At 66.8% G+C, this 53432-nt stretch carries 59 protein-coding genes (1 of these 59 running past the window's edge); 28 read left to right on the plus strand and 31 right to left on the minus strand.

Annotation, left to right across the window (positions count from 1 at the left end; genetic code table 11):
• The coding region (locus tag AC1DS0_RS03975) for an AMP-binding enzyme (RefSeq protein ID WP_476813088.1) at positions 1-280 on the plus strand (280 nt) is incomplete at its 5' end.
• 13 nt (positions 281-293) lie between these two features.
• Here AC1DS0_RS03975 and AC1DS0_RS03980 read toward each other — a convergent pair.
• Together AC1DS0_RS03980 and AC1DS0_RS03985 are read right to left on the minus strand one after the other, a co-directional pair.
• Positions 294-1850, minus strand: coding sequence for a GGDEF domain-containing protein (locus AC1DS0_RS03980; protein WP_476813089.1), 1557 nt, complete (start codon positions 1848-1850; stop codon positions 294-296).
• A 341-nt stretch (positions 1851-2191) separates the two neighbouring features.
• Positions 2192-2647 (minus strand): Fur family transcriptional regulator, encoded by a 456-nt coding sequence (locus tag AC1DS0_RS03985; protein ID WP_476813090.1) that lies wholly within the window; start codon positions 2645-2647, stop codon positions 2192-2194.
• 130 nt (positions 2648-2777) lie between these two features.
• On the opposite strand from AC1DS0_RS03985, the gene AC1DS0_RS03990 reads away from it, so the two are divergent.
• The 5 genes from AC1DS0_RS03990 (at position 2778) to AC1DS0_RS04010 (ending at position 6670) form a co-directional block, all read left to right on the plus strand.
• On the plus strand, positions 2778-3698 hold the full coding sequence (locus AC1DS0_RS03990) for a metal ABC transporter substrate-binding protein (protein ID WP_476813091.1): 921 nt from the start codon (positions 2778-2780) through the stop codon (positions 3696-3698).
• Complete coding sequence (locus AC1DS0_RS03995) at positions 3695-4603, plus strand: manganese/iron ABC transporter ATP-binding protein (protein ID WP_476813092.1); 909 nt, start codon at positions 3695-3697, stop codon at positions 4601-4603. The genes AC1DS0_RS03990 and AC1DS0_RS03995 overlap by 4 nt, the downstream gene beginning before the upstream one ends.
• Positions 4603-5454 (plus strand): metal ABC transporter permease, encoded by an 852-nt coding sequence (locus AC1DS0_RS04000; RefSeq protein ID WP_476813545.1) that lies wholly within the window; start codon positions 4603-4605, stop codon positions 5452-5454. Before AC1DS0_RS03995 ends, AC1DS0_RS04000 begins: the two co-directional genes overlap by 1 nt.
• Entirely contained in the window at positions 5451-6299 is an 849-nt protein-coding gene (locus AC1DS0_RS04005) for a metal ABC transporter permease (protein WP_476813093.1), read from the plus strand. Before AC1DS0_RS04000 ends, AC1DS0_RS04005 begins: the two co-directional genes overlap by 4 nt.
• 92 nt (positions 6300-6391) lie before the next feature.
• Positions 6392-6670, plus strand: coding sequence for a hypothetical protein (locus tag AC1DS0_RS04010; protein WP_476813094.1), 279 nt, complete (start codon positions 6392-6394; stop codon positions 6668-6670).
• Between the two features lie 21 nt (positions 6671-6691).
• Here the strand turns inward: AC1DS0_RS04010 and AC1DS0_RS04015 are convergent, their stop codons facing one another.
• Both AC1DS0_RS04015 and AC1DS0_RS04020 read right to left on the minus strand, forming a co-directional pair.
• Positions 6692-7498 carry a transglutaminase-like domain-containing protein gene (locus tag AC1DS0_RS04015; protein ID WP_476813095.1) on the minus strand — a complete coding sequence of 269 codons (807 nt, stop codon included), beginning with the start codon at positions 7496-7498 and terminating at the stop codon, positions 6692-6694.
• 93 nt (positions 7499-7591) lie between these two features.
• Positions 7592-8344: an enoyl-CoA hydratase-related protein gene (locus AC1DS0_RS04020; protein ID WP_476813096.1), complete on the minus strand. Its 753-nt coding sequence runs from the start codon at positions 8342-8344 to the stop codon at positions 7592-7594.
• Positions 8345-8519: 175 nt separating this feature from the next.
• Between AC1DS0_RS04020 and AC1DS0_RS04025 the strand changes: the two genes are divergently transcribed.
• On the plus strand, positions 8520-10580 hold the full coding sequence (locus AC1DS0_RS04025; protein ID WP_476813097.1) for a 3-hydroxyacyl-CoA dehydrogenase NAD-binding domain-containing protein: 2061 nt from the start codon (positions 8520-8522) through the stop codon (positions 10578-10580).
• A 72-nt stretch (positions 10581-10652) separates the two neighbouring features.
• Here the strand turns inward: AC1DS0_RS04025 and AC1DS0_RS04030 are convergent, their stop codons facing one another.
• On the minus strand, positions 10653-11129 hold the full coding sequence (locus tag AC1DS0_RS04030) for an Lrp/AsnC family transcriptional regulator (RefSeq protein WP_476813098.1): 477 nt from the start codon (positions 11127-11129) through the stop codon (positions 10653-10655).
• A 186-nt stretch (positions 11130-11315) separates the two neighbouring features.
• Between AC1DS0_RS04030 and AC1DS0_RS04035 the strand changes: the two genes are divergently transcribed.
• The gene (locus AC1DS0_RS04035) at positions 11316-11837 is read left to right on the plus strand and encodes a cysteine dioxygenase (RefSeq protein WP_476813099.1); all 522 of its coding nucleotides are present in this window, start codon (positions 11316-11318) and stop codon (positions 11835-11837) included.
• A 153-nt stretch (positions 11838-11990) separates the two neighbouring features.
• Positions 11991-12851 (plus strand): calcium-binding protein, encoded by an 861-nt coding sequence (locus AC1DS0_RS04040; RefSeq protein ID WP_476813100.1) that lies wholly within the window; start codon positions 11991-11993, stop codon positions 12849-12851.
• A gap of 16 nt (positions 12852-12867) precedes the next feature.
• Here AC1DS0_RS04040 and AC1DS0_RS04045 read toward each other — a convergent pair whose 3' ends face one another.
• A complete protein-coding gene (locus AC1DS0_RS04045) occupies positions 12868-13551 on the minus strand; it encodes a nitroreductase (protein WP_476813101.1) in 684 nt (227 codons plus the stop codon).
• Entirely contained in the window at positions 13548-15263 is a 1716-nt protein-coding gene (locus AC1DS0_RS04050; protein WP_476813102.1) for a lysine--tRNA ligase, read from the minus strand. Before AC1DS0_RS04050 ends, AC1DS0_RS04045 begins: the two co-directional genes overlap by 4 nt.
• Positions 15264-15464: 201 nt before the next feature.
• Between AC1DS0_RS04050 and AC1DS0_RS04055 the strand changes: the two genes are divergently transcribed.
• From AC1DS0_RS04055 to AC1DS0_RS04070, 4 genes are all read left to right on the plus strand, one after another.
• Positions 15465-16544 carry an ABC transporter substrate-binding protein gene (locus AC1DS0_RS04055; RefSeq protein WP_476813103.1) on the plus strand — a complete coding sequence of 360 codons (1080 nt, stop codon included), beginning with the start codon at positions 15465-15467 and terminating at the stop codon, positions 16542-16544.
• A gap of 226 nt (positions 16545-16770) precedes the next feature.
• Positions 16771-17571 (plus strand): ABC transporter ATP-binding protein, encoded by an 801-nt coding sequence (locus tag AC1DS0_RS04060; protein WP_476813104.1) that lies wholly within the window; start codon positions 16771-16773, stop codon positions 17569-17571.
• A gap of 24 nt (positions 17572-17595) precedes the next feature.
• A complete protein-coding gene (locus tag AC1DS0_RS04065; RefSeq protein WP_476813105.1) occupies positions 17596-18372 on the plus strand; it encodes an ABC transporter permease in 777 nt (258 codons plus the stop codon).
• An 88-nt stretch (positions 18373-18460) separates the two neighbouring features.
• On the plus strand, positions 18461-19840 hold the full coding sequence (locus tag AC1DS0_RS04070) for an aminotransferase-like domain-containing protein (protein ID WP_476813106.1): 1380 nt from the start codon (positions 18461-18463) through the stop codon (positions 19838-19840).
• Positions 19841-19871: 31 nt separating this feature from the next.
• On the opposite strand, the gene AC1DS0_RS04075 is transcribed toward AC1DS0_RS04070, so the two are convergent.
• Entirely contained in the window at positions 19872-20897 is a 1026-nt protein-coding gene (locus AC1DS0_RS04075) for an agmatine deiminase family protein (protein WP_476813107.1), read from the minus strand.
• A gap of 394 nt (positions 20898-21291) precedes the next feature.
• On the opposite strand from AC1DS0_RS04075, the gene AC1DS0_RS04080 reads away from it, so the two are divergent.
• Entirely contained in the window at positions 21292-21732 is a 441-nt protein-coding gene (locus AC1DS0_RS04080) for a DUF983 domain-containing protein (protein ID WP_091836288.1), read from the plus strand.
• Here the strand turns inward: AC1DS0_RS04080 and AC1DS0_RS04085 are convergent.
• The 9 genes from AC1DS0_RS04085 to uxaC form a co-directional block, all read right to left on the minus strand.
• Complete coding sequence (locus AC1DS0_RS04085) at positions 21687-22547, minus strand: transporter substrate-binding domain-containing protein (protein WP_476813108.1); 861 nt, start codon at positions 22545-22547, stop codon at positions 21687-21689. The two genes, AC1DS0_RS04080 and AC1DS0_RS04085, sit on opposite strands and share 46 nt — an antisense overlap.
• 239 nt (positions 22548-22786) lie before the next feature.
• Positions 22787-24277 (minus strand): mannitol dehydrogenase family protein, encoded by a 1491-nt coding sequence (locus AC1DS0_RS04090; protein ID WP_476813109.1) that lies wholly within the window; start codon positions 24275-24277, stop codon positions 22787-22789.
• The gene (locus AC1DS0_RS04095; RefSeq protein ID WP_476813110.1) at positions 24253-25533 is read right to left on the minus strand and encodes a TRAP transporter large permease; all 1281 of its coding nucleotides are present in this window, start codon (positions 25531-25533) and stop codon (positions 24253-24255) included. The genes AC1DS0_RS04090 and AC1DS0_RS04095 overlap by 25 nt, the downstream gene beginning before the upstream one ends.
• A gap of 3 nt (positions 25534-25536) precedes the next feature.
• On the minus strand, positions 25537-26073 hold the full coding sequence (locus AC1DS0_RS04100; RefSeq protein WP_476813111.1) for a TRAP transporter small permease: 537 nt from the start codon (positions 26071-26073) through the stop codon (positions 25537-25539).
• A gap of 186 nt (positions 26074-26259) precedes the next feature.
• The gene (locus AC1DS0_RS04105) at positions 26260-27243 is read right to left on the minus strand and encodes a TRAP transporter substrate-binding protein (RefSeq protein WP_476813112.1); all 984 of its coding nucleotides are present in this window, start codon (positions 27241-27243) and stop codon (positions 26260-26262) included.
• A 94-nt stretch (positions 27244-27337) separates the two neighbouring features.
• A complete protein-coding gene (locus tag AC1DS0_RS04110) occupies positions 27338-27679 on the minus strand; it encodes a cupin domain-containing protein (RefSeq protein ID WP_476813113.1) in 342 nt (113 codons plus the stop codon).
• Complete coding sequence (gene kduD / locus AC1DS0_RS04115) at positions 27676-28440, minus strand: 2-dehydro-3-deoxy-D-gluconate 5-dehydrogenase KduD (RefSeq protein ID WP_476813114.1); 765 nt, start codon at positions 28438-28440, stop codon at positions 27676-27678. The genes AC1DS0_RS04110 and kduD overlap by 4 nt, the downstream gene beginning before the upstream one ends.
• Positions 28440-29291 (minus strand): 5-dehydro-4-deoxy-D-glucuronate isomerase, encoded by an 852-nt coding sequence (gene kduI / locus AC1DS0_RS04120; RefSeq protein WP_476813115.1) that lies wholly within the window; start codon positions 29289-29291, stop codon positions 28440-28442. Before kduI ends, kduD begins: the two co-directional genes overlap by 1 nt.
• Positions 29288-30691, minus strand: coding sequence for a glucuronate isomerase (gene uxaC / locus AC1DS0_RS04125; protein WP_476813116.1), 1404 nt, complete (start codon positions 30689-30691; stop codon positions 29288-29290). Before uxaC ends, kduI begins: the two co-directional genes overlap by 4 nt.
• A gap of 157 nt (positions 30692-30848) precedes the next feature.
• Here uxaC and AC1DS0_RS04130 point away from each other — a divergent pair, with 157 nt between their 5' ends.
• The 3 genes from AC1DS0_RS04130 to AC1DS0_RS04140 all read left to right on the plus strand — a co-directional run bounded on the left by AC1DS0_RS04130 (position 30849) and on the right by AC1DS0_RS04140 (position 34266).
• Positions 30849-31586, plus strand: a complete 738-nt coding sequence (locus AC1DS0_RS04130) for a GntR family transcriptional regulator (RefSeq protein ID WP_476813117.1) — start codon at positions 30849-30851, stop codon at positions 31584-31586.
• Between the two features lie 231 nt (positions 31587-31817).
• Complete coding sequence (locus AC1DS0_RS04135; protein ID WP_476813118.1) at positions 31818-33308, plus strand: ABC transporter substrate-binding protein; 1491 nt, start codon at positions 31818-31820, stop codon at positions 33306-33308.
• Between the two features lie 10 nt (positions 33309-33318).
• Positions 33319-34266 carry an ABC transporter permease gene (locus AC1DS0_RS04140; protein WP_476813119.1) on the plus strand — a complete coding sequence of 316 codons (948 nt, stop codon included), beginning with the start codon at positions 33319-33321 and terminating at the stop codon, positions 34264-34266.
• Between the two features lie 11 nt (positions 34267-34277).
• Here AC1DS0_RS04140 and AC1DS0_RS04145 read toward each other — a convergent pair whose 3' ends face one another.
• Entirely contained in the window at positions 34278-34679 is a 402-nt protein-coding gene (locus AC1DS0_RS04145) for a type II toxin-antitoxin system HicB family antitoxin (protein WP_476813120.1), read from the minus strand.
• A 30-nt stretch (positions 34680-34709) separates the two neighbouring features.
• Complete coding sequence (locus AC1DS0_RS04150; protein ID WP_476813121.1) at positions 34710-34919, minus strand: type II toxin-antitoxin system HicA family toxin; 210 nt, start codon at positions 34917-34919, stop codon at positions 34710-34712.
• A 71-nt stretch (positions 34920-34990) separates the two neighbouring features.
• Here AC1DS0_RS04150 and AC1DS0_RS04155 point away from each other — a divergent pair, with 71 nt between their 5' ends.
• Positions 34991-35854: an ABC transporter permease gene (locus AC1DS0_RS04155; protein ID WP_476813122.1), complete on the plus strand. Its 864-nt coding sequence runs from the start codon at positions 34991-34993 to the stop codon at positions 35852-35854.
• A 27-nt stretch (positions 35855-35881) separates the two neighbouring features.
• Positions 35882-37279, plus strand: a complete 1398-nt coding sequence (locus AC1DS0_RS04160) for an amidase (protein WP_476813123.1) — start codon at positions 35882-35884, stop codon at positions 37277-37279.
• Here the strand turns inward: AC1DS0_RS04160 and AC1DS0_RS04165 are convergent, their stop codons facing one another.
• Genes AC1DS0_RS04165 through AC1DS0_RS04185 form a run of 5 tightly spaced genes read right to left on the minus strand, consistent with a single transcriptional unit; the run spans position 37280 to position 39191 of the window.
• Positions 37280-37693 carry a DUF1801 domain-containing protein gene (locus AC1DS0_RS04165; RefSeq protein WP_476813124.1) on the minus strand — a complete coding sequence of 138 codons (414 nt, stop codon included), beginning with the start codon at positions 37691-37693 and terminating at the stop codon, positions 37280-37282.
• A 26-nt stretch (positions 37694-37719) separates the two neighbouring features.
• A complete protein-coding gene (locus AC1DS0_RS04170; RefSeq protein WP_476813125.1) occupies positions 37720-38172 on the minus strand; it encodes a DUF1801 domain-containing protein in 453 nt (150 codons plus the stop codon).
• Between the two features lie 10 nt (positions 38173-38182).
• Positions 38183-38404, minus strand: coding sequence for a hypothetical protein (locus tag AC1DS0_RS04175; protein WP_476813126.1), 222 nt, complete (start codon positions 38402-38404; stop codon positions 38183-38185).
• Positions 38405-38442: 38 nt separating this feature from the next.
• Positions 38443-38871, minus strand: a complete 429-nt coding sequence (locus AC1DS0_RS04180) for an SRPBCC family protein (RefSeq protein ID WP_476813127.1) — start codon at positions 38869-38871, stop codon at positions 38443-38445.
• A complete protein-coding gene (locus AC1DS0_RS04185) occupies positions 38868-39191 on the minus strand; it encodes an ArsR/SmtB family transcription factor (RefSeq protein WP_476813128.1) in 324 nt (107 codons plus the stop codon). The genes AC1DS0_RS04180 and AC1DS0_RS04185 overlap by 4 nt, the downstream gene beginning before the upstream one ends.
• Positions 39192-39390: 199 nt before the next feature.
• On the opposite strand from AC1DS0_RS04185, the gene AC1DS0_RS04190 reads away from it, so the two are divergent.
• Positions 39391-40191: an SDR family NAD(P)-dependent oxidoreductase gene (locus AC1DS0_RS04190; RefSeq protein ID WP_476813129.1), complete on the plus strand. Its 801-nt coding sequence runs from the start codon at positions 39391-39393 to the stop codon at positions 40189-40191.
• Positions 40192-40211: 20 nt separating this feature from the next.
• Here AC1DS0_RS04190 and AC1DS0_RS04195 read toward each other — a convergent pair whose 3' ends face one another.
• Positions 40212-40793, minus strand: a complete 582-nt coding sequence (locus AC1DS0_RS04195; protein ID WP_454024959.1) for a DUF4337 domain-containing protein — start codon at positions 40791-40793, stop codon at positions 40212-40214.
• 80 nt (positions 40794-40873) lie between these two features.
• On the minus strand, positions 40874-41803 hold the full coding sequence (locus AC1DS0_RS04200; protein WP_476813130.1) for a tyrosine recombinase XerC: 930 nt from the start codon (positions 41801-41803) through the stop codon (positions 40874-40876).
• 90 nt (positions 41804-41893) lie between these two features.
• Between AC1DS0_RS04200 and AC1DS0_RS04205 the strand changes: the two genes are divergently transcribed.
• Positions 41894-42940 (plus strand): MBL fold metallo-hydrolase, encoded by a 1047-nt coding sequence (locus AC1DS0_RS04205; protein ID WP_476813131.1) that lies wholly within the window; start codon positions 41894-41896, stop codon positions 42938-42940.
• A 48-nt stretch (positions 42941-42988) separates the two neighbouring features.
• On the opposite strand, the gene rnk is transcribed toward AC1DS0_RS04205, so the two are convergent.
• Together rnk and AC1DS0_RS04215 are read right to left on the minus strand one after the other, a co-directional pair.
• The gene (rnk, locus tag AC1DS0_RS04210; RefSeq protein ID WP_291671932.1) at positions 42989-43399 is read right to left on the minus strand and encodes a nucleoside diphosphate kinase regulator; all 411 of its coding nucleotides are present in this window, start codon (positions 43397-43399) and stop codon (positions 42989-42991) included.
• Between the two features lie 504 nt (positions 43400-43903).
• The gene (locus AC1DS0_RS04215; RefSeq protein WP_476813132.1) at positions 43904-44050 is read right to left on the minus strand and encodes a hypothetical protein; all 147 of its coding nucleotides are present in this window, start codon (positions 44048-44050) and stop codon (positions 43904-43906) included.
• Between the two features lie 243 nt (positions 44051-44293).
• Here AC1DS0_RS04215 and AC1DS0_RS04220 point away from each other — a divergent pair, with 243 nt between their 5' ends.
• Both AC1DS0_RS04220 and cynS read left to right on the plus strand, forming a co-directional pair.
• On the plus strand, positions 44294-45235 hold the full coding sequence (locus AC1DS0_RS04220) for a pentapeptide repeat-containing protein (protein WP_476813133.1): 942 nt from the start codon (positions 44294-44296) through the stop codon (positions 45233-45235).
• Positions 45236-45333: 98 nt separating this feature from the next.
• Positions 45334-45822: a cyanase gene (gene cynS, locus AC1DS0_RS04225; protein ID WP_476813134.1), complete on the plus strand. Its 489-nt coding sequence runs from the start codon at positions 45334-45336 to the stop codon at positions 45820-45822.
• A gap of 21 nt (positions 45823-45843) precedes the next feature.
• On the opposite strand, the gene AC1DS0_RS04230 is transcribed toward cynS, so the two are convergent.
• Entirely contained in the window at positions 45844-46461 is a 618-nt protein-coding gene (locus AC1DS0_RS04230; protein ID WP_476813135.1) for a glutathione S-transferase family protein, read from the minus strand.
• Positions 46462-46614: 153 nt separating this feature from the next.
• Complete coding sequence (locus AC1DS0_RS04235) at positions 46615-47250, minus strand: class I SAM-dependent methyltransferase (protein ID WP_476813136.1); 636 nt, start codon at positions 47248-47250, stop codon at positions 46615-46617.
• Between the two features lie 210 nt (positions 47251-47460).
• On the opposite strand from AC1DS0_RS04235, the gene AC1DS0_RS04240 reads away from it, so the two are divergent.
• The 5 genes from AC1DS0_RS04240 (at position 47461) to AC1DS0_RS04260 (ending at position 52250) form a co-directional block, all read left to right on the plus strand.
• A complete protein-coding gene (locus AC1DS0_RS04240) occupies positions 47461-49200 on the plus strand; it encodes an alkaline phosphatase (RefSeq protein WP_476813137.1) in 1740 nt (579 codons plus the stop codon).
• Positions 49201-49221: 21 nt separating this feature from the next.
• Entirely contained in the window at positions 49222-49692 is a 471-nt protein-coding gene (locus AC1DS0_RS04245; protein WP_476813138.1) for a hypothetical protein, read from the plus strand.
• Complete coding sequence (locus AC1DS0_RS04250; RefSeq protein ID WP_476813139.1) at positions 49670-50395, plus strand: ABC transporter ATP-binding protein; 726 nt, start codon at positions 49670-49672, stop codon at positions 50393-50395. The genes AC1DS0_RS04245 and AC1DS0_RS04250 overlap by 23 nt, the downstream gene beginning before the upstream one ends.
• Positions 50392-51627 carry an FtsX-like permease family protein gene (locus AC1DS0_RS04255; RefSeq protein WP_476813140.1) on the plus strand — a complete coding sequence of 412 codons (1236 nt, stop codon included), beginning with the start codon at positions 50392-50394 and terminating at the stop codon, positions 51625-51627. The genes AC1DS0_RS04250 and AC1DS0_RS04255 overlap by 4 nt, the downstream gene beginning before the upstream one ends.
• A 65-nt stretch (positions 51628-51692) precedes the next feature.
• Positions 51693-52250 carry a L,D-transpeptidase gene (locus AC1DS0_RS04260; RefSeq protein ID WP_476813141.1) on the plus strand — a complete coding sequence of 186 codons (558 nt, stop codon included), beginning with the start codon at positions 51693-51695 and terminating at the stop codon, positions 52248-52250.
• Between the two features lie 2 nt (positions 52251-52252).
• Here AC1DS0_RS04260 and AC1DS0_RS04265 read toward each other — a convergent pair whose 3' ends face one another.
• A protein-coding gene (locus AC1DS0_RS04265) for a DUF3422 family protein (RefSeq protein ID WP_476813142.1) crosses the window boundary here: on the minus strand, positions 52253-53432 show its 3' portion. The gene runs 116 nt beyond the window's last position; the window shows 1180 of its 1296 coding nt (coding positions 117-1296); the start codon falls outside the window, past its right edge — the gene reads right to left on this strand; the stop codon is at positions 52253-52255.

Raw genomic sequence — 53432 nt, forward strand, 5'->3', positions numbered from 1 at the left:
CGCCTATGTCACGCTGATGGCGGGCGAGAAGCCCTCGGCGGACCTGAAGAAGGAACTGGTTTCCTACGTCCGCAACGAGATCGGCCCRATCGCCTCGCCGGACCTGATCCAGTTCGCGCCCGGCCTGCCCAAGACCCGCTCGGGCAAGATCATGCGCCGCATCCTGCGCAAGATCGCCGAGGACGAGTATGGCGCGCTCGGCGACACCTCCACCCTGGCCGATCCCGCTGTCGTCGACGACCTGATCGCGAACCGACAGAACAAGCGCAAGGCCGGCTGAGGCTCAGGCGGCCTCAGGCTGCCCTGACTCGATCGGCCACGACCTTACCGGCGAGCATATGCTCGCCGGCGATTCCGACCCGGTTCCGGCCCTCGGCCTTGGCCGTGTAGAGCGCCTGATCGGCTGCTTCGATCAATGTCTTCCAGCCAGGGCCATCGCGTCGGCCGGTCGCTACGCCGAAGCTGGCAGTGACGAGCAACTCGGTCCCGTCGTCGAGCATGATCGCCTGCTCGGCGATCGCCGCGCGCAGCGTTTCCGCGATCCGCGCCAGCGTGCGCAGGGAGGTGCTCGGCAGGACGATGGCGAACTCCTCGCCGCCATAGCGCATGACGAGGTCGTTCTTGCGAACCATTTCCGCCACCAGCCCCGCTGTGGTTCGCAGGACGTGATCCCCGGTGATATGGCCATAGGTGTCGTTGATCAGCTTGAAGCGATCGATGTCCATCAGGATCAGACCGGTTTCGATGGGCAGGTCGGCGAAGCCGGAGTCGTCCTGACCGAGACGATCGAACGTGCGGCGATTCAGCAGGCCGGTCAGCGCATCGGTTTCGGCCTGCACCTTCAGGCGCTCGGTGAGGCGCAGGCGCTCACGCAGCTTGAGGCGCAGCGATTCAAGGGCAGCGAACAGCTCATGAATCTCGCCGCTATGCCTGTTGACACGCGTCGGCCGGTCGAGATTGCGTTCCTCGGCGAGTGCCACGATGTGATTGCGGGCCTGCAGCAGCGGGCGGAAGATGCGCCGGCGTGCGAGCACGAGCAGCAGCAGATTGGTGAGGACGATCAGACCTGTGAAGGCAACGACGAGCTGAAGCCAGCGAACGCTGCTCGCGCGGGTTGCCTGCGCGTGCGCCAGCATGTCGTCGAGGAAGCTCTCGCGCAGGCGTTCCAGCGGCGCCATCGTCGGAACGTACTGCAAGGTCATCTGCTCGGTGTTGACCGAATAGTAGCCCGTCTTTCCCTCGGCACTCAGCCGCGCGATGAGGTCGAGCCCATCGCGGAAGTAGCGGGTTCTCGCCGCGCCGACGGCGGCGACCAGTTCGGGCGCGTCGGTGTGCAGGGCAAGCTGGTGTTCCAGCGATTGCCAGATCTGCAGGATACGCCCATGGGTCAGGATGAGTTCGTCGTAAGCCGTTACGGAGAGCGGTTCGCGCGCAGCGATCGAGGGGGCGAGGAAGGATCCGAGCCGCCCGGCATATTCGCGCAAATCGCCAAGCATCAGCCCGGTCAGGGCATGCCCTGCCAGCGAGCTGTCGTGCTCCGTCAGCTCGGCCATTGCGGCGACCACCACCGGCCGCATCGTCTCGACGACCCCGAACATGCCAGCGATCACGCCGCGGATCTCGGTGGTGTCGCGCTGGGCCAGTGGCCGTGCGCTCAGCCGATCCGCTGCGCGTCTTGCCGCGGCGAGGCTGGCTTGGACGTTGCCCAATTTGTCGCGGGCGACGAGATGCCGGGTGATCTCATTACCGTCATCGGGCGTGATCTCGGCCAGGGCCTGATCGCTCGATGCGCGGAATTCGGCAAGCTTGCGCGCGGCAGGACTGTCCGCCGCCGGCTCCTCGCCGAGCACGCTGTTCATCGGGCCGCGCTCGGCCGAGAGCCGGTTCGCCGCGGTCAGCACTTTCCTGTAGAGCGTCAGCGCCTCGAGATTGCGGCTGGCACGGACATAATCGCTGCCGAGAATGGTGATCAGGCCGAGCGCCAGTGCGAGCGAGAGCGCGAGCAGGACCATGCAGCCCAGAACGAGCTTGGTATCGAGGCTGGCGCCCCGCCGCGGGCGGGCGGTGACCATTATTTTGGAACGATCGCTCAACAGGGCCATGCTTCGCAAAAGGACGAGTTGCCGTTGCGTGAGCTATCGAAGGCGGGCCTTGAGATTCGGTAAACTCAATACCGTGAAAGGCTGAGGCTTCAGCCTTCGCCGGGCTTGCGGCGACCCTTCCGGCCGAGCTTCCTGCCATAGAGTTCGAGCTTGTGGCGGACGATCTCGTAGCCGAGCCTGGCGGCGATCTTCGCCTGCAGCTCTTCGATCTCCGGCGAGGAGAATTCGATCACCTCGCCGCTCTCGACATCGATCAGATGGTCGTGGTGGGCCTGGTCGGCATGCTCGTAGCGCGAGACGCCGTCCTCGAAGGCATGGCGCTCGATCGCGCCCTGCGTCTCCAGCAGCTTCATCGTGCGATAGACGGTCGAGAGCGACAGCGTCGGGTCATGCACGAAGGCGCGGGTGAAGATGCCCTTCGCATCGGGATGATCGTCGGCCTCGGCCAGGACACGCAGGATCAGCCGGCGCTGCTGGGTCATGCGCAGGCCCGCCTTGCGGAGCTGGTGCTCGAACTCCGTCACGCGCTGGTCGATTCCCTTCATGCGCGAGAGGTAGCAACCCTGAGAGGCATTTGCAAAAGCACCTTGTCGCAATTCGTTTGCAGTTGCGTTGACAAGATGCAAGTGATTTGCAATAGCGTTGCATCATCCCCGTTTCGCTGTTGGAGAGACCATGTCCTCGCGCCGCCGTTTCCTTGGCCTTGCCGCTGCCGCGACCCTGACGCTTGGCCTCGCCGCTTCCGCCGGAAGCGGCCTGGCACAGGCCGCGCCGGGCAAGCCGCTGCGCGTCGTCACGACCTTCACGGTTATCCAGGACATCGCCCAGAACGTCGCCGGCACGGCGGCGATCGTCGAGTCGATCACCAAGCCGGGCGCCGAGATTCACGACTACCAGCCGACGCCGCTTGATGTGGTGAAGGCGCAATCGGCCGATCTCGTGCTCTGGAACGGCATGAACCTGGAGCGCTGGTTCGAGAAGTTCTTCGACAATGTGAAGAACGTCAGGAGCGCCGTGGTGACCGATGGCATCGTGCCGATGGGCATCAAGGACGGGCCTTATGAGGGCAAGCCCAACCCGCATGCCTGGATGTCGACGGCAAGCGCGCTGATCTATGTCGAGAACATCCGCAAGGCCCTGGCCGAGGCCGACCCAGCCAATGCCGCGACCTATGCAAAGAATGCCAACGACTATTCCGCGCAGATCAAGGCGATGGACGGGCCCCTGCGCGCTCGTCTCGACAAGGTGCCGGCCGAGAAGCGCTGGCTCGTCTCCAGCGAGGGCGCCTTCAGCTATCTGACGCGCGACTATGGCTGGCGCGAAGCCTATCTCTGGCCGATCAACGCCGACGAGCAGGGCACGCCGCAGCAGGTGCGCCGCCTGATCGACCTCGTCCGCAAGAACAAGCTCCCGGCCGTGTTCAGCGAGAGCACGATCTCGGACCGCGCTGCCAAGCAGGTCGCGCGCGAGACCGGCGCCAAATATGGTGGCGTGCTCTATGTCGACTCGCTCTCCGACGCGCGCGGCGCGGTCCCAACCTATCTCAAGCTGCTCGAGGTCACCGTCGACACGATCGCGAAGGGGTTCGGCCAGTGAACCTGCAGAGTGCCGAGATCCGCACGGGGCAGGGGCCGACGCCTTCGATCGTGGTCAGTGGCGTCACCGTTCGCTATGCCAATGGCGTCACCGCGGTGAACGATGCCTCCTTCGCGCTCGGCCCCGGCACGATCTGCGCGCTGGTCGGCGTCAACGGCTCCGGCAAGTCGACGATCTTCAAGACGCTGATGGGCTTCCTCAAGCCAGCGCAGGGGCTGGTCAGCATCGCCGGCATGGAGGTTCGCGCGGCGCTGAAGCGCGGCCTCGTCGCCTATGTGCCGCAGGCCGAGGAGGTCGACTGGACCTTCCCGGTGCTGGTCGACGACGTCGTGATGATGGGACGCTATGGCCATATGGGCTTCATGCGCCTGCCGCGGAAGGCGGACCGCGAGGCGGCCGAGCAGGCGCTCGAACGCGTCAACATGCTGGAGTTCCGCCGCCGCCAGATCGGCGAACTCTCCGGCGGCCAGCGCAAGCGCGTCTTCCTGGCACGGGCGCTGGCGCAGGGCGGGCAGGTGATCCTGCTCGACGAGCCCTTCACCGGTGTCGACGTCAAGACCGAGGACCAGATCGTCGGGCTGATGCGCGAACTCAGGGCGGAGGGGCGGCTGATGCTGGTCTCGACCCACAATCTCGGCTCGATCCCGGATTTCTGCGACCAGGTCGTGATCATCAACAAGACGGTGCTTGCGGCAGGGCCGACCGAGACGACCTTTACCCAGGACAATCTGCAGCGGGCCTTCGGTGGTGCGCTCCGGCATTTCCGCCTCGAAGGCGCGAGCCTGCATGCCGATGCCGACGACCGCCGCGTCACCGTGATCACCGACGATGAGCGCCCGCTCGTCTTCTATGGTGATCGCGATCATGAGAAGCCTGCCGCCGGCAGGAAGGACGGGCAGCCGTGATGGAGCTCCTGCTCGAACCCTTCGGCTACCAGTACATGGTCAAGGCGATCTGGGTCTCGGCCCTGGTAGGCGGCGTCTGCGCCTTCCTGTCCTGCTATCTGATGCTGAAGGGCTGGTCGCTGATGGGCGATGCGCTGGCACATGCGATCGTGCCCGGCGTCGCGCTCGCCTATCTGCTGAAGGTTCCTTATGCCGCCGGCGCCTTCTTCTCCGGCTTGCTGGCTGCGCTCGCCATGGCCTTGGTCCGGGTGCGTACGCAATTGCGGGAGGATGCCGTGATCGGCATCGTCTTCACGACGTTCTTCGCCGTCGGCCTGATGATCGTCTCGATCAACCCGACCTCGGTCAACGTCCAGTCGATCGTGCTCGGCAACATCCTCGGCATCTCCGATGAGGACGTCGTTCAGGTCGCGATCATCGCCTTCGTCTCGCTCGCCATCCTGCTGCTGCGCTGGAAGGATCTGATGCTGGTCTTCTTCGACGAGAATCAGGCGCGCGCCGTCGGCCTGTCACCGACGCGGTTGAAGGTCCTGTTCTTCGTGCTCCTCTCGGCCTGCACCGTCGCGGCGCTGCAGACGGTCGGCGCCTGCCTCGTCATCGCCATGGTGGTGACCCCTGGCGCGACCGCCTATCTCCTGACCGACCGCTTCGGTCGCCTGATCGCGATCGCGGTGACGATGGGGGTCGTTACGTCGGCTCTCGGAGCCTATGCCAGCTACTTCCTCGACGGCTCGACCGGTGGTCTGATCGTCGTGTTCCAGACACTGTTGTTCCTCGCCGCCTTCCTGTTCGCGCCCAAGCATGGCCGCCTCGGCGCGCGCCGCGCCGCCAGCACGGGAGCGGCGGCATGAGCTTGATCCAAACCTGGCTGCTCGCCCCCTTCGCGCACGAGTTCATGCTGCGTGGCCTCGCCGTCGCGGTGATGGTCGGCCTCGTCTGCGCTGTCCTATCCTGCTTCCTCGTGCTGAAGGGCTGGTCGCTGATGGGCGATGCGGTCTCGCATGCGGTGCTGCCCGGCATCGTGCTGGCCCATATCGCAAGCCTGCCGCTCGCCATCGGCGCCTTCGCCGCCGGCCTGACCTGCGCCTTCGGCATCGGCTATCTCAAGGAGAACAGCCGGGTGAAGGAAGACACGGTGATGGGTATCGTCTTCTCCGGCATGTTCGCGCTGGGCCTCGTGCTCTTCGTCAAGGTCGACAGCGACCAGCACCTGCTGCACATCCTGTTCGGCAACATGCTCGGCGTGACCTGGGGCGACATCGCCGAGACGGCGCTGATCGCCTTGCCGGTCGCCGGCTTCATGCTGGTCAAACGGCGTGACTTCCTGCTGCACGCCTTCGATCCGGCACATGCGCGCGCGATTGGGCTACCGGTCAAGGCGCTGCATTTCGGCCTGCTCGCCATGCTGGCGCTAACCATCGTCGCCGCGCTGAAGGCGGTCGGCATCATCCTGGTTGTCGCGATGCTGGTAGCGCCCGGCGCGATCGGTTTCCTGACCACGCGCCGCTTCGACCTGATGCTCCTGACAGCGATCGCGGCGGCGGTGACGTCGAGCATCTTCGGCACGATCCTGAGCTTCCATCTCGATGTTGCGACAGGACCGTGCATCGTCGTGGTGCAGGCGGTGCTTTTCCTGGCGGCGCTGACGCGCAGCCTCCTCAAGTCGCGGAGACTGGCCACGGTGCGCCCGGCCTGAATCGCGCTGGAGACAAGCAAGCCTCCTCGGGAATAGGGCTGTTCGCCACGCGTTCTTCCCAAATCCGCCCAGTTGTCCCGCTGCGATGGGGCATGGCCGATATGGAGGAGACGATGACGAGCGATACCGACGAAGGACGGCGGAAGCTGCTGCGGCTGGCTCTCTTTGCCCTACCCATGGCGATAGCCGGCGCGACGCTCACCGCGACGACCGTAAGGGCCGACGATGATGACGATGACGATGATCGCCGGCGCCGCCGCTGGTATCGCCGCCGCTATTACGATGATGGCTACCGGCGGCGCTGGCACGATGATGATTACTATCGCTGGCGGCGTCGGCGCCGGCGCGACCATGATGACGACGATGATTGATCGCCGTGAGCGCGCATCGGCTCAGGCCGCCTGCGCCGGCTCGCTGTCTTCGATGCGGCTGACCTCGACCCACTGGTTCTGGCATTGGCAGAAATTGCCGCTGGTCAGGAAGGCGATATCGGCCGCGTCGCGTCCTGCCGCGATGCGGACCATGCCGTCGACCGGTGCCAGCCGCGTCGGATCGACCAGCCACCATTGTCCGTCGAGATAGACCTCGAAGACGGCGTGGAAGTCCGGCGGATCGAGATCGGCTGCATAGACGCTGACGGCGCGGGCCGGCAGATTGAGCGCACGGCAAAGCGCGATGGCGAGATGGCTGAAGTCGCGGCAGACGCCCGCCCGGTCGATGAAGGTCTGCTCGGCCGTAGTCTGCGCATTGCTGACGCCGTGGACGTAGTCGACATGCTCCTGCAGCCAATCGACGACGGCGAGAACCTTGGCGCCGCCGGCCTCGATGTCGCTGAACTCGCGCTGGGCGAAGCGCATCAGATTGTCGGAGGGGCAAAAGCGGCTCGGCAGCAGATAGGGCAGGACCTCGGACGGCAGTTCGGCCCAGGCGTGCTGGCGCGCATCGGCATGCAGGAGGCGGCGCGTGCCGTTGTCGACCGTACCCTGATACTGGATCGAGACCTGACCCGAGAGCACGGCGCGGAAGCGGCGCGCGCCGGTTTCGGCGTCGAGGTCGCGGATCAGATTGACGGACTGATCCACCAGCAGGCGATCGGATAGGATAGTCTGATCCGAAGACCGCGCCGGCTCGATCGCGACGATCACCGGCGTTTCATGGTCGAAGCGGTAGATCAGGGTGGCGACGACCTTCAGCTTCACATCCTGCTCCTTGCGATCGCCGACGCGCGTCAACGTGACGAGGAGCAGGAAGTTCCGCGATTCCCGCGACAACGGCGCGACGGATGGGCGCCGTCAGCGCTTGGTCAGGAAGGCCATGAAGGCGGCCTGGGCCTCGGCCGATTTCAGCCGCTCGCCGAAATGTCGTGCCTCGGTCGCGATCGTCTCGGCCACCGCGACGGCGCTGCCGCGCTTTAGGAGCGCCTTGGTCAGCGCGACCGATTGCGGCGGCAGGGCCGCCAGCGCCTTGGCTTTCTCCAGTGCTGCTGTGAGCGCGCCGCCGTCTTCGGTGACGGCGTTGATCAGCCCTGCGTCCTGCGCGATCTCAGGTCCGAAGGGCTCGCCCAGCATCAGCAATTCAGCGGCGCGCTTGCTGCCGGCGATCAGCGGCAGAAGATAGCTCGAGCCGCCTTCCGGGCAGAGGCCGAGGCTAACGAAGGGCATGCGGAAGCTGGCGCCGCGTCCGGCGAAGGCGAGGTCGCAATGCAGCAGCATGGTGGTGCCGATGCCGACGGCGAAGCCTTCGGCCGCGGCGACGAGCGGCTTCTTCGCCGTCGAGATCGCGGTCAGGAAGTCGATAGCGATCTCGGCGCCGACGCCAGTCGCGGCCGCAGCGGCGAAATCCTTGATGTCGTTGCCGCTGGTGAAGCAGCCGCCGGCGCCGGTGAGCACGACTGCGCGCACCGAGGCGTCGGCATCCGCGGCGGCGAGCGCATCGATCAGCCCCCGATAGGTGGCGCGGTCGAGCGCATTGCGCCGGTCGGGCCGGTTCATGGTGATCTGCCTGACGCCCTCGGCCGGGGTCTCGCTCAGAACGGTCTCGGTCATGCAAACCTTCTCAAATCTCTCTCCGCTGGAAGCGGGCGGCAGACGATGGGGGAGGCGCTTGCGCCGGTCAAGGAAGCCCTTAGGCTCAGGGCGTTGCGGGGCTTCCGTCATTATTTTAAGCTTCAACTAATTCAGTGGCGCGAGCGCGTCGCCGGCAAGACAGGGTGGAGATCGCATGCCTACCGTCACATTGACCCGCCAGGGCGGGATCGCCGTCGCGATGCTCGACAACCCGCCGGTGAATGCGCTTTCGGCCGCGCTCCGGGCCGATCTCAATGACGCGCTCGCGCAAGCAATGGCCGATCCGACCGTGACGGCGCTGGTCATCGCCGCCAAGGGTCGCGCCTTCATCGCCGGCGCCGATATCAGCGAATTCGGCAAGCCGCCGGTACCGCCGATCCTGCCGGATCTGCTGGCCGCGATCGAGAATGCGGGCAAGCCGGTCGTCGCGGCGATCGAGGGCGTCGCATTGGGCGGCGGGCTCGAGGTCGCGCTCGCCTGCCATGGCCGCGTCGCCAGCCCCGCCGCGAAGCTCGGCCTGCCGGAGATCAAGCTCGGCCTGATTCCCGGTGCCGGCGGCACGCAGCGCCTGCCGCGCCTGATCGGCGCCGCTGCTGCCTTCCCGATGATGCTCTCCGGCGAGCCGATCCCGGCCCAGAAGGCGCTGGCACTCGGGCTGGTCGACAAGCTCGTCGACAATGATGCCGTCGGCGCTGCGATCGCGCTGGCGCAGGAGCTGGCGGGCAAGGGCGCGCCGTTGAAGACGAGCGCGCGCACCGACAAGCTGACGGCCACCGAGCGCGAGACCTTCGAGGCGCTGGCCAAGGATGCCCTGGCGAAATCAGGCGAGATGCCGAACGTCGCGGCGTTGGTCGAGGCGGTGCGCGCAGCGTTGACGCTGCCGCTGGCGGAAGGCTTCGCGACCGAACGCGCGCTATTCGTGAAGCTCCTCGGCGACGAGCGTTCCAAGGCGTTGCGCTATGTCTTCTTCGCCGAGCGCGAGGCGGCAAAGGTGCCGGGCATCGACGAGAGCGTGAAGCCGCGCCCGATCGCGCGCGCCGCGGTGGTCGGCGCCGGCACCATGGGCGGCGGCATCGCCATGTGCTTCGCCAATGCCGGCATCCCGGTGACGCTGATCGAGACCACGCAGGAGCAGATCGACAAGGGCCATGCCCGGGTGCGCGACACCTATGGCTTCTCGGTCAAGCGCGGCTCGATGACCGAGGCGGTGCGTGAGCAGCGCATGGCGCTGATCACGCCGGCGGTCGGGCTCGCGGCCGCGGCTGAAGCCGACATCGTGATCGAGGCCGCCTTCGAGGAGATGGGCGTCAAGCGCGAGATTTTTGGCGCGCTCGATACGATTGCCAAGCCGGGCGCGATCCTCGCCAGCAACACCTCCTATCTCGACCTCGCCGAGATCGCCGCCGTGACGAGTCGGCCGGCCGACGTGCTCGGCCTGCACTTCTTCAGCCCAGCCAATGTGATGAAGCTGCTCGAGATCGTCCGGCCCGCCGGCGTCGCCAACGATGTGGTCGCCACCGCGATCGGCCTGGGGCGCAAGCTCGGCAAGGTGCCGGTCGTGGTCGGCAACTGCTTCGGCTTCGTCGGCAACCGCCTGCTGGAAGCGCGCACCCGCGCTGCCGAGCGCCTGCTGGTCGCCGGTGCCTTGCCGCATGAGGTCGATGCGGCGCTGACCGGCTTCGGCTTCAAGATGGGGCCGTTCGCCATGTCCGACCTCGCCGGCAACGACATCAGCTGGCGCAGCCGCAAGGCGCGCGGCAAGAGCGCGGCGGTGGCGGATGCGATCTGCGAGCGCGGCTGGTTCGGCCAGAAGACCGGTCGCGGCTATTACCGCTATCCGGAGGGCGCCCGTGCCGGCGAGCGCGATCCGGACGTCGAGGCGCTGATCGCCGAGGTCTCGGCCAGCAAAGGCGTGACGCGGCGCAGCTTCACAGGTGACGAGATTTTGGCGCGGCTGCTCGATCCGATGGTCAACGAGGGTGCGCGCATTCTCGACGAGGGCATAGCCACGCGCGCTGGCGACATCGATACGGTCTGGCTCAACGGCTACAACTGGCCGGCCTGGCGCGGCGGGCCGATGCATTGGGCCGAGGGTGTCGGACTGGGCACCATCGTCAAGCGGCTGGAGCAGCAGGCAAAGGAAAGTGGCGATGCCTCGCTCGAACCGGCGCCGCTGCTGCGCAAGCTCGCGGCCGAGGGCAAGGGCTTCGGTTGAGGAACGCTAGAGCATTGGTTTGGCGCATTTTCTTCACGCGAACCGGTATCCACTTCGCTCGAAAATGCGCTTTTACCCCTCGGCAGCGAAGCCGAGGGGGATCGCCGTGGTCGATTTGAGCTCCTCCATGGCGAACATGGAGGTGACGTCATTGAGCTCGATCCGCGAGATCAGCTTCTTGTAGAGCGCGTCATAGGCGGTGATGTCTGAGACGTACGCCTTGAGCAGATAATCGATCTCGCCGCTCATCCGGTAGAAGTCGACGATCTCGGGCAGGTCCTGCACGGCGGCGTGGAAACGCTCCAGCCAGTCCATCGAATGATGCGCCGTCTTGACCGCGATGAAGACGGTGACGCCGGCCTTCAGCTTGGTGCGGTCGAGCAGCGCGACGCGCCGCCTGATATGACCTGCCTCTTCCAACTTCTGGATGCGTCGCCAGCACGGCGTCGGCGACAGTCCGACCGCCTCCGCGATCTCCGCCAGCGGCTTGCTCGCATCCTGCTGCAGCAGGGCGAGAATGCGCAGATCGAAGGCATCGAGCCTGGCCACGGCGTTGGATCTCCTCGGAACAGAATATCACTCGCCATATGCAAGCAGAAATTTATTTCTCATATTGAGATCGATATTGGTATCAGTTTCTAAGTTTGTCGCGTTTTGAGCGGCGGATCGCAAACCGTTCCCACCGGGCCCGGCCTATCATTCTTTTGTCATTCGATGGGACGGGAGATCAGGGACATGCAGGGCTTTCTCGGCGAGGAGCGGAGCGGCGCGGTGCTGAATGCCCTGCGGACCCATGAGGGTACCTGCTCGCGCGACTATCTCGCCGCGGCCCGCGCCGTCCTCAACGAGCTCGTCGCTATCCCCGATCTGATCCAGGCTCTGCCGCTGCAGCGCAAGCAAGGCGGCTATGCCCGCAACCTGCTCGCCGGCAACGACACCGTCAGCGTCTGGGCGATGGTCTGGGGCGAAGGCTCCACGACCTGCATCCACGATCATCACTGCTCCTGCTGCTTCGGCATGGTCACCGGCGCCCTGACGGAAACCTGGTATCGCGCCATCGACGCCAGCCGCGCGGTGGCGACGCAGGAGTATGAGCGGCAGGCCGGCTATGTCGCCTGCATGTTGCCGACCGGGCCGAACATCCACCGCATGCAGAACCGCGGCGTGGGCGATGCGATCTCGATCCACATCTACGGCTACGACCACCATCTCCACGATTCCTCGGTCGAGACCGAGTACACCGCCGTGGCGGGCTGAAGCAGGCAATCAGAGCTATCGCCGGCGAGATGTGCGAGCGCGGTCGGGAGTTCCCCGGCCGCGCTCTTTTGCCATCATGATGTCGCAACCCGCGCCGACCCTGCCGGCGGGGAGATCAAAACGGGTGAGCCAGCTGTCAAGGAGACTTGAGGCATGAGCCTGAACGTTCTGCAGAGCCGTTGGGATGGCACCGACGGTAACGATACCTGGGTCGCCGAGACCAGCACCACCGGTTGGACCGCCTATGGCAAAGGTGGTGACGACCACATGACGGGCGGCGCGCTCGCCGACGTGCTGTCCGGCGGTGACGGTTTCGACGTCATTCGCGGCGGTGGCGGAAATGACCGGATCTATGGCGGTGAAGGCGTCGACCAGCTCTATGGCGGCGATGGCAACGACCTCATCGACGGCGGTGGCCAGTACGACCTGATCTGTGCCGGCAACGGCAACGACGTGGTGATCGGCGGCGGCATCGCCTATGGCGAGGCCGGAAACGACATGCTCTCCGGCAGCGAGGAACGCGACATCCTCATTGGGGGCGACGGCAACGATACGATCCAAGGCGGTGACGGCGCCGATTTCCTCCGCGGCGGCAACGGCACGGACACGATCTATGGCGGTGGCGACGACACCGCCAATTTTGACTACACGGACGAGCTCTGGGGCGACGCCGGCAAGGATTTCCTCCATGGCGGCGTGGGCCGGGACGTCTTCGTCTACTGGACCGAAAGTGAGAGCGCTCCGGGAGCTGCCGCGCGCGACGTCATCTACAATTTCACGCAAGGCGCGGACGACATCAGCCTGCCGGTGGATGCCGATACCGAAACACCGGACTTCCAGGATTTCGTCTTCATCGGCACGGACGGCTTCAGCGGCGGCGCCGGCGAGGTGCGTTACGATATTGGCGACGGCGGCACCTTCGTCACAGCCGATATGAATGGCGACAGGGTCGCTGATTTCGAGATCGAGCTCGTCGGAGAGATCAACCTGACGGCTTCCGACTTCTTGCTTTGAGCGGAACAGCCTCGGGCTAATCCAGCCAGCTGGTGAAGCCCTCGACCGGCTCGCGCTCCGGCACGAGCCGGTTTGCCGGTGCATCCGGATCGGCCTTGCCGAGCGCGATGCCGCAGACCACGACCTCGCTTTCGGGGATGGCGAGCTCGCGCCTGATGATCCCGTGGAAGCTGGCGAAGATCGCCTGCGGGCAGGATTCGAGGTCGTGGCCCTGCGCAGCTATCAGCAGGGTCTGGACGAAGGCGCCGAGATCGAGCCAGGAGCCGATCTCGAGATCGCGGTCGACGGTCAGCATCAGCGCCACCGGCGCGCCGAAGAAGCGCAGGTTCGCTTCGGTCTGGCGGCGCATGCCGGCATGGTCGCCCTTGGCGACGCCGAGCAGGCCGTAAAGGTCCCAGCCGACCTTGCGGCGGCGCGAGAGATAGGGCTCGCGGAAGGTCACCGGATAGTAGCGATACTCCTCCTCGCGCGGGGAGGGATCGTCGAGCGCGGCGACCAGCGCCGTCTCCAGCTTTGCGCGGGTCCTGGGGCCGAGCACGCGCAGCCGCCAGGGCTGCATGTTGGTGCCGCTCGGGGCCTGCGCCGCCAGTTCGATCAGGCGGCGCACCAGCGCCGGGTCGACAGGATCGGGCAGGAAGGCACGCACGGCGCGGCGGCTGGCGATGGCCTTCTCGACCGCCTCAGCCGCCGCTGCGCTCATGCGCTGAGTGGCTGGCGCGCCGCGAGGAAAGCCTCGTGCTCGCGGATCAGCCCGCCATCGAGCGCCCTGGCGATCAGCTTACGGGTGTTGTCGAGGCCGTAGATCGCGGCGAAGGAGCCGAAGCGCGGGCCCTGGTCCTCGCCGAACATCACCTGGTAGATCGCCTTCCACCAGTCGCCGGAGACGCCGGGCCGCTCCGGCGTCGCATTCTTGGCCGTGAGGTTCTGATAGCGCGGGATAGCGCGGGCGACGTCGAGTGCAGCGTCCTGAACCTCTTCGGCACTCGCACCCGCCGGCAGCGCGGCGAGCGCGGCGTCGAGCGCGATGAAGGCTGCGCGCTCGGTCTCGTCGGCCGGGCGATAGTGCTTGGCCGGCTTCACGAAGTCGCGGAAATAGGCGAGCGCATAGCCGACCAGCGCATCGAGCCGCGGATGCGTCTGCGGCGAGATGCCGGGCGCATAGCGCTGCAGGAAGCCCCATAGCACGGCCTTGTCCTCGGAATTCGCGACGGCGACGAGGTTCATCAGCAGCGAGAACGAGATCTGCGTGCGCACCGCATTGTCGCCCGCGCCGGTGGCGATCACCTCCGGCTGCGGCGGCGTGCCGGCATGGATGTGCCAGACCGGGTTGCCGAGGCGGTTCTTCCAGTCCTGCCGGTCATAGCCGCCGAGGAACTGCAGGTAGTCGTCGACGGCGCGCGGGATCACGTCGAAATGCAGCTTCTTGGCCTCGCGCGGCCGCGAGTACATGAACAGCGCCAGGGACTCCGGCGGGCCATAGCTCAGCCAGTCCTCGATGGTGAGGCCATTGCCCTTCGACTTCGAGATCTTCTGGCCCTGTTCGTCCAAGAAGAGTTCGTAGTTGAAGCCTTCCGGCGGCGTGCCGTCGATGGCGCGGGCAATCTGCGAGGAGACCTTGACCGAGTCGATCAGGTCCTTGCCGGCCATCTCGTAGTCGACGCCGAGCGCGACCCAGCGCATCGCCCAATCAGGCTTCCATTGTAGCTTGGCGTGGCCGCTGGTCACCGGGGTGGTGAAGCGCTCGCCGCTCGCTGGATCGGTCCAGGTGATGGTGCCGGCCTCGACATCGCGCGCCTCGATCGGCACCTGCATGACGATCCGGGTCTTGGGATGGATCGGCAGGAAGGGCGAATAGGTCGCGGCGCGCTCCTCGCGCAGGGTCGCCAGCATGATCGACATGATCTTGTCGAAGCGGGCCAGCATCCTGAGCAGGGTCGCATCGAACTCGCCGGCGCGATAGGCGTCGGTCGAGGACTTGAACTCGTAGTCGAAGCCGAACTGGTCGAGGAAGGCGCAGAGCCGGGCATTGTTGTGCCGGCCGAACGAGTCATGGGTGCCGAAGGGGTCCGGCACTTCGGTCAGCGGCTTGCCGAGATGCTGCGCCAGCAGCTCCTTGTTCGGGACGTTGTCCGGGACCTTGCGCAGGCCGTCCAGGTCGTCCGAGAAGGCGATCAGCCGCGTCGGGATGGCGCCATCGGTCAGTACCTGAAAGGCATGGCGCACCATCGAGGTACGGGCGACCTCGCCGAAGGTGCCGATATGCGGCAGGCCGGACGGGCCGTAGCCGGTCTCGAACACCGCCTCCTGCTTGCCCGATTTCTGCAGCCGCGCGACGAGCTTCTTGGCTTCCTCGAACGGCCAGGCGGCCGAGACGCGGGCGGCTTCGATCAGCGCGGGGTCGAAAGCGGGCATTTTGGCTTCAGGTCTCGCTGGATAGGGCAGGGAAGGGCGCGGTTTCGCAGATATGCGGGTGCGGCGCAACATCCGCGGGCCTTCTGCCAGCAAGATGGAAAACGCCTGCCTTAAAAAGCGGCAGACAACCCCGGTCGCTCGATTGACTCCCGATAAGGCCTCGCTAGCGTCGTCGTACAACATAAGCAGGGGTCGGCTTCGATGGTTCGTGAGGTGAAGTGGGGGCAGTCCGGCTCGCAGCGGGCCGGCGAAGGTTTGGCGTGGGCATTCACCCGCCGTATCGCATTGGCTGGCGCCGCGGCGCTGGCTCTGGGGGCGATGTCCCCGGCGCAAGCGCAGACAGCGGTCAAGTTCACGCTCGACTGGGTGTTCCAGGGGCCGACCTCGCCCTTCCTGGTGGCGCTGGAGAAGGGTTACTACAAGGCCGAGGGGCTCGACGTGACCATGGATCCCGGCCAGGGCTCGGCCGGCGCGGTCCAGCGCGTCGCCACCGGCGCCTACGACATCGGCTTCGCCGACGTGAACTCGCTGATCGAGTACAACGCCAAGAACGCCGGCAAGGAGATCCTCTGCGTCTTCATGGCCTATGACTTCCCGCCTTTCGGCGTGCACACGCTGAAGAAGACCGGGATCACCAAGCCGGCCGATCTCGCCGGCAAGAAGCTCGGCGCGCCGGTGTTCGACGCCTCGTTCCGGCTCTTTCCCGCCTTCGCCAAGAAGGTCGGCATCGATGCCAAGACCGTCAATCACGTCAACCTGACGCCGCAATTGCGCGAGCAGTCGATGGTGCAGGGCACGGTCGACTTCATCAGCGGGCACTTCTTCTCGTCGGTGCTCGACCTCAAGGCGCGCGGCGTGAAGCAGGAGGACATCGTCTCCTTCAACTACTCCGACTACAAGATGGACGTGTACGGCAACGGCATCATCGTCTCGCCAGCCTTCGCCGAGAAGCCGGAGGTGGTGAAGGGCTTCCTGCGCGCCACGGCCAAGGCCTGGAAGGAGGTCGCCGCCAATCCGGCCGTCGGTCTCGCCGCGGTGAAGAAGCGCGATCCGCTGATCGACGAGAAGCTCGAGACCGAGCGCCTCGACCTGTCGCTCAAGATGAACGTGCTGACGCCCTATGTGAAAGAGAACGGCATGGGCGATGTCGACCCGGCCCGCTTCGCCCGTTCGGTCGTCGATGTCGCGGAGGCTTTCGGTCTGCCCGCGGCGCCGGCGCCGGACAAGGTGTTCACGAACAAGTACCTGCCGCCCAAGGCGGAGCGCATGGTCGCGCCGTGAGGCGTGACCGCGACCTGCCCCCTCTCCCCTTGCGGGAGAGGGTTGGGGTGAGGGGTCTCACGACGCCGATCGTTAGTTCGACGCTGCGTTTCCCGAGATTTCTTAGGCCAGAGCGACCCCTCATCCGGCCCTTCGGGCCACCTTCTCCCGCAAGGGGAGAAGGGAGCGGCGGGGTCCTGCGCACCCATCCGACAGCCTTGGCGCAAGCCCGAGAATGACGCCCTTCATGCCGGCTTCCTCCGACACCCCCCTCGTCGAATTGCGCAAGGTCAGCCTCGCCTATGGCAGCGGCCCCTCGCGCATGCTGGCGCTGGAGGATGCGACGCTCGACATCGCCAAGGGTGAGTTCATCGCCGTGGTCGGCCCCTCCGGTTGCGGCAAGTCCACGCTGATGAAGCTGGTCACCGGGCTGCTGCCGCCGAGCGGCGGCGAGGTCCGCGTCCATGGCCAGCCGGTCAAGGGCCCGATCCGCGGCGTCGGCATGGCCTTCCAGGCGCCGACGCTGATGCCCTGGCGCACGACGCGCGACAATATCCTGCTGCCGCTCGAAGTGGTCGAGCCGCACAAGCGCCGCTTCCGCAAGAACAAGGCGGAGTATATCGAGCGGGTCGAGACACTGCTCGCCTCGGTCGGCCTCGGCGGCTTCGGCGACAAGTTCCCCTGGCAGCTCTCGGGCGGCATGCAGCAGCGCTCGAGCCTGTGCCGGGCGCTGGTGCACGAGCCCGAGATCCTGATGCTCGACGAGCCCTTCGGGGCGCTCGACGCCTTTACCCGCGAGGAGCTCTGGGGCGTGATGCAGGCGCTCTGGCTGGAAAAGCGCTTCACCGCCGTGCTGGTGACGCACGATTTGCGCGAGGCGGTCTATCTCGCCGACACCGTCTATGTGATGAGCCGCCGGCCCGGACGGATCGTCAAGATCAGCAAGATCGAGCTGCCGCGCCCGCGCACGCTGGAGACGACCTTCACCGCCGAGTTCGTCGACATCGTCCACGACCTGCGCGAGCGCATCCATATGGAGCATGCGTGATGCGGCCCCGGCAGGACCAAGATCATGACTGACCGCCAGAGACAGGTCCTGCTCGTCGCTATGCCCTGGCTCGCCATGGCGGGCCTGTTGCTGCTCTGGGAGCTCGCCTGCATCGTCTTCGACGTGCCGGAGATCCTGGCGCCGCGGCCGACGCGCATCTTCGAGGTGATGGTCCAGCGCTGGGACATCCTGCTGCGATACTGCCTGGAGACCTTGTGGACGACGGCGATCGGCTTCGTGCTGGCGATCGGCTTCGGCGTGCTGCTCGGCCTGGCCGTTGGTGCCTCGCCGTTCGTCTATTCCGGTCTCTACCCGCTGCTGATCGCCTTCAACGCGGTGCCCAAGGTCGCGATCGTGCCGATCCTGATGATCTGGCTCGGCGTCGGCGCCTTGCCGGCGATCATCACCGCCTTCGTCATCTCCTTCTTCCCGATCGTCGTGAATGTCGCGACCGGCCTTGCCACGATCGAGCCGGAAATGCGCGACGTCATGCGCTCGCTCGGCGCCAGCCAGTGGGAGATCCTGACCAAGGTCGGCGTGCCGCGCGCCATGCCCTATCTCTTCGCCAGCCTGAAGGTCGCGGTGACGCTTGCCTTCATCGGCTCGGTGATCTCCGAGACGGTCGGTGGTAATCGCGGCATCGGCTTCCTGATGCTCTCGGCCGGGGCGCGCAACGATTCCGCCACGACCTTCGCCGGCCTCTTCGCCATCGCGATCATGGGCGTGCTGATGTACGCCGCCTGCGCCCTGGTCGAGCGCCGGATGACGCGCTGGGCCTTCCGCGGCGAGATCGTCGGCTGAGGCGATGCGCAGCCGCTAGTGACAGAGCGGCTGCGCAACAATATACAGTCAATCCATTCAGTGCTTCGCCTTGTGACGGACCGCATCGATGGATTGGCTTCCAGACCTGACCCAGAGCGACAAGCCGCGCTATCTCGCCATCGCGGACCGCATCGCCGCCGATATCGCGGCGGGAGCGCTCATGGCCGGTGACAGGCTGCCGCCGCAGCGCCGGCTGGCCGAGGCGCTCGCCGTCGACTTCACCACCGTGGCGCGCGGCTATGTCGAGGCGCAGCGGCGCGGCCTGGTCGAGTCGCGGGTCGGGCAGGGCACCTTCGTCAAGGCCGCGCCGGCCAAGGTCGCGGCGCCAATGGCGTCCGTGCCGGAACTGGTCGATCTCTCCATGACCTTGCCGCCGGAGCCCGACGATCCCGTGCTGATCGCCCGGCTGCGGCAGGGCATGGTCGAGGTCAGCGAGCGACTGGTCAGCCTGCTGCGCTATCAGCCGCTCGGTGGCGCGCCCGCTGACAAGGCGGCAGCTGCGCTCTGGCTCGGCCGGCGCGGGCTGGCGCCGGCGTTCGAGCGCCTGTTCGTCGTGCCAGGTGCGAATGCGGCGCTGCTGGCGATCCTGAGCAGTCTCGCCAAGCCGGGCGACGCGGTGCTCTGCGAGGCGCTGACCTATCCCGGCATCCGCTCGATCTGCGCGCAGCTCGGCCTGCCCCTGACCGGCCTCGCGATGGATGGCGACGGCCTCGATCCCGAGGCTTTCGCCGAAGCCTGCATGCGCTTGAAGCCGAAGGCGCTCTATCTCAACCCCGTCCTGCAGAACCCGACGACAGCCACGATGCCGGCGCGGCGGCGCGCGGAGATCGTCGCGGTCGCCCAGCGGCATGGTGTGGCGATCATCGAGGACGACGCCTATGGTTTCGTCCTTCCGGATGCGCCCGCTCCCTTCGCCGTGCTTGCGCCTGAGTTGACCTGGCACATTGCCGGCCTGTCGAAATGCCTCGGAGCCGGCTTGCGGCTCGCCTATGTTGTGGTGCCGGATCTCCGCTCCGGCTGGCCTTTCGCCGCTGCGCTGCGGGCCAGCAGCATCATGGCCTCGCCGCTGACCGCGGCGCTGGCAACGCATTGGATCGAGGATGGCAGCGCCGATGCGCTGCTAGCCTTCGTCAGGGCGGAGACGACGGCACGGCAGCGGCTGGCAGCCGAGATCCTGCCGGCAGGATTGGGGCGTGCCGATCCGCTCAGCTTCAATCTCTGGCTGGAGCTGCCGCAACCCTGGACCCGTGCCGCCTTCGTCGGACAGATGCAGGCGACCGGGATCGGCATCGTCGCCAGCGACGCCTTCGCGGCCAAAGGACCGGCGCCGGAGGCAGCCCGCATCTGCCTGGGCGGCCCGATCGGCCGCAGGGCGCTCGGTGACGTGCTCGCCTTTATGGCGCATGCGCTGGAGCAGGCGCCGGAAGTCGGCGCCCGCGTGCTGTAGCTCGCCCGATCAGCCGATCGAGCGTTGCGTCTCAGGCTGTGCCCCTGGGCTGCTGCTGCGTCGCGCAATGGATGCCGCCGCCGGCTTCACCGAGCGGATCGACGTTCAAGCTGACGATCTCGCGCTTCGGATAGAGCTGCTGCAGGATTGTCCTGGCCTTCTCGTCGGCTTTGTCGTCGCCGAATTCTGCGCCGATGACCGCGCCGTTGCAGACATAGTAATTCACATAGCTCGAGACGAAGTCGCGGGATCGCGAGCGAATGTCGATCGGGTCGGGAATGACGACGATGTCGAGCTTGCGGCCCTGCGCATCCCGCGCCGTCTTCAGAATCTCATAAGTCTGGAAGGCGGCCGCAGACCAGGGGTCGCTGCGGTCCAGGGTGTCGCCGAGCTGGATCACGACCTGTCCGGGCTTCACGAAGCGGGCGAGCGCGTCGATGTGATAATCGGTGATGTCGGCTCCCTTCACGCCGGGAGCCCAGATCATCCGCTCGGCGCCGAGGGCGTCGAGCAGGAGGCGCTCGACTTCAGCCTTGTCGCCCCTGTTGCGATTGCGATTGATCCAGCTGCTTTCATGCGCGATCGCGGTGCCTGCGCCGTCGACCTCGACGCCGCCAGCTTCGCCGACGAGCCCATTCGCGAGGACGGAAAGACCAAGCCGCTCCGCGACGCGCCTGGCGATCTGCCCGTCATCGGCGTGGCCCTGCTTGTTGCCCCAGCCATTGAAGCCGAGATCGGAGACGGCAAGCGATCTTGCTGCCCGCGACACGGCGAAGGTCGGGCCTGAATCGCGGCACCAGAGATCTTCCGTCGGAATCGGCCAGACCTCGATCGCCGCTCCGAGCGCCTTCGCGGCGATATCCTGCTGCTCCGGGCGCGCCAGAACGACGACCGGCTCGAAGCGGGCGATCGTCCTTGCAGCCGAGGCGATCGTTGTGCGGACGGCGTCGAGCGCGCTCTGGCTGCCATAGATGCGGCTGCGCGCCGGCCACTGCATGAAAGTCCGTTCGTGCGGATCGCTCTCGAGTGGCACGCGATAGTCGGAAGTCTTGGTCACTTTGAGTTCCTGAGCGGATGCCGTTCCTGACAAGTCAATACGTTCCAGAAGCGGCAGCGAGGCCGATCCTGCAGCCATCTGCAGCAAGTGTCGTCGGTTGAGCATGATGATGAGCTTATCTGTTCGCCAATCAATACGTGGCGCGGCGTTTCTTGCGGGTGATCTTGTTATAATTCAGCCGTTTGTTTGTCCGGTTATATCAAGCGCGGTGCGCCGATCTCGTGTGTTCGCGCCGGGTAAGGGTCCGCAGACGTGCTTGGTCCACCCTGCCGCCGATCGGGTGCGGCGATGTTGCATGTCGACAGGTATTGACTGCAATCAATTTGGATATTATGTAGCCATTAATCTCGGGTGAATGCAGTCAATCATGGTGCGTCACCATCAGGAGGACGACATGGCACATCAGCATTGGCCGGCGCTGTCTCCGCTCAAGACCGGCCTGCGGGGCCGCTGCCCGCGCTGCGGCGAGGGGCAGCTCTTCGACGGCTTCCTGACGCTGAAGCCGCGTTGCGAGGCCTGCGGGCTCGATTACTCCTTTGCCGATCCGGCGGATGGCCCGGCCTTCTTCGTGATGATGTTCGTCTGCGTGCCGGCTGTCGCCTTCCCGCTCTGGCTCGAGCTGAGCTACCAGCCGCCGACCTGGGTGCACTTGGTCACGACCCTGCCGCTGGTGCTGTTGACCTGCATCCCGCCGCTGCGGCCGCTCAAGGGTTGGCTTGTCGCCTCGCAGTATTTCTACAAGGCCGAGGAAGGGCGCCTCGCCAAGCCGAGCCAGCCCGCCAGGGATGATCAGAACGGGCTGACCGGGAAGAACCGGATGAACAGCCTGGCATAGGTGCCGTCGTCCCACAGGCCCTGTAGCGCGTAGTCGATCCCCCGTTTCAAGGCGAGATCGTCCTTGCGCAGCAGGAAACCGATGCCCTCGCCGAAATAGCGGGCTTCGAGATAGGGGCCGCCGGCGAAGGCGAATTCGCTGCCGCCGCGGCCGGCGATGCTCAGCGCCAGCGAGACCCCGTCTCCGAAGACATATTCGGCGTCGCCGCTGCGTAGCAGAGCAAGGGCCGCCTGCAGGTCGGGCGCTGTTCGGCGCTGGATGAACGGGGCGAGGCGCTCAAGGAAGGCCTCATGCGCAGTGCCCGCTGCTACGGCGACGCGGGTGCCGCGCAGCGCGCCCAGCTCGAGGTCCGCACGGGCATTGCCCCGCGTCGTCAGCAGCCTTGCCGGCGAGCGGTGGTAGATCTGGCTGGCGGCGAAGCGGCTGCGCAGTTCGCTCGTGACCGGGATGGCGGCGGCGAGCACGTCGCCGCGCCCCTCGGCGAGGGAATCCAGCAAGGTGTCGAAGCGGCGCGCCTGGATGGTGCAGCTCAGAGCGAGCTTCTCGCAGACCGCACGCGCGAGCTCGACCGAGAAGCCGGTGACGCCGCCTTCAGGTGTGGCGAAGTGCATCGGCGGGAAATCATCGTCGGTCAGGAAGCGGATCACCCGCGGCGGGCCGAGATCGGGCCGCTCGACGCGCACGTTCGGGTCCCAGTAGTTCGGCACGACATAGGTCGAGGYCGGCTGCGCCTGGGCCGTCGCTCCACCGGAGGGCAGGAGCAGCAGAGCGGCGAGGGCGCTCGTGGCCAGGGCGTTGGCGAAGCGGGCGAACATCGCCTGTATCTGGCGTCAGGGGAGCGCGGGGATCAAGGGGGGCGAGGCTCGTCATTGGAAAGCGCGGGACCCCCTCTCCTGGAAGGAGAGGGGTAGGGGTGAGGTGTTCGGGAGGGAGATCGCTCGCCGCAACGCAGCCGCGGTCAGCGCTCACGCAACTTGTCAGGCCACCTACACCTCACCCTACCCTCTCCTTACAGGAGAGGGTTCCCCGCGCTTGGCGCGGCAGTGTCGAGCGCTCACCCCAGCGCCGCAGCCGTCGCCTTCGCGCCCTTCTGGAACAGGCCGTCGAGATGCCCGGCCACGGCCTGCGTGAAACGTTGCTCGCGCGGCAGGTCGTCGCCGAAGATCGCGCCGATACCGAAAAGCGCTTCGCTCAGCGCCGCCGCATTGCGGCCGGCTGTCTTGGCGCGGGTCGCGAACTCACCCGCCAGCGGATCGCGCACGTCGATCTCAGCGCCCTTCTCGTCCGTGCCGGTGACATAGGACATCCAGGCGGCGACGCCGAGGGTGAGATGATCGATCGGCGCGCCGGCCTTCAGGCGCTCGCGAATGGTGCCGAGCAGGCGCTGCGGCAGCTTTTGCGAGCCGTCCATGGCGATCTGCCAGGTGCGATGCCTGATCGCCGGGTTCTGGAAGCGGGCGAGCAGGTCGCCGGCATAGGTCTTCAGATCGACGCCCTGCGGGGCCGGCACGGCCGGGATGATCTCGGACCAGAGGCCTTGCAGGAAGCGCGCGAAGACCGGATCACGGCTGGCGTCGGCGACCGTCTCATGACCGGCGAGATAGCCGAGATAGGCCAGGCTCGAATGCGCGCCGTTGAGCATGCGCAGCTTCATGAACTCGAAGGGCGCGACCTCCGAGACCATCTGCGCGCCGACCGCATCCCAGCGCGGCCGGCCGGCGGCGAAGACGTCCTCTGCCGCCCATTGCCGGAAGGGCTCGCCGATCACCGGGGCGGCGTCATCGAGGCCGAGCAGGCTCGCGACCTCGGCGATATCGGCATCGGTGGTCGCCGGCACGATCCGGTCGACCATGGTCGAGGGGAAGGCACCGTTGGCCTCGATCCAGGCGGCGAGCTTGTCGTCGCGCAGCGCGGCGAAATCGCGGACGAGGCCGGCCAGGACATGGCCGTTGGAGGGCAGGTTGTCGCAGCAGAGCGCCGTGAACGGGCCGAGGCCCGCAGCCTTGCGGGCGGCGAGACCGGCGACGATCAGGCCGACGGCCGAGCGCGGCGCAGCCGGATTGGCGAGGTCGTGGACGATGTCGGGATGATCCGCCTTGAGCCTGCCGGTCGCCGGATCGTGGCAATAGCCCTTCTCGGTGACGGTGAGCGAGACGATTCTGGTCTCCGGCGCGGCGAGCCTCGCGACCAGCGCCTGCGGGCTCTCGGGCGCGACGAGGACATCGAGCACCGAGCCGATCACGCGGAGTTCCGGGCCGGCCGGGGCGCGCTTCAGGAAGGTGTAGAGCCCGTCCTGCGGCTTCAGCTTGTCGCGCTGGTCGGGCCGCTGCAGGCTGGCGCCGACGATGCCCCAGGGACCGAACTCCTTTTCCAGCGCATCGTCGGTGAACTCGCACATATGGGCGCGGGTGAAGGCGCCGAGGCCGAGATGGACGATACCGGGCTGGAGCTTGCCCCGGTCATAGCCCGGCCGCCTGACGGCGGCCGGAAGGTTGGAGAGGGTAGCGGTGGACAGACGGGTCAATGGAACAGCCTCGGCAACCATAGGGAGAAGGCCGGAACATAGGTCACCAGCAGCAGCACGGCTACGCTCGCGCCGTAGAACGGCCAGATTGATTTCATCGATTCCATGATGGTGATCTTGCCGACGGCGCAGGCGACGAACTGCACCGAGCCGACCGGCGGGGTGTTGAGGCCGATGCCGGCATTGAGGATCAGCACCACGCCGAAATGGATCGGGTCCATGCCGATCGCCTTGACCACCGGCAGGAACATCGGCGTGCAGATGATGATCATCGGCGCCATGTCCATGAAGGTGCCGAGGATCAGCAGGACGATGTTGATCATCAGCAGGATGACGAGCGGATCGCTGGAGATCGCCTTCATTGCGTTGATGGTCGCAGCCGGCACCTGCAGGAAGGCCATCAGCCAGCCGAAGGCACCGGCGGTGCCGATGATCAGCAGCACCATCGAGGTGGTGCGGACGGCGCCGAGCAAGGCATGGACGAAATTGGTCCAGTCGAGATGGCGATAGACCAGCGCGGTGATGAAGAGCGCGTAGCAGACGGCGATGCAGGAGGATTCCGTCGCGGTGAAGATGCCGGAGCGGACGCCGCCGAAGATGATGACGATCAGCATCAGCCCGGGGATGGCGACGACGAAATGGCGCCCGATCGCGGAAAAGCCCGGGAAGATGCCGGCCGGATAGCCGCGGCGCGCCGCGACGAACCAGGCGGTGACCATCAGCGAGGCGGCGAGCAGCAGGCCGGGGATGATGCCGGCGGTGAACAGGTCGGCGATCGAGATGCCGCTGCCGGCTGCCAGCGAATACAGGATCATGTTATGCGAGGGCGGCAACATCAGCGCGATGATCGCCGCATTCGCGGTGACGTTGACGGCGTAGTCGGCGGCGTAGCCGCGCTTCACCATCTGCGGGATCATGATGCCCCCGATCGCCGAGGCGTCGGCCACTGCCGAGCCGGAGATGCCGCCGAACAGCGTGCAGGCGACGACGTTGACCTGGCCGAGACCGCCGCGCAGATGGCCGACCATCGAGGCGGCGAAGGCAATGATGCGCTCGGCGATGCCGCCGCGGATCATCAGGTCGCCCGAGAAGATGAAGAACGGGATCGCCATCAGCGAGAAGACGCTGATCTGCGAGTTGATCTGCTGGAAGACGACGACCGGCGGTATGCCCATGTAGAGCACGGTCGCGAGCGAGGAGAGGCCGAGGCAGAAGGCGACGGGCGCGCCGATGATGAGCAGCGTCGCGAAGACGCCGAACAGGATCCAGATCTCCATGGCTTAGAGCTCCCCGCCGCCGGCGCGTTCGGCCTGCACGAGGAGCGGCGAGCGCTCCAACCCGGTCAGCATCAGGAGGATGCGCTCGATGCTGAACAGCGCGACGAGGGCGCCGCCGGCGACCAGCGGCATGTAGTCCCAGGATTTGGCGATGCCGATCAGCGGGATGCGGTCGACCCAGGCCTTCTCGACCAGTTGCAGGCCATAGAACACCATGGCGATGCCGAAGAGCAGGATCAGGACCTGGGTGAACAGGCCAAGGCCTGCCGCGACGCGCGCGGGGACGTAGGCGAGCAGACTCTCGAAGCCCATGTGATCGCTCTCGCGCACGCCGACTGCGGCGCCCAAAAAGATGAACCAGGCCATCAGCAGGAGCGAGCCGGCCTCGACCCAGGTCGGGGTGTCGTTGAGGATGAAGCGGCCGAAGACGCCCCAGGCGATCATCGCGGTCATCAGCATGATGCCGGAGCCGGCGATGACGAGGACCGCCAGGGTCAGGCGTGCGGACAGCCGCGAAAAGGTCTTGGTGAAAGCGTGCATGGGGTGTCCGGGGCGAGAGCCGGTTGATCGTACTCAGCCCTCATCCTGAGGAGCCGCGAAGCGGCGTCTCGACGGATGCTTCCGGAGCACGCTGGATCATCCTTCGAGACACGATCTTACGATCGCTCCTCAGGATGAGGGCTGATGGGGAAACGGGGCGGCTCGAAAGCCGCCCCGCCGGTCAATTCACTTCACCGCCTGGATGGCGGCGACCATGTCCTTGAGCTTCGCGTCGGTGACGAACTTGTCGTAGACCGGCTTCATCGCATCGATGAAGGCCTGCTTCTCGACGGCGTTGACCTGTGCGCCGCCGGCCTTGACCTTGGCTTCCGAAGCCTTTTCGCGCGCGTCCCAGAGCTCGCGCATCTTGGCGACGGATTCCTTCGCCGCGGTCTTGATCAGGGCCTGGTCGGCTGCGCTGAACTTGTCGAAGGAGCGCTTCGACATCACCAGCACCTCCGGCGACAGCGAGTGCTCGGTCAGCGAGTAGAACTTCGAGACCTCGAAGTGCCGGGTCGACTCATAGGACGGCCAGTTGTTCTCGGCGCCGTCGATGACGCCGGTCTGCAGGCCGGAATAGACCTCGCCGAACGGCATCGGCGTGGCGTTGCCGCCGAGCGCCTGCACCAGCGCGACGAACATGTCGGACTGCTGCACGCGGATCTTCATGCCCTTCATGTCGGCCGGCGTATTGATCGCCCGCTTGCCGTTGTAGAACGAGCGCGAGCCGGAATCGTAGAAGGCAAGGCCGATCAAATCGTGCTTCTCGAACTCCTTCAGGAGGTTGTCGCCGATCGGGCCGTCCATGACCTTCCGCATATGATCGACCGAGCGGAAGATGAAGGGCAGCGACGGGACGTTGGTCGCGGGGATCAGGTTGTTGAACGGCGCCATGTTGATGCGGTTCAGGTCGATGACACCGAAACGCGTCTGCTCGATCGTGTCCTTCTCCTGGCCGAGCTGGGCCGAGTGGAAGACGTTGATCTTGACCTTGCCGCTGGTGCGCTGCTCGAGCAGCTGGCCCATGTACTTGACGGCTTCGATGGTCGGGTAGCCGTCCGGATGAATGTCGGTCGAGCGCAGGGTGACGTTCTGTGCCTGCGCCGAGGCCGCGAGCATCGCGGCGAAGACGACGCCGGCGAGCGCGGAGAAACTCCGTCGATTGAGCATGATGTTGTCCTCTCCCCAATAAAGTCGCCGGCTTTTTCCGGTCGTTCTTGTCCCCTGACGGGAGCCGCGCCGGCACGGCCGGCACAGCGGTCTTTCACAAAAATTCCGTCCGCATCGGCGTGAAGGAATCGATCAATTGCCCGGCCTCGATATTGACGACGCCGTGGACGAGGTTCTCCGGCACGAAGAAGGTGTCGCCGGCGGCAAGCCGGCTGGTCTTGCCGTCGATGGTGACGTCGAAAACACCGCTCTCGACGTAAGAAGCCTGGCGGTGGGGGTGCTGGTGCGCCTTGCCGATCGCGCCGGTCTCGAAGACGACGCGCACCACCATCAGATCAGGCCCATAGGCCATGATCTTGCGCTTCACACCGGGCTCGGTCGGCTCCCAGGCGATGTCAGCGTCGTGCTGGAAAAAGGAGTTGAGACGTTCGCTCATCGCGCCAACCAGCCTCCGTCGACGGGAAGGATCGCGCCGTGGATGTAGGCGGCCGCGTCGCTCGCCAGGAACACCGCTGCGCCGCCGATATCCGAAGGCTTGCCCCAGCGTCCGGCCGGGATGCGGGCGAGGATCGCGGCGTTGCGGTCGGGATCGGCGCGCAGCGCTTCGGTGTTGTTGCTCTCGACATAGCCGGGAGCGATCGCGTTGACGTTGATGCCCCTGGCCGCCCATTCGCAGGCGAGCAGCCGCGTCAGGCCGGCGAGCCCGCTCTTGCTCGCCGTGTAGGAGGCGACGCGGATGCCGCCCTGGAAAGAGAGCAGCGAGGCGATGTTGACGATGCGCCCACCGCGGCCTGCGCTGAGCGCCGCCTTGGCGAAGGCCTGGGCCAGGAAGAAATTGGCCTTGAGGTTGAGGTTCATCACCTCGTCCCAGTCGCTCTCGCTGAAATGGAGCGCATCGGCCCGGCGGATGATGCCGGCATTGTTGACGAGGATGTCGAGCGGGCCGGCGAGCGCCTGAGCCTGCTCGATCACGCGTGCGGCGATGCCCTCCTGCTGGAGATCGGCCTGGAGCGCGAAGCAGGTGCCGCCGGCCTCCGCGATCAGCTTCTCCGTCTCGGCCATGCTCGAGCGCCCGGCCGCGACGACCTTCGCGCCGGCCTCGGCGAGGGCCAGTGCAATGCCCTGGCCGATGCCGGTATTGGCGCCGGTGACCAGCGCCGTGCGGCCGTCCAGCGAAAAGGGCGAGGCCGTGATCATCAGCGCAGCGTCTCCACCGGGGCGGCGTCCATGTCGGTGAACTCGACATTGTCGCCGGCCATGGCCCAGACGAACGCGTAGTTCGAGGTGCCGCAGCCGCAATGGATCGACCAGTTCGGCGAGATCACCGCCTGCTCGTTGGCGACGAGGAGGTGGCGGGTCTGCTGCGGCTCGCCCATGAAGTGGAAGACGCGGTGGGCCGGGTCGAGGTTGAAGTAGAGGTAGGCCTCCATCCGCCGCGTATGGGTGTGGCAGGGCATGGAGTTCCAGACCGAGCCGGGTTCCAGCGCCGTCATGCCCATCACCAGCTGGTTGGTGCCGGTGCTGTTCGGCATGATGTATTGCCGGATGGTGCGCTTGTTCGAGGTCTCGGCCGAGCCGAGATGGATGGTGTTGGCGTCGTCCTTGCGGACGAGCTGGTGCTTCGCCTCGCGGTGCGCCGGAGCGCTGGTCAGATAGAACTTGGCCGGGTTGGCGGGATCGGCGCTGGCGAAGGACACGTCCTTCGCGCCGAGCCCGACATAGAGCGCATCGAGACTGGGCAATTCGAAGCGCTCGCCATCGACGGTGACCGAACCGGTGCCGCCGAGATTGATCACGCCGAGTTCGCGGCGCGCCAGGAAGAAGGGCGTGCCGGTTGGCAGGAACGGGTCGAGCGTCAGCGGCTTGGCGGCCGGCGTCGCGCCGCCGACGATCATGCGGTCGTAGTGGCTGTAGGTCAGCGCGACCTCGCCGGGCACGAAGATGCGCTCGATCAGGAAGTCCTGGCGCAGCGTCTCGGTATCGTAGCCGCGCACGTCGCGCGGATGGGCGCATTGGCGTTCGTCGATGGTTTTGGTGGCGCTGGTCACAGCCGGTAGGCCTCCTTGGCCAGGCGATAGGCGAGATCGTGGGCGACGTCCGCGGCCTCGTCTTCGTCGAGACGGTGCTCGGCGACGAGCTTGGCGAGGTAGTGGCAGTCCATCCGGCGGGCGACGTCATGGCGCGCGGGGATCGAGAGATAGGCGCGCGTATCGTCGTTGAAGCCGACGGTGTTGTAGAAGCCGGCGGTCTCGGTGGTGAGCTCGCGGAAGCGCAGCATCGCCTCGGGCGCATCGAGGAACCACCAGCCCGGTCCGAGCTTCAGCGCCGGATAATGTCCGGCGAGCGGGGCGAGCTCGCGCGAATAGCTGGTCTCGTCGAGGGTGAAGGCGATGACGGTAAGGCCCGGCTCGTTGCCGACCGCGTCGAGCAACGGCTTCAGCGCCGAGACATAGTCCATGCCGCGCGGGATATCGGAGCCCATGTCGCGGCCGAACTGCTCGAACAGATGCGGGTTGTGGTTGCGATAGGAGCCGGGGTGGATCTGCAGCACGAGCCCGTCATCGAGGCTCATCTTGGCCATCTCGGTCAGCATCTGGCCGCGGAAGACGTCTGCGTCCTCGGCCGAGAACTTGCCCTTCAGGATCTTGCCGAAGAGTTTTTCGCACTCGGCCGGGGTCAGGTTGGCGGTGCGGGCCGTGGCGTGGCCGTGGTCGGAGGAGGTCGCGCCGCGCTCGATGAAATAGCCGCGGCGCTTGCGATGGGCTTCGAGATAGCCGTTCCAGCTCGTGACATCCTCGCCGGTCAGTTCGCCGAACTGCTCGAGATTATCCTTGAAGCCTTCGAATTCAGGATCGACCACGCTGTCGGGACGATAGGCGGTGACGACCTTGCCGCCCCAGCCGGACTCCCTGATCATGTCGTGCCACCTCAGCGGATCGAGCGCGCCTTCGGTCGTGGCGATCGCCTCGATCTTGAAGCGCTCGAACAGCGCGCGCGGACGCATCCCGTCCTGCTCCAGCTGCTCGGCGATGCGATCATAGATGCGGTCGGCGCTCTCGGCCGAGAGGCGCTCGGTGATGCCGAAGATCGAGAAGGCGGCATGCTCGAACCAGAGCCTTGTCGGCGTGCCCCTGAACAGGTGCCAGTTGCTGGCGAAGAGCTGCCAGATCTTGCGCGGGTCGCTCTCGACCTCGCCACCGTCCTTACGGGCGATGCCGAGCTGCTCGAGCTTGACGCCCTGCGAATAGAGCATGCGGAAGATGTAGTGGTCCGGCTTGACGAGCAGGGTCGCCGGATCGGGAAAGGGCTTGTTCTCGGCGAACCAGCGCGGATCGGTGTGGCCATGCGGAGAGATGATCGGCAGGTCGCGAACGCCGGCATAGAGGCGGCGCGCAATGCCGCGCGTCACCGGCTCGGCAGGCAAAAGACGATCGTCGTGCTGCAGCATTGCTGGCGTTTCCTCTGTGGGCCGGACCATAGGGCCGGCGCTGGTGATGTCAATATACTAATATACTAGTATGCGTTGTCCGGCCGTGGTACGCCCTGATTGGCCGGGAGCGCGCATCGTGGTCCAATAAGGGAGTGATCATGGCCGGGATAGGACGATGTCGGAGGCGCTAGGGGGAGGAGAAGTTGGAGCCTTGCGCCGCGAGCGCAAGCCACAGCGCCTGGCCGGAGCGTCGGCAGGCCGCGCCACGGCCGCCTCCGTCGTGCAGGACGAGCTTCGCCGCGAGATCCTCGACATGGTGCTCCGGCCCGGTGTGGCGCTGTCCGAGAAGGACCTCACCGCCCGCTTCGGCATGAGCCGCACGCCGGTGCGCGAGGCGCTGATTCGGCTGAAGGAAGAGGGGCTCGTCGAGATCTTTCCACAGGCCGGCACCTTCGTCGCTCGCATCCCGGCGGGAGCGATCCCCGAGGCGGTCTTCATTCGTCAGGCACTGGAATGCGCCACGGTCGAGGTGCTGGCACGGATGGCGAGCGTCGACGACATCGCCCGGCTCGATGCGACGATCGCCGTGCTCCACGAGTCGCATGAGGCTGGTGACCAGGAGCGCTTCCACCTCGCCGACGAGGATTTCCACGAGGCGCTCGCCGACATCGCCGGCTATCCCGGCGTCTGGAAACTCGCCCAGGCGGCGAAGAGCCAGATCGATCGCTGCCGGCGGATGACGCTGCCGGTGCCGGGGCGGATGGCGATGGTCATCCGCGAGCACCTCGCCATCGTCGACCAGATCAGGCGGCACGACGCCTCGGCCGCGGTCGTCGCGATGCGCCAGCATCTCGGTACGCTGCTACCCGACCTGGTGCATCTCAAGGCGAGCTATCCGGATTATTTCGTCTGAGTTTTTGCTGGAGCCGACGGTGTGGCGCGACCTGCTCTCTCCCCCCTTGTGGGGGAGAGCTGGAGAGGGGGGTAGACAGCTGTGAGGCTGATCGTGAGCGATCCAACTCTCACCCGGTCACCCCCCTCCCAACCCTCCCCCACAAGGGGGGAGGGCTCCCGCGCATGACCCGACTTGCCTCCCGCTTCGTTCCCGCGCCATCTTGCGCCGCCACATCAGGGAGGCGGGACGATGACGACGCGGCGCGATCTTCTGGCGGGAGCGGGCCTCGCCGCGCTCGCTACCCAGCTTCCGCTCGCCGCGCTCGCGCAGGCGAAGGACAGCGTCACCATCGGCATGACGCTGGAGCCACCGACGCTTGATCCGACCTCAGGTGCGGCCCAGGCGATCCGCGAAGTCACGTTGCAGAACATCTTCGAGGGGCTGGTGGCGATGGACCGCACCGGCAAGCTCGTACCGGCGCTGGCCGAGAGCTGGACGCTCGCGGCGGACAACCTCACTTACACCTTCAAGCTCCGGCCGAATGCGCGCTTCCACGACGGCACGCCATTCTCCTCGCGGGACGTGAAGTTCTCCTTCGAGCGCGCAGTGGCGCCCGATTCGACCAATGCCCAGCGCTGGATCTTCACGCCCATCGAGAGCATCGAGGCGCCCGATCCGGTCAGGCTGATCATCAAGCTGAAGCAGCCGACGGCGAATTTCGTCTACGGGCTCTCCTGGGGCGATGCGGTCATCGTCTCGCCGGCAACTGCCGCCAACAACAAGACCGATCCGGTCGGCACCGGCCCGTTCAAGTTCGCGCGCTGGAACCGCGGCGACCGGCTCGAACTGGCGCGCAACGACGAGTACTGGGGCGCCAAGCCTTCGCTGGCGAAGGCGGTCTTCCGCTTCATCTCCGACCCGCAGGCGCAGGTCGCGGCGCTGCGCGCCGGCGATATCGACGTCTTCACCAATCTCTCGGCGCCGGAGGCGATCCCGCAGCTCAAGGCCGATCCGAAGCTCAAGGTCACGCTCGGCAAGACCGAGGGCGAGACCATCCTCGCCATCAACAACGCCAAGGCCCCGTTCAGCGATGTCCGGGTGCGCCAGGCGATCTCGCATGTGCTCGACCGCAAGACGATCGCGCTCGGCATCTACGGCTTCGACCTCGACTATATCGGCAGCCATTTCTCGCCGCTGCACCCGGCCTATGTCGATCTGACGGGGACCTATCCGGTCGATCTCGTCAAGGCGAAGAGCCTGCTCGCGGCAGCCGGCTTCCCCAAGGGCTTCGAATGCACGCTGCGGCTGCCGCCACCGGCCTATGCCAGGCGCGGCGGCGAGATCGTCGCGGCGCTGCTGGCCCAGATCGGGATCACCGCCAAGATCGAGCCGCTGGAATTCCCGCAATGGCTGGAGCGGGTGTTCAAGGCGCGGGATTTCGACCTCACCATCATCTCGCACACCGAGCCGCTCGACATCGCCAACTATGCCCGTGACGACTACTATTTCCAGTACAGGAACCCCGAGTTCAAGGCGCTGATCGAAACGATCGACCGCACCGTCGACGAGGCCGAGCGCAACAAGCTCTATGGCGACGCCCAGCGCATGCTGGCGCGCGATGCGGTCAACGGCTTCCTGTTCATCCTGCCGAAGATCACGGTGACCAGGGCCGATCTGGAGGGCATGTGGACCGACTGGCCGCTGCCGCTGACGCCGCTGGCGGAGGTACGCTGGCGCTGAGGCTTCCGCAATGACGGGCTATCTCCTGCGCCGATTGCTGTCGTTCGCCGCGACATTGCTCGGCGCGGCGGTCGTCATCTTCCTCGGGCTGGAGATCCTGCCGGGTGATCCCGCGGCGGTGACGCTCGGCCTCAATGCAGCGCCCGAAGCGCTGGCCGCGCTGCGGGCCGAGATGGGGCTCGACCAGCCGGCGCTGCTGCGCTTCTTCTCGTGGATCGGCGGTCTCGTCACCGGCGACCTCGGCCTCAGCTACACCTATCGCGTGCCCGTCACGCAATTGATCGGTGAGCGCATGGTGGTGACGCTGCCGCTGGCGTCGATGGCGATCCTGCTCGCCTCCGCCATCGGCATTCCGCTCGGCGCGCTCGCCGCGGCCAACCACAACCGTGCTGGCGATGCGGCGGTGATGGTCTTTGCCCAGGCCGGGCTTGCCATCCCGAATTTCTGGTTCGGCCTGCTGCTGGTGCTGGTCTTCGCGGTTGGCGCCGGCTGGCTGCCGGCCGGCGGCTTTCCGGGCTGGCAGGCCGGCTTCTGGCCGGCGCTCAAGTCGTTGTTGCTGCCGGCCGTCGCGCTTGCCCTGCCGCAAGCGGCGATCCTCGCCCGCGTCACCCGCTCCGCCATGCTGGAGACGATGCAGGAGGACTATGTCCGCACCGCCCGTGCCAAGGGCGTCAGCCGGCGGCGCACCATGATGCGCCATGTGCTGCGCAATGCGCTGATCCCGGTCATCACCGTGCTGGGCCTGCAGTTTTCCGTGCTCTTTGCGGGAGCGATCATCATCGAGAACGTCTTCGCCCTGCCGGGGCTCGGTCGGCTCGTCTTCCAGTCGATCGCGCAGCATGACCTGATCGTGGTCAAGGACCTCGTCATGCTGTTCTCCGCCCTGGTCGTCTTCATCAACTTCGCGATCGAATTGCTCTACGGGCTGATCGATCCGCGCCTGCGGCAAGCGTCATGAGCGCGGTTGCGTCAGCGCACCCCGAGCTTCACGCGCGCCGCCTCGGCCAGATAGCCGGACCGCGTCGCGCCCGTCGCCGCTGCCGCCCGGTCGACGGCCTGCAGCAGATGTTCGTCCATGGTGATGTTCACGCGCACGGCCTTGCCCGGCAGTTCGATCGGTACGGCCGCGACGACCGCATCGGCAAAATCCTCGGCAAAGCCAGGATCCGCTTTCAGGACTGCGAGCGAGCGCAGTTGGGGGATTGCTTCGCCATCGTCGATCATGCCCTCAAGGTGAAAGGCGAGTGCCTGCGCGCCGCGCTGAACGGCTTCATCGAGGGTATCGGCCGTGCTGATGCAGCCCGGGAAATCCGGGAAGGAGATGCCGAACGATCCGGCTTCTTCATGGATCAAGGCGATGACGTGAGTCATGGTCTCAACTTTCTTTCGCTGGCCTTCAAATCACCAGTCCCAACCGGCTTGGCGATAGATGCTGCGCAAGGTGCCGCGTGGAATCTCGCGGACGCCGGTGTCGATGGTCACACGGCCCCGCTTGTGCGGATGCCGGTACTGCACGTGGTCACCGGGGCCATAGCGATCAATGATCCAGCCATCGTCGCGCAGACGTCGTTCGATGTCCTTGCGCTTCGTGCTGTGGTCGCTCAGTCCCATGACATATCCAGGCAGTTGATGTGTATAAATACACATCTTGATGCCGCTGCACAAGACCACACTTCGGGGAGATGGTCATGAGCGCTGTCGCGCCCCGTTCGCGTCCGCGGCGCTGGTGGGCCTCGCCGTCCTTCCTGGCCGGCCTGCTGCTGGGCGGGCTCATCGTCGCGATGGCGCTGATCTCCTATCTCTGGACGCCCTATGAGCCGACCCAGATGGCGATCCTGAAGCGCTTGCGGCCGCCCTCGGGCGAGCATTGGTTCGGCACCGACCAGTTCGGCCGCGACGTGTTCTCGATGATCATGGTCGGCGCCCGCAATTCGTTGGCGGTGGGACTTGGCGCGGTCGGCCTTGGCCTGACGGTCGGCAGCGCGCTCGGGTTGATCGCCGCGATCCGGCGCGACGGCTGGCTCGACAATCTGATCATGCGCATGGCCGATTTCAGCCACGCTTTTCCGGCGGTGCTCTCGGCGATCATGATCAGCGCGGTCTGGGGGCCCGGCATGATGAATGCCGTGATCGCGATCGCGCTGTTCAGCCTGCCCTATTTCGCCCGGCTGGCGCGCGGTGCGTCGCTGCAATGCTGGGCGCTCGACTATGTGCTGGCGGCGCGCGCGGCGGGTCTGACCGAGCTGGCGATCACGCGCCATCACGTCCTGCCCAACATCGCCGGCGTGCTCGTGGTGCAGGCGACGATCCAGTTCGCGCTCGCTATCCTCGCCGAAGCCGGCCTGTCCTATCTCGGCCTCGGCACACAGCCGCCGGCGCCGTCCTGGGGCCGGATGCTGAACGAGGCGCAGACCTTCATGGCGGCGCAGCCCTGGCTCGCGATCTTCCCGGGTGCTGCGATCGCGCTTTCGGTGCTGGCCTTCAATTTGCTGGGCGATGGTTTGCGCGACGCGGTCGATCCGCGGCTGCGCCGCTCTCGTGATTGATCCTAAGATGCTTGCGGAGTTCCAGTCATGATCGAGTTCGCCGATCTCAGCGCCGTCGACATGCTCCGGGCCTTCCGCTCGCGCGAGCTCTCGCCGGTCGAGGTCACGCAGGCGGTGATCCAGCGTATCGAGCTCTGGGAGCCGTCGCTGAAGGCGCTCTACGCCTATGATCCCGAGGGCGCCCGCGCCGCGGCGAAGGCGAGCGAGGGCCGCTGGCGCCGGGGCGAGGCGCTGCCGCTCGACGGCGTGCCTTGCACGATCAAGGAGAACATCGCGACCAAGGGCGTGCCGGTGCCGCTCGGCACGGCGGCCATGGAACTTAGCCCCGCCGCGGCCGACGCCCCGCCGGCGCAGCGCCTGCGCGAGGCCGGGTGCGTCATCCTCGCCAAGACGACCATGCCCGATTACGGCATGCTCTCCTCCGGCCTGTCGAGCTTCCACGAACTGGCGCGCAACCCGTTCGATCTCTCGAAGAACCCGGGCGGCTCCTCGGCTGGGGCGGGCGCAGCGGGCGCAGCGGGCTACGGGCCACTTCATGTCGGCACCGATATCGGCGGCTCGATCCGGCTGCCGGCCGGCTGGTGCGGCTTGGCCGGCCTCAAGCCGAGCTTCGGCCGGGTGCCGATCGACCCGACCTATTACGGTCGCGTCGCCGGGCCGATGACCCGCACCGTCGCCGACGCGGCGCTGATGATGCGCGAACTCTCAAAGCCGGATGAGCGCGATCCGATGAGCCTACCGCCGCAGGACATTGCCTGGGACGAGCTGGAGCGCGAGCCGCGCGGGCTCAGGATCGGATTTCAGCTCGAAGCCGGCATCGGCCTGCCGGTCGAGCCGGAGGTGAGGGCGGCGATCGCCAGGGCGGCCGATGCCTTTCGGAGAGTGGGAGCGATCGTCGAATTGGCGCCGCCCTTCCTGACGCAGGACATGCTCGACGGGCTCGACGATTTCTGGCGCCAGCGCGCCTGGGCCGAGATCGGCGCTCTGCCACGCGAGCGGCAGGATAAGGTGCTGCCCTATATCTACGCCTGGGCCGAGCGCGGCCGTTCGCTGACCGGGGCGCAGGTGCATCGCGGCATGAGCCAGATGCTGGCGATCCGCCATGCGGCGCTGAAGGCGATCGCGCCCTTCGACTATGTGCTGTCGCCGGTCTCGCCGGTGCCGAGCTTTGCCGCCGAGCTGGCCTCGCCGATCCACGATCCCGAGCGGCCCTTCGAGCACATCGTCTTCACGGTCGCGGCCAACATGTCGGACCAGCCGGCGATCTCGGTCCATGCCGGCATGACCGCGTCCGGCCTGCCGATCGGCCTGCAGATCACCGGCAAACGCTTCGACGATCTCGGCGTGCTGCAGATGGCGCGGGCCTGGGAGCGTCTGCGCGGGCAGGGGCCGGAATGGCCGCGCGCTCCCCGGCACGCGGGTTGATCAGGCCTTCTTCGGTTTCTTTCCAGCGGTGTTCAGCGCTACCGCAGCGCGAATGAGCGCCGCCAGCGCCGTCTCGTCGATCGCGGCGCCCTCATGGATGTCGATGGCGCGCCTCGCATTGCCGTCGAGGCTGGAATTGAACAGGCCGGTGGGGTCGGGCAGCGAAGCGCCCCTGGTGAAGGTCAGCTTGACCGCGCCCTTATAGGTCTCGCCGGTGCAGATGATGCCGGCATGCTCCCAGACCGGCACGCCGCGCCATTTCCAGGTTTCCTCGACCTCGGGGTCGGCTTGCCTGATGATGGCGCGGACCTTTGCGAGTGCCGCCCCGCGCCAGTCGGTCAGTTCCGCGATCCGGGCATCGATCTGCTCGGAGGCCGAGGCTGCATCGCCGGTCTTGTCGTTTGTCTGCTTCATGGGGCGGGATATCCTCGTAATCGTCGTCACATCTTCTCGCCCGGCAAGGCGGCAGCCTGCTTCACCCAGGCGGTGAAGCGGGCTTCGTCGAGTTCGTCATCTTCGCGGATGTCGAGATAGCGCACCTCCTTCTGCTTGGAGGTGCCGGGCGGGACGGGATCGAGCGAGGCGCCGCGGAAGAAGGCGACCTTCACGTATTTTGCGAAGACATGGAGGCCGAGGAACCAGTGGCCGTCCTCGACGCCATAGAGCGGCGAGTTCCACTTCACCGCCTTCCTGACGCCGGGGACGGCGCTGGTGATCAACGCATCGAGGCGGGAGCCGAGCGCGCTCTTCCAGCCCGGCATCGCGGCGATATAGGCCTGCACCGGCTCTTCGCCATAGCCCTTGGCGATCTGCGGATTGCCGCCCGAGAGCAGGACGGGCAGTCCGTCTCCTGCTCTCGGCTTCGCTGCCGCCTTCGAGGTCTTGCCGGCCATGGCTCCGTTCCTAGCCTTCCGCCCGCCGCCCTTGTCGCCAGCCGGCGGCATAGGGCAGGGCGAACATGTAGAGGCCCGAGAACATCAGCAGGAACAGCGGCGGCAGCGGGGAGTAGACGATCCAGGCTGGTGGCTGCCCCAGTGCCATGGCGATGAAATTGGCGATGACGGTTGCCGTGAAGATGATGGCGAGCCAGCGATGGCCCTGCCGGATAGCGTCGTTCCAGGTCAACGAGACCTCCTTCTCGATATGAGGGCCAGGGCGAGCATTCACGCTTCGCGTGCGAGCAGCTCTTCCAGCTTGCCGAGGAATTCCTGCCAGCCGGCCCGGGCGCCGCCGAAAGCCTGCTTCTGCTCCGGCCGGAAGCCGGCCTGCTCCATGCGCAGCAGCGTGCCCTTGGGCGTCGGGGTCAGGGTGAAGGTCACCGTGCTCTTCAGGTTGAAGGCCGGATCGTCATGGGCGAAGTCCCAGCTGTAGGACAGCGTCCGGTTCGGCTCGATGTCGAGGACCTCGCAATCGAGCACGCCGCCCCACTCGCCGCGCAGGTTGAAGCGATGGCCGACGACCGGCGCGAAGTCGTTCTTCATCAGCCATTCCGCGATCAGGTGCGGCTGAGTCAGGGCGCGCCAGAGCTTCTCCGGCGGATGGGCGATCTCGCGCTCGACGGTGACGGAGCGGGTCTGCGTGGCGGTGGTCATTGGTCCATCTTTGCGAGCAAATTTTCGAGGTCGTCGAACCGCGCCTCCCAGAAGCCGGCCATCTGGCTGGTCCAGTCGATCAGCGGGGAGAGCGCGCCGAGCTGGGCGCTGTAATGGGTCTGGCGGCCGGCCTGGCGGTCGCGCACCAGCCCGGCCTGCTTCAGTACGCCGAGATGCTTCGAGACGGCCGGCTGCGAGACGCCGGCCTGCGGGGTCAGCGCCCCGACAGTCAGCTCGCCGTCGCGGCACAGGCGCTCGAAGATGGCGCGCCGGGTCGGGTCGGCGAGCGTCCTGAACAGCATGTCGTGAGCGTCTGCCATCTCAATCAATAACCCGTTGGCTATGAGTTGATTCATAACCAGCGAGATATGAGTTAGTCAAGCGCCCTCGCGAGCAAAGCAGAACGGGGGTGTTACAGGTGCGCTGGACCGGGGCGGATGGCTCGCGCAGGATGCTTTACGAAAGCGCAGGGAATGTCRCTGTCGGCGCCCCTGCGATCCTGCCTTCGAGGAACCCACCATGGATCTGATGCTGAACGGCAAGCGCGCTCTGGTCACGGGCGGCAGCAAGGGGATCGGCCGCGCCATTGCGCGGCAGTTGGCGCTGGAGGGCGTCGACGTCGTCATCGCGGCGCGCAACCAGGCGGAGCTCGACGCTGCCGCGGCCGAGCTGGCGCTGGAGACCGGTCGCAAGATCGTCGGCCTCACCGTCGATACGCAGGACGATGCCTCGGTGAAGGCGGTCGTGGCCGGCACCGTTGCGGCGCTGGGCGGGCTCGACATCCTCGTCAATGCTGCGGCCAAGCCCGGCGGGCAGGCGGCGCCGCCCAAGCTCGCCGAGATCACCGACGCGCTGTTCTTCGACGACGTCAACGTCAAGGTGATGGGCTATCTCAGGATGGCCCGCGAGGCCGCGCCGGTGATGGCGGCGGGTGGCTGGGGCCGGATCATCAATATCAGCGGGCTGGCGGCGCGCCTGACCGGCTCGACCATCGGCTCGATCCGCAATGTCGCGGTCGCGGCGCTGACCAAGAACCTCGCCGACGAACTCGGTCCGCAGGGCATCAACGTCACCGTGGTGCATCCCGGCACGACACGCACGGAGAAGACGCCGGGCGTGGTCGCGGCACGGGTGGCGGCGTCAGGGCTGGCACCCGAAGAGATCGAGCGCCGCATGGCCGCCAATGTCACGATCGGCCGGCTGGTCGACATGGCCGAGGTCGCCGACATCGTCGCCTTCCTGGCCTCGCCGCGCAGCGTCGCGATCAATGGCGATGCGATCGCTTGCGGCGGCGGCTCGAAGGGCGCGATCCACTACTGAGCGGTCGCGCCTTCGTTTGACTAGAACAGCGCGGTCGGCGCGACCTCGGCGATGATCATCAACGCGAGCCCGAGGGCACCCAGGCCGACGCCGGTCCAGGCGAGCAGGGCGACGCCGGTGATGATCGCAGCGGAAGAGACGACGATCGCGATCTGCAGCAGGCCCGAGACGATGTCGTATTTGTCGTCGCGGGCGCTGGAGATATCGCGCTTGGCTTCGGCCGCCTTGGCGCGGACGATCAGCTCCTTGCGGCCCTCATTGGTCTCCGGCTCGGACTCGTAGCGGGCGATCGTCGCCTTCCAGCCGTCGATGCGCTTTTGCAGGCGCTCGCGCACGGCCGGATCAGTCGCGCCGGCGAGCTCGACTTCCATCGCGTCGGCGGCGGTGCGCAGCGTCGTGCCGCGGATCGTCTTGGCCTGGAAAAAGGCCCAGAGATTGGAGGCTTCGATGTTCTTCGCCAGCGCGTCCTGCTCGGCGTTCTTGCCGCCGATCTCGGAGAAGGCGAGCAGGAGCGCGAGAATGCCGATCAAGAGCGCGATGCGCTTGTTGATCTTGCTGGTCGGCTGGTTTTCTTCGGTGACGTCTGGTGCGGCTGAAGCCATCTTTGATTCCCCCGGAAAGGCCGGGCGTGATGGCCGGTTCACGTGACGGAATCAAGACGATTTTACCGAAGGTAAGGAGCTTACCCCCGAGCGCGTGGGTGGGCGGAATCATAGGCCGCCAGCAGGCGAACTGAATCGATGCGGGTGTAGATCTGCGTCGTCGAGAGCGAGGCGTGGCCGAGCAGCTCCTGGATGGCCCGCAAATCGCCACCGCGGCCGAGCAGATGGGTGGCGAAGGAGTGGCGCAGCGCGTGCGGTGTCGCGCTGCCCGGCAGTCCGAGCGAGCCGCGCAGCCCCTCGACCGCGAGCTGGATGATCCGCGGCGAGAGCGGTCCGCCCTTGACGCCGACGAAGAGCGGCCCCTCCGGCGCCAGCCGCCACGGGCATTGCGCGAGATAACCGGCGATCGAGTCGACCACCACCGGCAGCACCGGCACCATCCGGGTCTTGCCGCCCTTGCCGAGCACGGTCAGCGCATCGGCGGTGCTGACCGGCGCCTGCGAACGCTGGAGGCCGAGCGCCTCGGAGATGCGCAGGCCGCTGCCATAGAGCAAGGAGAGCACGGCGGCGTCGCGAGCCAGCACCCAGTCGGGCCGCTCCTCGCCAGCGCGGCTGTCGGCCTTGGTCACAGCCGCCGCGGCCTTGGCATCGAGCGGGCGGGGCAAGCCCTTGCCGAGCCGCGGTCCGCGTGTCGCGGCGAAGGCGGCGGCGGTCAGCCGGCCGCTGCGCTCGCCGAAACGGGCGAGCGAACGTAGCGCTGCAAGCTGGCGCATCAGCGTGCGGTTGCCGACGCCGTCGCGGCGGCGATAGCCGAGAAAGGCGCGTAGGTCCGCCGGCTTCAAAGCGGCGACCGCCTTCAGCGACGGGGGCGCATCGAGATGATGCGTGAGGAAAGTGGCGAATTGCTCGATGTCGCGGCCATAGGCCTCGAGCGTCTTCGGCGAGAGCCGGCGCTCATGACCGAGATGGGCGAGCCAGTCGTGCCGGAGGGTGTCGAAATCGCTCATCATGCGATCTTGCCGCGCGAGGCTTAACAACCGTTGTCCGGCGCGATCATCGCCTGCTACGAACCCTGCAGACATTGTTCAGGGCTGACCAAATTGCACGCTCCCGATCCGCACGGCCTGACCTTCCCTTTTCCCGAACCGCCGGCACCGGGCCAGCTGATCGAGGTTGCGCCCGGCATCTTCTGGGCCAGGATCGCGCTGCCGTTCCGGCTCGACCACGTCAACATCTACCTGATCGAGGATGGCGACGGCTTCGCCGTGATCGACACCGGCATCGGGGACGAGGCGACCAAGCAGGCCTGGCTCGCGCTGATGGCCGGGGCGCTCGCCGGCAAGCGGCTGACCCGGCTCTTCGTCACGCATTTCCATCCAGACCATATCGGTCTCGCCGGCTGGCTCTGCGAGCGCTTCGGCACGCCGCTCCTGACGAGCCAGACCGGCTATCTCGGCTGCCTCAACATCTCGCTCAGCCCGGGCGCTTCGGAGGCGCCGGTCTACAAGCAGTTCTATCAGCGCCACGGCCTTTCGGCCGAGGTGACGCAGGTCGTCTCGACTTTGGGCCATGGCTATCTCCGGCAGGTCACGCCGCTGCCGCCGACCTTCACCCGCGTCGTCGCCGGCGACGTCTTGCGCATCGGTGGGCGTGATTTCTTCGTGCTGGCGGGCGATGGCCATGCGCCGGAGCAATTGATGTTCCATTGCCCGGAGGCGAACGTCTTCCTGGCGGCCGACCAGGTCCTCGCCAAGATCACGCCGAACATCAGCGTCTGGGCGGTGGATGCGGAAGGTGATCCGCTCGGCCTCTATCTGCGTTCGCTACGCGCGCTGCCGCAGGCGATCCCGGCGGGGACGCTGGTCCTGCCCGGGCACCAATTGCCGTTCTATGGATTGCAGGAGCGCTGCGCCGCGCTCAGCGCCCATCACGCCGAGCGCTGCCGGCTGATCGCGGGCGCAGTGGCCAAGGGGCCGCATTCGGTCGCCGAACTGGTGCCGGTGATGTTCACGCGGCCGCTCGACCCGCACCAGCTCTCCTTCGCCTTCAGCGAGGTCTTCGCGCATGTGAACGCGATGCTGCGGCTGGGCGAACTGCGCTGGGCTGAGCCGCAGGGCGAGATCATGAAGGTGATGGCGGCCGGCTGAGGGCGGCCTCCTCCCCGTCGCAAGCGAGGGGAGGAGGTTCTCATTCGCTCAAGCCGCCGCCATGGCGGGTTGTTCGACCGCCGTCACCGTCAGGACATGCTTCTTGCCGTCGCGAGCGGTCCAGGCGATCGACTGGCCGGCGGCAAGGCCGATCAGCGCCGCGCCGATCGGCGTCAGCACTGAGATGCGGCCCTGCTCGATATCGGCCTCGCCGGGATAGACGAGCTGGACGCGGCGATGCTGGGCGCTGTCCGAATCGAAGGTGACGAAGGAGCCCATGCGCACGACGTCGGCCGGCAGCTTGGCCGGCGCGACGACCTTGGCGCGGTCCATTTCTGCGAGCAGTTCCTCGGCGACCTCCGGAATACGCTCGAGCGCGGTGGTGGCGAGGCCGGTCAGGCGCTCATGGTCGATCTCGCCGACGATGATCTTCGGCTTGCGATGGGTCTTCTGGTTCAGCTGGGTCATGGGTCTGGTGTCCTGCGATGACGCGCGCGACGGCGGCGCCAGGGCGCGACCGGCAAGGTCTAGGAAGTTCTTTTTTGGGGGGAGACGCCTTGGAAGATCGTGCTGCCATCACGGCGGACAGCATCGACGGCACCCCTGGACTCGGGGCGCGCTCGGGCCGAGTCCGGGGCTAGGATTCCGCGATCGGGGCGACCCGGAATACGAGGCGATGCTTCGTCGTCATACCCATAGAGTTGGGGGCGGCCGGCCTGCTGTCAAGGCCGGGCAGCCCGCCACCGGCCGATGACGATGTGGCGGCAAGTTGGCCTGCGAGCAAGTCATCGAGAGGGGCGATGGCCTGGTCGGATGGTTTGTGGGGACAGGCTTGCGGGGCGGCTCAGCGTCGCGCTTGCGGGCGGCGCACCGGAACCGGGATCGGCTTCAGCTGTGGCTGCGCCGGAGCGAGGAGGGCGCCGAGGCGGAGAATGAAGCGGGCCAGCAGATCCATGACGTCCCTCAGTTCCGGGCGATGAAGACGGTGGGAATCAGTTCGCCGCCGTCGACCTTCACCGCATCGTTTCCAGCAATATGGTGCTTCGATGTCGACGGCGCCACTGTGTCGGCCGCAGCCGTGAACAGGATCGACGGCAGAAGCTGGTTCATCGGCGCTGGCATCCCGCGTTGCAGATACAGCTCAGGATCGCCCTGAAAATACTTCAAATGCCTTACGCTACAGAGGGTTATCGACCCGTAGCCTTAACGATGTGCTGCGCCGGGCAATGAAACTCGCGGATAGACGGACCATCGACGCGAGGGCTCGGACGCTTTTGCGAGCAAAGCAGCGATTGAACCCTGTCGGCGGCTCGCATATGGCTAATGAATCGTTAACCGGGGCGTCATCCGAATATGGCCAGCCTGTTCCGGCTCGTGCCCGATGCACGCGCCGAACTTCTGCAGCTGAATTCCTGGGCTCGGCCGCATCAGGCCGGCTTTGCCGCTGCGCAACGCGCGGCGCGTTATGGCGCGGCCGGACCGGAGGCTTCCGCCTTCATGGCGGCGCGGCGCGAGGCGATTCTGGCGCGGCTCGGCGAGGGCGCTGCGGCCTGGAATGGCTGGGCCGGTGAGATGACCCGCCTGCGCGGCCGAATCGGCGCCGACGGCGCGCTGCTGGCGCTCTGGCGCCTCTTCGCCGATGTCGAGCTGGTCGACGAAATCTTCGAGGGTGATTTCAATGTCGCCGGCATCATCTTTCCGGCGGCGGCGCGCTTCGCCGGTAGCGCCTTCTGCGGCGATGCCTGGTTCTCCGAGGCGCATTTCCATGGGCCGGCGAGCTTCCGCGATGCCAGCTTCCGCGCCGATGCCTTCTTCGATCGGGCGCATTTCGCCGGGGATGCCGATTTCGGCGCGGCGACCCTGCACGGGACGGCGGAGTTCCGCGACATGCGCTGCGAGGGCGTAGCGTGCTTCGTCGAGGCGGAATTCGTCGGCGATGCCTGGTTCCGGGGCTCCCGCTTCGATGGAGTGACGCAGTTCCGCGGCGTGCGCCATGCCGGCGAGGCGGGCTTCGGCGATTGCCGCTTCGCGGGCGCGGCCGATTTCGGCGAGGCCGAGTTCGCCGGCAATGCCGGCTTCGAGGAGGCGCGGTTCGGGCAGATGGCGAACTTCGCTGCTGCTCGTTTCGACCGCGGCGCCTGGTTCAGCAATGCCGCCTTCGACGGCCGCTCGAATTTCGAGCGGGCCCGCTTCCGTGGCCGCCGGCATTTCGAGGGCATTTCGCTGGCGGCGCAGGTCTCCCCGGTCGCGCAGCAGATCGCGGCGCTGGAGCAGTTCCGGTTCGTCCGGCGCTGAGCGTACGCCCACAGCATCTCTCCCGGCCCTTCTGGCCCACAGCTTGCTAGTCGTCCTGCCGACCGCCGCGATCGGCGGCTGCGATTGGCGAGGACGAGATGAAGCGCGAAGAGCTCACCGAGAAGATTCTCGACATCAAGCGCGAGAAGGGCTGGAGCTGGAAGCACATCACCGACGAGATCGGCGGCATGTCTGAGGTGCTGGTGATCGGCGCCCTGCTCGGCCAGATGAAGCTGGTGAAGCCTCTCGCCGAGAGGGCCGCCGCCCTCTTTGGCCTCTCGGAAGCCGAGAAACGCATGCTCAACGAGGTGCCCTATCGCGGCACCGGCACGCCGATGCCGCCGACTGACCCGCTGATCTACCGCTTCTACGAGATGGTGATGGTCAACGGCCCCGCCTGGAAGGCGCTGATCGAGGAGGAGTTCGGCGACGGCATCATGTCGGCGATCGACTTCAACATCGCCTTCGAGCGTGAGCCGAACCCCCGGGGCGACCGGGTCAGGATCGCCATGTCCGGCAAGTTCCTGCCGTACAAATACTACGGCAACGAACAGGGCATCCCGGACTATGGCTTCAAGGAGGAGTGAAGTCGCTCAAGCCAGCTTGTCTCAGGGGACTTGGCCGGGCTCGAGCGTGCCGTCCTTCTGCATGGTCCGCTGCAGCCCCGGCCGCTCCAGCATGCGGCCCATATAGGCCTCGAACACCGGCAGGCGCGGCAGCACGCCGACGATGTTCATGCCGAAATGGATGCCTGCGCCGAGCTGGGTGTCGGCGGCGGTGAAGCGCTCGCCGGCGGCGTAAGCGTGTTCGCCGAGCCTCTTGGCGAGATTGGCGACCGTGTCGGCATGCGAGCCGAAGGAGAAACCGCGCGACTCGTACTGGAACTTGTGGACGGAGGTCGCGATGATCGGATCGAGCACGGCGTCGGTATAGACCAGTGACGTCAGGAAAGCTGGGCGGTCGGCATCGCCGACGGCAGGCGCCAGCCCGGCTTCCGGGAACTGCTCGGTGAGATAAAGGCAGATCGCGGCGCGCTCGGTGACGGTGGTGCCGTCATGGACTATGGCCGGTACCTTCTTGTGCGGCTGGATGGCGCGGTAGCTCTCCGGCGGGCCGCCCTGCGCGCGGATGTCGACGATCTTCATCTCATAGGGCTGGCCGAGCTCCTCGAGCAGCCAGAGGATCGAGAAGGAGCGCGATTGCGGCGCGTGATAGAAGGTCAGCATGGCGATGTCCCTTTCTGCGTTTCCCTGAGGGTTGGCGAGGCTGATAGGGGCGTTGCATGTCAGGAGTTGTCAGGATGGACCTGACTTGCCTGACGCTCCCTGATCGGAACGCGCGCAGGGGCGAATAGCTCCGCCTGATCTTGGCCGCTCGGGCTATGTCTTGCGAGCGACGATGAAGGGGCGGCTGTCCTTGCCCCTGCTAGCATGGCGTTCCGTGCTCAGGATTTCGAAGCCTGCGGCCGCGATGAGGCTGGCCAGCTCCTGTGCAGTGAAAACGCCAGCATGGGGCGCCTTTCCGACCATCTGCATGAGCGGCAGCGCAAGCCGGATCAGCGGGTTCACGTCACCGAGGCAGGGTGTCTTGGAGATGAACAGGCCGCCTGGCTCGAGCAAGGTGTGGATGTCGCGCAGCGTGCCGGCGAGGTCGCGGACCAGGTGGAGATAGTTGAAGGCGAGGGCAGCATCGAACCGTATCGCCTCGGCGGCGAGCGTCTCCGCCGTTGCCGTGTGGAAGGCGAGCGCAGGGACCGGGCACGCGGCGTGCTTTTCCCCGGCAATCGCGATCATCCCCGCGGAGATGTCCGTCGCGAGATAGCTGCCCGCGTCGCCCGCAAGCCGCAGCGCCGTGGTCCCGGTGCCGCAGCCCAGTTCCAGCACCCTGTCCGTCGGCTTCAGCAGGAGGTGGGTCCGCTCCAGGGTGCGCTCGTATCCGGCCTGATCGGAGATCCGGCTCCTGGCATAGCGTCGCGATGACCTGTCCCAGAAGCTGGCATCGCTTGCCGCGCTCATGTCGCATCCTCAATTTGCTGGTGGCTCGGCGCGGGCCCTGGCGCCTGCGTCGGGAGATGACCTCATCGATGACGTGCGTTCAAGCTGCAGGCCCGCGGCCGATTCAATTGTTATAATGTTACAAATACTGGTCGGCGCATAGTAATCATAGTGTCATCTCGCCCGCCTAACGGACCGGCGACCGGGCTTTCACAGGGGCTGAGAGATATCATGCAGAAGCGAACTTGGCTGATGGCGGCGGCGATGCTCGCCAGTGTGGTGCCGGCGACGGCGCAGACCATCTATCCGCTCAACCGCGCCGAGATCCTCGAGGGCTCGCGCTTCGACTTCAAGGTCGAGTTCCCGAACGCCCCGGTCTCGGCCGACGTCAAGGTCACGATCAATGGCAAGCCGGTGAACGAGGCCTTCGGCCGCGAGGCCCAGTTCGTCCAGAGCGAGGAAGGCCAGAAGCATTCGGCGCTCTGGCTGCGCGGAGCCCAGCTGCCGGCCGGCCAGTACGTCATCGAGGCGACGCAGGGCAGCGAGAAGGCGACCGTCAACTGGACCGTCTACGCGACCCCTGAGCGCAAGGCCAAGAACGTCATCCTCTTCGTCGGCGACGGCATGTCGGTGGCGCACCGCACCGCGGCGCGCATCCTGTCGAAGGGCTGGGAGCAGGGCCTCTATGGCGGCGAGCTCGCCATCGACGACATGCCGAACATGGCGCTGATCTCGACCTCGGGCACCGACTCGATCGTCACCGACAGCGCCAACTCCGCCAGCGCCTACACCACCGGCCACAAGTCCTGCGTCAACGCGCTCGGCATCTACTGCGCCAAGAACGCGCTGACGCTCGACCATCCCAAGGTCGAGACGATCTCCGAGGTGATCAAGCGCAAGCGCTCGGGCATGGCGATCGGCGTCGTCACCAATTCCGAGATCGAGGATGCGACCCCGGCCTCGATGGTCGCCCATACCCGCCGGCGCTCGGACTTCAACGACATCGTCAAGATGTTCTTCGACGTGCAGCCCGACGTGATCATGGGCGGCGGCTCGCCGAACTTCCTGCCGAAGTCGACCCCGGGCACCAAGCGCACCGACGATCTCGACTTCATCGCCAAGTTCAAGGAGGCGGGCTACGCCCTCGCCACCACCAAGACCGAGATGAACGCCGCGGTCGCTGGCGGCTCCAAGAAGCTGCTTGGCCTCTACAACACCTCGAACATCGACGGCGCCTTCGACCTGCGCCTCGCCAAGAAGGGGTCGATCTCGAAATTCCCGGATCAGCCGGACGTGGTCGAGCAGACCAAGGCCGCGATCGAGATGCTCAAGGGCGCGCAGGACGGCTTCTTCCTGATGGTGGAATCGGCCCGCATCGACAAGTACAGCCATTCGCTCGACTGGGAGCGCGCGGTGTTCGACACGATCATGCTCGACAATGCCGTCAAGGCGGCCAAGGACTTCGCCGGCGATCGCAACGACACGCTGATCATCGTCGTGCCGGACCACGCCCACCCGATCTCGATCATCGGCACCTATGACGACGATCGCCCGGGCCAGTTGCTGCGCGACAAGCTCGGCACCTACAACGAGTCGCTGCCGCCGAACTACGGCCCGCGCGATGCCGACGGCTATCCGACCAAGGTCGACACCTCGCGCCGTCTCGCCGTCGCCTTCGGCAGCTATCCGGACACCTGCGACACCGGCCGGCCCTATCTCGATGGCGAGCGCGTCCCGGCGGTGAAGGGCCCGGACGGCAAGACCAACGTCGCCAACGAGAAGGACTGCACCGGTCCGCTCGCCACCCGCAAGCAGGGCAACCTGCCTTTCGACGCCAACTCCGGTGTCCATGCGGCCGACGACGTGCTGCTCACCGCCATGGGCCCGGGCGCCGAGCGCTTCCGCGGCCACAAGCCGAACGTCTTCGTCTTCCGCGTCATGGCGGAGGCGCTGGCCCTCGGCGGCAAGTGAGCTAGAGTTGGGGCAGGACGCATGATCTCGCATCGGCCGCACCTGCTCCCGACGCTTTCCCGCCGCGGGCTCCTCACCGGGCTCGCGGCGCTGCCCGTCTCGCTGTCTGCGTTTGCCGCGGACGCGGATACGCTGACCTTCGACGGGCTCTACAAATCCTTCGGCGTGCTCGGCTTCCAGTTCTCCGATCGGGCGACCTCGCTGCGTGGCAAGCCGGTCAGGATGGTCGGCTACATGGCGCCGCCGCTGAAGCCGGAAAGCCATTTCTTCGTGCTGACGCGCGAGCCGCTGGCGATCTGCCCGTTCTGCCAGTCCGATGCCGACTGGCCGGTCGACATCGTCGTGGTGTTCATGCGCGCGGCGACGCCGATGGTCAGCGCCGGCCAGAAGGTCGCGGTCAGCGGCCGGCTCGAGATCGGCTCCTCGACCGATGCCGAGACCGGCTTCGTCAGCCAGATCAGGCTCGTCGATGCCGGCTTCCACAGTGTCTGAGCGGCTGGCCGGCGCGGCGCGGCCGCTGCATTTTTCCGGCATCCAGGTCGATCATCGCGATGGCGACGGGCGGCCCTTCCGGGTGCTCGACATCCCCGATTTCATGGTGCCACCCGGAGCGCTGATCGGCCTGCGTGGGCCGTCCGGCTCGGGCAAGACCTCGCTGCTGCATCTCGCCGCCGGATTCTTCCTGCCCGATGCCGGCAGCATCGGCTGGGGCGATGTCGTAGTGTCCGCGCTGCCGGGTGCGGCGCGCGATCGCTGGCGGCGCGAGACTGTCGGCTTCGTCTTCCAGGATTTCCACCTCGTGCCCGAGCTCGATGTGCTCGCCAACATCACCTTGCCGGCGAGCTTTTCAGGCTGGCGGCAGACGAGCGATCAGGTCTCGCGCGCCACTGTGCTCGCCGGGCGCATGGGCCTCACCGATCTGCGGCGGGGCGCCGCCGTGCTCTCGCGCGGCGAGCAGCAGCGTGTCGCGATCGCACGGGCCTTGTTCAATGCACCCGCGCTGATCCTGGCCGACGAGCCGACGGCAAGCCTCGATCCGGCGCATGCGGCCGAGGTCGGATCCCTGCTGGTCGAGGTCGCCAAAGAAAGCGGCGCGACGCTGCTCTGCGCCTCGCATGACCCGGCGCTGCTGGCGCGAATGCAGCAGGTCGGGATGATTGGCGATGGCCCGTTCCAACTGAAGGCGGCCGCGTGAACCCGCTGCCGATGGTCATCGCCGATCTCCGGGCGCTGCGCTGGACGGCGGCGGCGATCGTGACGCTGGTCGCGCTGGCGGTGGCGATCGGTGTCGCGATCGGTGCGCAGGAGCGGGCGCTGCGCCAGGCCTCGGCCCGGGCCGCCGATGATTTCGACCTCCTGATCGGCGCACCCGGCAGCCAGACGCAACTCGTGATGTCGGCGATCTATCTGCAGCCGGAGGCGCTGCCGCTGATCGACGGGCGATTGCTGAACGAACTCGCCCGTGATCCGCGCGTCGCTGCCGTGGCGCCGCTTGCCTTCGGCGACATCGCCCGCGGCCATCCGGTGATCGGCACTACGCTCGCCTTCGCCGGCCGCTGGGGTCGTCTGCAGCCGACCGAAGGCCGGCTGTTCGCGCGCGAGGGCGAGGCTGTGCTTGGCGCCGATGTCACCTACAAGCTCGGCGACCAGATCGAGCCGTCGCATGCCATCGCCGGGCATTGGCCGAAGCGCGGCGTTGCCGACGCGGAAGAGGCGAGCCATCGCCATGAGGGGCATGCCTATGTTGCGGTCGGCCGCCTGCCGCGGCTGGGCTCGCCCTTCGACCGAGCGATCCTGGTGCCGGTCGAGAGCGTCTGGGAGGTGCATGGGCTCGGCAATGGCCATGCCGGCGAGGTTGCCGCGCTCGGCCCGCCCTTCGACGGCCAGCGCATTCCCGGCGTGCCGGCCCTGGTGGTGAAGCCGAAGGCGGTCGCCGACGCCTATGCGCTGCGGGCGCGCTATCGGCAGGGCGGCACCATGGCCTTCTTCCCGGCCGAGGTGCTGGTCGGGCTCTATCGTACGCTCGGCGATGTCGGGCAGGTGCTCAGCGTCGCCTCTGTGCTCAATGCGGTGCTGATCCTGGCGGCGATTTTCCTGCTGCTCGTCGCGGTGACCGGGCTGCGGCGGCGCCGCTATGCCGTGCTGCGCGCGCTCGGGGCACCGCCGGCCTACGTGCTGCTGGTGGTCTGGCTCGGCATGGCCGGGCTGGTCGCGGCCGGCTGCCTCGCCGGCCTCGGCCTCGGCGCCGCCGCCACACTTGCGGTCTCCGGCCTGTTCGAGGCGCAGACGGGCTTAAGGCTCTCCTTCGCTCTCGGCTCGGCGGAACTCGCCCAGGTCGGCCTGATCCTGCTGCTCGGCTCGCTGGCCGCACTGATTCCGGCGGCGCTGTCCTATCGCCGTTCGATCACCGCGGGCCTCCGCGGCTGATCCGGGGTTGACCCTGCTTTGCTTCTTCCGGTTAACTCCCGGCGGGGGGCGTTGCAGGGATGATCATGCTGCGCGCCATTGTTCTTATCGTCACCAGTCTCGCTTTCTGCGCACCCGCTTACGCCTATTCCAACGCGCTCAGTCGCGGGGTCGCCGATTTTCTCAACATCTTCAGCGAACAGCCGGTGCCGCGCCAGGTCGTGCCCTGGAGCGGCAAGCAAACGCCCGGCACGGTCGTGGTCTCGACCAGCCAGAGGCGGCTCTATTATGTGCTCGGGCAGGGGCAGGCGATCCGCTATGGTGTCGGCGTCGGCCGGCAGGGCTTCAGCTGGTCCGGCACCAAGACCGTCACGCGCAAGCGCGAATGGCCGGACTGGCGCCCGCCCGCGGCTATGCTGAAGCGCCGGCCCGACCTGCCGCGCTACATGGAAGGCGGAATGGAGAACCCGCTCGGAGCGCGGGCAATCTATCTGGGATCAAGCTTCTACCGCATCCATGGCTCGAACGAGCCCGACACGATCGGTGCGGCGGTCTCGTCCGGCTGCATCAGGATGACCAATCGCGACGTGACGGATCTCTATGATCGCGTCAGGACGGGGACCAAGGTCATCGTTCAGCGCTAGCGTCAGCCATCGCTATGGCCGTGCCGGATGCGCCGGACCATCAGCCAGACGCCGACAATCGCGACGGGCACGAACAGAGCGGTCGCGATGCCGACATCAACAGGCAGGTAGCCGGCATCTTTGGCGCCCTTCGCGAGATAGCCGAACAGGCTGACGACGTAATAGCCGATCGCCGCGACCGAGAGACCCTCGACCGTCTGCTGCAGGCGCAATTGCAAACGGGTGCGGTCGTTCATCGCCGAGAGCAGGTCGCGGTTCTGCTGTTCGAGGGCGACGTCGACGCGGGTGCGCAGCAGATTGGCGGCGCGGGCGAGCCGGCGCGACAGGTCGAGCTGCCGTTGCTGCAGCATCTGGCAGGTGCGCATCGCCGGAGCCATGCGCCGCGACAGGAAGGCGGCGATGGTCGGCCAGCCGCCATAGGGCGCCTCGTCGATCGCTTCCAGGCGCTGGCCGACGATGCTGTCATAGGCGCGGCTGGCGCCGAAACGGTAATTCGAGGACGCGGCTTCCGACTCCATCGTCGCGGCGATCGCGGTCATCTCGTCGAGCAGGGCATTGTCGGCGGCGAGCCCGTCGGTCTGCATCATCGTCCCGGCGATGCGCACCAGCACCTCCTCGGTGCGGCGCACGGAGGGGGCGAGACGATGAGCCTCCGGCAGGCCGAGCAGGGCAAGCACGCGATAGGTCTCGACCTCCATCAGCCGCTGTACAAGCGCGCCAGCCTTTGCCGATGTCAGAGCCCGGTCGAGCACGAGGATGCGGACGAAGCCGTCGGCGCCGGCGCGGAAATCGGTCGCGGCGATCGCCGCTTCGCCATCGACCAGCGAGGCGGCGAGGCTGGCCGCATCGAACACCGTGTCGAGCTCGGGCGCCGCCCGTTCCGGCAGCAGATGCAGGTCGATCGACGCCAGATGCGGCCCCGGTTGCGGCAGGGTGTGCATGCCGTGCGGCAGGATGGTGGTCGCCGGCAGGAAGGGCACCGAGCCGGGGGAGGACAATTCCCAGGTATAGGTGGTGAACTCGCTGTGCTGTTCCCAGCGCAAGCTGGTTTCGCCGAGCTTGGTGCGATGATGCTTCGCCCCCTCGGCCGGACCCGGCACGCCGCGCTCGGCGCAGAAGCGGGCAAGGGCCTCGCGATCGGTGGCGGCCTGCGCCTGGTCGGTCATGAAGGCGAAGTGCAGG

Source organism: Allobosea sp. P4_H5, assembly GCF_056400825.1.

Bases quoted from the DNA above. Each gene is read 5' to 3' on its own strand.
- AC1DS0_RS03985 (WP_476813090.1), bottom strand. From the start codon at position 2,647: ATGAAGGGAATCGACCAGCGCGTGACGGAGTTCGAGCACCAGCTCCGC.
- AC1DS0_RS03990 (WP_476813091.1), top strand. From the start codon at position 2,778: ATGTCCTCGCGCCGCCGTTTCCTTGGCCTTGCCGCTGCCGCGACCCTG.
- AC1DS0_RS04000 (WP_476813545.1), top strand. From the start codon at position 4,603: ATGGAGCTCCTGCTCGAACCCTTCGGCTACCAGTACATGGTCAAGGCG.
- AC1DS0_RS04005 (WP_476813093.1), top strand. From the start codon at position 5,451: ATGAGCTTGATCCAAACCTGGCTGCTCGCCCCCTTCGCGCACGAGTTC.
- AC1DS0_RS04010 (WP_476813094.1), top strand. From the start codon at position 6,392: ATGGCCGATATGGAGGAGACGATGACGAGCGATACCGACGAAGGACGG.
- AC1DS0_RS04020 (WP_476813096.1), bottom strand. From the start codon at position 8,344: ATGACCGAGACCGTTCTGAGCGAGACCCCGGCCGAGGGCGTCAGGCAG.
- AC1DS0_RS04025 (WP_476813097.1), top strand. From the start codon at position 8,520: ATGCCTACCGTCACATTGACCCGCCAGGGCGGGATCGCCGTCGCGATG.
- AC1DS0_RS04035 (WP_476813099.1), top strand. From the start codon at position 11,316: ATGCAGGGCTTTCTCGGCGAGGAGCGGAGCGGCGCGGTGCTGAATGCC.
- AC1DS0_RS04040 (WP_476813100.1), top strand. From the start codon at position 11,991: ATGAGCCTGAACGTTCTGCAGAGCCGTTGGGATGGCACCGACGGTAAC.
- AC1DS0_RS04045 (WP_476813101.1), bottom strand. From the start codon at position 13,551: ATGAGCGCAGCGGCGGCTGAGGCGGTCGAGAAGGCCATCGCCAGCCGC.
- AC1DS0_RS04050 (WP_476813102.1), bottom strand. From the start codon at position 15,263: ATGCCCGCTTTCGACCCCGCGCTGATCGAAGCCGCCCGCGTCTCGGCC.
- AC1DS0_RS04055 (WP_476813103.1), top strand. From the start codon at position 15,465: ATGGTTCGTGAGGTGAAGTGGGGGCAGTCCGGCTCGCAGCGGGCCGGC.
- AC1DS0_RS04060 (WP_476813104.1), top strand. From the start codon at position 16,771: ATGCCGGCTTCCTCCGACACCCCCCTCGTCGAATTGCGCAAGGTCAGC.
- AC1DS0_RS04065 (WP_476813105.1), top strand. From the start codon at position 17,596: ATGACTGACCGCCAGAGACAGGTCCTGCTCGTCGCTATGCCCTGGCTC.
- AC1DS0_RS04070 (WP_476813106.1), top strand. From the start codon at position 18,461: ATGGATTGGCTTCCAGACCTGACCCAGAGCGACAAGCCGCGCTATCTC.
- AC1DS0_RS04080 (WP_091836288.1), top strand. From the start codon at position 21,292: ATGGCACATCAGCATTGGCCGGCGCTGTCTCCGCTCAAGACCGGCCTG.
- AC1DS0_RS04090 (WP_476813109.1), bottom strand. From the start codon at position 24,277: ATGGTTGCCGAGGCTGTTCCATTGACCCGTCTGTCCACCGCTACCCTC.
- AC1DS0_RS04095 (WP_476813110.1), bottom strand. From the start codon at position 25,533: ATGGAGATCTGGATCCTGTTCGGCGTCTTCGCGACGCTGCTCATCATC.
- AC1DS0_RS04100 (WP_476813111.1), bottom strand. From the start codon at position 26,073: ATGCACGCTTTCACCAAGACCTTTTCGCGGCTGTCCGCACGCCTGACC.
- AC1DS0_RS04105 (WP_476813112.1), bottom strand. From the start codon at position 27,243: ATGCTCAATCGACGGAGTTTCTCCGCGCTCGCCGGCGTCGTCTTCGCC.
- AC1DS0_RS04110 (WP_476813113.1), bottom strand. From the start codon at position 27,679: ATGAGCGAACGTCTCAACTCCTTTTTCCAGCACGACGCTGACATCGCC.
- kduD (WP_476813114.1), bottom strand. From the start codon at position 28,440: ATGATCACGGCCTCGCCCTTTTCGCTGGACGGCCGCACGGCGCTGGTC.
- uxaC (WP_476813116.1), bottom strand. From the start codon at position 30,691: ATGCTGCAGCACGACGATCGTCTTTTGCCTGCCGAGCCGGTGACGCGC.
- AC1DS0_RS04130 (WP_476813117.1), top strand. From the start codon at position 30,849: ATGTCGGAGGCGCTAGGGGGAGGAGAAGTTGGAGCCTTGCGCCGCGAG.
- AC1DS0_RS04135 (WP_476813118.1), top strand. From the start codon at position 31,818: ATGACGACGCGGCGCGATCTTCTGGCGGGAGCGGGCCTCGCCGCGCTC.
- AC1DS0_RS04140 (WP_476813119.1), top strand. From the start codon at position 33,319: ATGACGGGCTATCTCCTGCGCCGATTGCTGTCGTTCGCCGCGACATTG.
- AC1DS0_RS04145 (WP_476813120.1), bottom strand. From the start codon at position 34,679: ATGACTCACGTCATCGCCTTGATCCATGAAGAAGCCGGATCGTTCGGC.
- AC1DS0_RS04150 (WP_476813121.1), bottom strand. From the start codon at position 34,919: ATGGGACTGAGCGACCACAGCACGAAGCGCAAGGACATCGAACGACGT.
- AC1DS0_RS04155 (WP_476813122.1), top strand. From the start codon at position 34,991: ATGGTCATGAGCGCTGTCGCGCCCCGTTCGCGTCCGCGGCGCTGGTGG.
- AC1DS0_RS04160 (WP_476813123.1), top strand. From the start codon at position 35,882: ATGATCGAGTTCGCCGATCTCAGCGCCGTCGACATGCTCCGGGCCTTC.
- AC1DS0_RS04165 (WP_476813124.1), bottom strand. From the start codon at position 37,693: ATGAAGCAGACAAACGACAAGACCGGCGATGCAGCCTCGGCCTCCGAG.
- AC1DS0_RS04170 (WP_476813125.1), bottom strand. From the start codon at position 38,172: ATGGCCGGCAAGACCTCGAAGGCGGCAGCGAAGCCGAGAGCAGGAGAC.
- AC1DS0_RS04180 (WP_476813127.1), bottom strand. From the start codon at position 38,871: ATGACCACCGCCACGCAGACCCGCTCCGTCACCGTCGAGCGCGAGATC.
- AC1DS0_RS04185 (WP_476813128.1), bottom strand. From the start codon at position 39,191: ATGGCAGACGCTCACGACATGCTGTTCAGGACGCTCGCCGACCCGACC.
- AC1DS0_RS04190 (WP_476813129.1), top strand. From the start codon at position 39,391: ATGGATCTGATGCTGAACGGCAAGCGCGCTCTGGTCACGGGCGGCAGC.
- AC1DS0_RS04195 (WP_454024959.1), bottom strand. From the start codon at position 40,793: ATGGCTTCAGCCGCACCAGACGTCACCGAAGAAAACCAGCCGACCAGC.
- AC1DS0_RS04200 (WP_476813130.1), bottom strand. From the start codon at position 41,803: ATGATGAGCGATTTCGACACCCTCCGGCACGACTGGCTCGCCCATCTC.
- AC1DS0_RS04215 (WP_476813132.1), bottom strand. From the start codon at position 44,050: ATGAACCAGCTTCTGCCGTCGATCCTGTTCACGGCTGCGGCCGACACA.
- AC1DS0_RS04220 (WP_476813133.1), top strand. From the start codon at position 44,294: ATGGCCAGCCTGTTCCGGCTCGTGCCCGATGCACGCGCCGAACTTCTG.
- cynS (WP_476813134.1), top strand. From the start codon at position 45,334: ATGAAGCGCGAAGAGCTCACCGAGAAGATTCTCGACATCAAGCGCGAG.
- AC1DS0_RS04230 (WP_476813135.1), bottom strand. From the start codon at position 46,461: ATGCTGACCTTCTATCACGCGCCGCAATCGCGCTCCTTCTCGATCCTC.
- AC1DS0_RS04235 (WP_476813136.1), bottom strand. From the start codon at position 47,250: ATGAGCGCGGCAAGCGATGCCAGCTTCTGGGACAGGTCATCGCGACGC.
- AC1DS0_RS04240 (WP_476813137.1), top strand. From the start codon at position 47,461: ATGCAGAAGCGAACTTGGCTGATGGCGGCGGCGATGCTCGCCAGTGTG.
- AC1DS0_RS04245 (WP_476813138.1), top strand. From the start codon at position 49,222: ATGATCTCGCATCGGCCGCACCTGCTCCCGACGCTTTCCCGCCGCGGG.
- AC1DS0_RS04250 (WP_476813139.1), top strand. From the start codon at position 49,670: ATGCCGGCTTCCACAGTGTCTGAGCGGCTGGCCGGCGCGGCGCGGCCG.
- AC1DS0_RS04260 (WP_476813141.1), top strand. From the start codon at position 51,693: ATGCTGCGCGCCATTGTTCTTATCGTCACCAGTCTCGCTTTCTGCGCA.